Genomic DNA, 57,671 nt, shown 5'->3' on the forward strand with positions numbered 1-57,671 from the left:
ATGTTCAATCAAAAATTCACCATTCGAATACAACTTCCCAATATCACCTATTGAAGTCCATTCCTGTTTTGTATAAACCCCATTAATACGGTTAGCTGGATTATATTTAGTAATTCTCCAAGAATAATAATACATCTTATTCTCCAATCTTAGTTAAGAGTGCATCAAAAGTACCTGACTGAGTAATTTTACTGGTTAATTCATATATCTCCGTCTTCCCTGGCAATTGAAGCATTGTATCCACCTAGTTCTCAGTATAATACTCTGAGGGATCGACATGAGTTAATGGATTGTTCTCCACATACGTATACAAATTCTACAAATTCAAACTCAGCGGATTATCTATCTCCCCCTCAACCCAATCCTCACTTAAAAACCGACTGATACTCGGATCATAATACCGTGCCCGCAGATAGTAAAGACCTGATTCTTTATCATAAATCTCACCCGTGTATTTAAATGGCTTTTTTATACAATATTATTGTGGTTTAGCTTATCTTCGGTCCTCTTTTATCTACTCCCTAAAAAAGCCCCCTAGAAAAGCAAACTTCAGCTTTTCTACGGGACATAAATGCAACTATTTTGCCAGACTCCTGCTCAAAAAAACGTCTTCCAATTACCCTTTAACTGAACCCACTGTAAGTCCACCCACGAAATACTTCTGCAGGAAGGAGAAGGCAATCAGCAGCGGAAGCGCGCACAACATACAGGCAGCAAACAGCACGTTCCACTGGGTCGGATTCTGCTGGTCTCCCATGAATCCAAGCATAGCCAGGGGAAGGAGACTGCGAGGCTTCCGAGATAAAGGTCATATTGAAGAAATAGTCGTTCCAGATCCAGATGCCCTGCGTGATAATGACCGAGACCGTTACCGGAATCAGCAGCGGAAATACGACTGTCCAGAAGCGGCGCAAAAGTCCAGCCCCGTCAATATGTGCTGCCTCCTCCACCTCTTCCGGAACACCGCTGCGGATAAAGCCGGTATACAGGAACGTCGAGAACGGCAGACTGCAGGTTACGCCTGTTTGAATATGCAGTGAATACAGCACAGCGGCAGCCATGGACAAAAATATTGCCCAGGGCTGTCGCTGTCAAACTTCGCTATGCCTTCCGAATGATTTTTTTATCCTCAATTTGATACACTGTATCAGCCACGTTCTCCAACAAACGGACATCGTGCGATATAAAAATGATTGTACCCGTGTAGCTTTTCATCAAATTCTCCAGTGCTTCTAAGGCAGGAAGATCAAGAAAATTACTTGGTTCATCCATTAGCAAAATATTGTATCGGCCCAGTAGTATTTTAGCAAGTTGCAATTTAATGATTTCGCCACCACTTAAAACAGCTAGCTCCTTGCGTACATCATGCTGAGCAAATCCCATAGAGGCAAGTACAGCTCGAATTTCCGACACCTGGTAATCACAATTTTCCAGCATGAACTCCATAACTCCCTGATTACGCTGAAACTTGTAACCGTCTTGAGCAAAATAGCCGATTTCCGCTTTAGGCGATAAGGAAATGCCGTCTTCACGATCCAGGATCATTTTGAAAAGCGTTGTTTTACCTGTTCCATTTACACCAGTTACCGCAATCTTGGCATGGAGCGGAAATTGGAAAGACGCTTTCTCAAAAATGACCTTATCCCCGAACTTTTTGCAGATCTCTTTCCCCGTGATAGGAAAGGGATTGTGAAGCTCCAAGGCTTTGTTCTGGCGAAATTGGACGGAACGAATCACTTCGGGTGGTGTCACATTACCAAGCGCTTCGATTCTATGTTCCATGTTTTTAGCGGCATTATAGAGCTTCTTCTGTTTGCTGCCTATCGTTTTTTGATGACTGAGACGTCCGCCGCTGTCAGAGCTGTTTTTTCTTGAAGCTCCCTTCGCCTTTTGATCCATCTTCCGAGCCTGATTCTGTTTTTCATGGATTGATTTCTCGAGCCGGTCCCGTTCAGCAATAAACTGTTGATATTGTGCAGCCTGGCTTTGCCGTTCTTCTTCCTTCTGAGCCAAGTATTCGGAATATCCGCCCCAATACTCGGTAATCTTCCCCTCTTTCAACTCCCAAATCTTATCGACGGTTTGATCAAGGAAATAGCGGTCATGACTAATGATCAGCAAAGCGCCTGAATAATATTTAAGCTGGTTGATCAAAAAATCCAGGCCATCACGATCCAGGTGACTCGTAGGTTCATCCGCAAAGATACCATGTGCCGCTCCTGACAGAGCGTGTGCAATTTTCAGCCTTGTTTCCTCACCACCGCTCATAATCTTTTCATCAACTTTATCAATTTTCAACTTGCCCATTAAAGCGTGTGATTGTACCTCTTCTACGGCAACATCATCCAATTGCGGGATATAAGTAAAATGGCCCTCGCGGACAATTTTACCCTCCGTTAAAGGAGTGTCACCCAGCAACACTTTTAATAATGTGCTCTTTCCTGCACCGTTCGCACCAACCAGACCGATGCGATCATAATCATAGAGCTCCAAATCTTCAATATCTAAAACATCGCGCCCCGTATATTCCACATGAATACCTTTTGCTTTTATCAATAACATCATATAATCCTCCTTCAGAAATCGCAGTGTTCTGTTCGCAGGATAACCTGCGATTTAAGAAGTGAGGATTATATAAAGAAGTACCAATGCATATATCGCATAAATTCAGCTCCCTTTTGGGCTCAAGCTATAAAAACAGCGGATGGTTATGAGCAATAAAAAAATACAGATCCAAGTCCATAATGCGGGCTTAGATCTGCATTTATCACGAGAGAGAACACGGCGATACATGGCATAGCCAAAAAAGCTATCCAAAATCGCAGTCTATGTCTTCATACGCAAAATAAGCAGCTCAAAAAAAGCCCACAGATGTGGATAAAAATCCGCTTTTTTATTGCCAGCTTATCTTAAACGCATGGAGTGAAACATAGATAACGAGCCTCCTAATAAAGAATTGATTGAATAATAACATTCATTACTCCAACTGTCAATTTGGCCTGGATACTAGTACTAGCCCTACAACCACAAGGGTTACAGGGCTTAGTTATCCATTCTCCAGATGAAGGGTTGTTGAATTAGAAGGTCAGAATTCCCGAGGTATGGAGCAACACCAGGAACACCAGAACCGGTGCAACATAGCGGAGCATGAACAACCAGATGCGGAACCAGCGTGCCTGTAGCCCAGCCGCTTCCGCTGCCCCTTTCCAGAAGTATCCGGCGAAAATGGTGATCAGCAGACCGCCAAGCGGCAGCATAATGTTGGAGGTGATGAAATCCATCCAGTCGAACAGGGCTTTGCCGCCAAACTTCAGCTCAGGGAACATGCCCAGCGACATCGCTGAGGGAATACCGAGCAGGAAACAGACCAGTGACAAAATCCAGACCGAACGTTGACGGCTCCAGTTCCAGCGCTCCATCGCGAAGGATACAGGCACTTCAAGCAAGGAGACGGCCGAGGTCAAAGCGGCAATCGCCAGCAGGATGAAGAACAGACCGCCGAAGAATGCACCAAAAGGCATAGCCGAAAAAGCTGCCGGCAGAGCGATAAAGATCAGCGAAGGCCCTTGGTCAGGGGCAATGCCAAATGAGAACGTCGTCGGGAAAATAATCAGTCCGGCGATAAATGCATACAGCAAATCTCCGGCGCCAATCGCAATTGCAGCGGTACCCAGCGACTGTTTTTTATCCACATAAGAACCGTAAGTCAGCAGAATCCCCATCCCGAGCGACAACGAGAAAAAGGCATGTCCCAAGGCGACCAGCGCGGATTCTGCCGTCAGCACCGAGAAGTCCGGTTTGAGGAAAAAGGATACACCTTCGCCTGCGTCAGGCAAGGTTACCGCGCGGATCATGAGCACAATGAGGAGAACGACCAGCCCGGGAATCAACACTTTATTGAATTTCTCAATCCCGCCCGATACCCCCAGGATGACTACGCCCGCCGTAATCAGCATGGCTACTCCCTGCCAGACGATCGGCTTATACCCTGAGATAAAGGAGCCAAATTGGCCTGCGTAATCACTTGTGCTGAACAATTGCCCATTGAAGGCAATCATCGCGTAGTTCAGCGTCCAGCCTGCAACAATAATATAAAAGGAGAGGATTAGAAAAGGCGCCACCACTTGCAGAATTCCGGCTGCCTTCCAGCCTTTCCCCCCTCCGGCACGTATGAACGAAGTCGCCGCGCTTCCGCGTCCGCTACGTCCGATGGCCAGTTCAGCCAGCAGCACCGGCAAGCCGATCAGCACCAGACAGACGATGAAAAGAAGGAAGAAAGCTGCACCGCCATTTTCCCCTGTAATATAAGGGAACTTCCACATATTCCCCAGACCAACAGAACTGCCGATGGCAGCAAAAATAAAGCCGCTGGAGGAAAAACGCTCCTTCTTCTCCGAAAGCAGGCTTTTTTCACCTTTAAATTGATTCATTTACTCACGCCCCATTTTCTCTTTGTAAGAACTCATTATAGCTTAAGTAATGATGAGAGTCATATGAAAATTCTCCTAATTTTTAAGCTGATGAGCAGGAAGCGGGCCCATATTCTCGATCATTATATGTTGTCCAGCATTAATCGTCATTTACCTAACTGAGCGTAATCTTCCAGCACCTTGGTTTTGTCCCCGTATTTCTTATCCAGATGATCTTCACCCCATAAGCACAAGGCTTCGAGTACATCTTCAAGCTTCCAGGCGTATTCACTAAGCTCATATTCCACCATTGGCGGATTCTGAATGTGCAGGATCCGAATAATAATTCCGTCATCCTCAAGTTCACGCAGCTGCTGGGTCAGCACTTTTTGGGTGATATCGGGAATAAGCTTGCGCAGCTCAAAGGTGCGTTTTCTTCCGGTAGATAGATGATACAGAATACTTCCCTTCCATTTGCCGCGGATGACTTCCAAAGCCGCTTCCAGGCCTAACTTATATTTTTTGGGTGTTTCGTTCATATAAACTCCCCCTCGAATAGTTTATTTAAGGAACCACAGCACTTAAAAGTGCGTACTTCACACTCCAGCACCTATCCCATACAATAACACTTGTATCGCACCGAATACTATATCACACATCAGAAAGAAGGTTTATTGCATATGAAAGTTCTATTGGTGGTTGCGCATCCCAGACAAGAATCCCTTACCCATGCCGTTATGAAACGTTTTGTGGCAGGCTTACAGCAGAATCACCATGAGGTAGACATTCTCGATCTGCATAAAGACGGCTTTAATCCGGTATACAGTGTTGAAGATGAGCGGGACTGGAATAGCCCTAACAAACAATATGCTCCCGAAATACGGGCAGAAATGGACAGAGTTGCCGCTGCGGATGCCCTTGTTTTTGTCTTCCCCCTGTGGTGGTATAGCGTCCCCTCCATGTTAAAAGGTTATCTCGATAAAGTATGGAACATTGGCTTGCTTCAGGAATTCCCGTCCAAAACAGTTCAATGGCTTGTTCTGGCCGGCGGAGATCAGGAGCATCTGCTGAAATATGGATATGAACCTATGATTACTCATTATCTTAATGTAGCAATTGCCGGTTATGCCAGACTGCTGGAATCCAAGGTTGAATTCTTCTATGACACCCTTTCGAAATCGAACGAGTACATAACGGGTCTGCTGGATCATGCTTATGAACTGGGCCAGGCATACCGTTGAAAATATGCCCGCCAACAGAAAAAGGAGATTCCGGCTAAGAGCTGGAAATCTCCTTTTATCTTCATGATACTGCAACATTTAATATGTTACTTGTTCGCCGGCCGCTGCTCCCGTGCATACATGCTCAAATCCTGCAGCCGGATCAGTACTTTGCCGAAACGCCCCCCTTGCCGGACAGTCACTTTGCCATCAGGATAAGTACGGTGTACATATTCCGTTACCATCTGGCGGGAAGACGTATTGGCTTCCTGGCCATGAAGCATCAGCAAATGCATCAATTCCTCGATAGCCTCTTCCTGGGGCAGCTCCGTGGTTTTCATTTCTTTGGTTATCAGCGACTGGTACGAATAACCTTTCAGATAGAGCAGATGGGTTAAATAGGCCATATCCGAGCTTTCCGCAGGCAGCCCTTGTCCGGTCAGCAAAGGAAGAACCTCTTGAATCAGACTGTGTTCTCTTTTGCCGGCCAAAAGACTGATATAACAATACTGGCGCGCACTGCTGATTACCCTCTCCACACTGTCCCAATCCGTAACAACCGGGCACATAGACACAAATACGAGATCAAAAGCTTTGTTCCAGCCTCTTGCATCAAGATCTATGTGCTCAAACATATCCTGCACCAGTTCTACCTGCCCCGGAGCAAACCCCGCAGTATTCTCCAAGAACAAATCTCCCAGTGGAACGTTAGGCTCCACCGCCGTAACCCGTGCCCCACGCTCGGCAAAAGGAACGGTGAATCCGCCCGAGGCAGCCCCCACATCGAGTACGGACAGACCCTTGAAGTCTACCCCCTGCCCTTCAAGCCAGCCGATAATCCGCTCACTTCGGCGTCTTCCCTCTTCACTGAACACCTCTTCGTTAAAAGTTTTGGCCTTAAAGTCAAATAGCGTCGGCCCCATCTTGGCATGCTTCATTTTATTGCCCATCGCGGCAGGGTCCGCCTTCCAGGCCTTCTCCCACACATCTGCATTAAACAATTCGTTTGTCATTTCAACTCATCCCTTTCCTATATAAATTGAACTTATGTTTTTTTTAATTGGGATTGGATTGTGACTACGGTGAATGTTTGGACTTCCGGCCGCTGTTGTCTGCAGATTTCTTCATTTATACCATCCTTCACGGTTGAAATCTGCAGACAAAGGCGGTCGCTACCGCTCCTCCAGTTCCAAAATCCCCCTCCGTCATTGTCCCCATCTTCTAATATTTTCAGGTTCAATCTCTATAGACGTATGTCCAGTAATATCAGAGATTTAACAGACTAACTATATCTGCAATAACTGCAGACGCTATTCACGAACGGCGTACTTTTGCTGTCTTATTCGGAACAGGAACCACTATCCTCCTCAATTAAAGACTTTATTAATCCATAATAACTCTTATTCAAGCGAAAATCAAACAGCAAATACAATGACATTCGTCGCGAAATATACATAAAATTTGAATTAATGTTAATTAACTTGAAATTACTAACCGATAGAAAAGGAGAGTGAATTTACATAAGGAGAATTTCAATGGAATATGTCTTTATGCTTATCGGTCTTGGATTATATGCACTACGCATAGCTATTCCGATTTTTGTTGCCAGAACGATGTTGAAAAGGGATTATCGCAAATGGCAGATTGCTGTTGGTTGCCTATTGGCATTATTGATTCCGTGGCTCGGAATCATTTATCTTATCATCTCTCTTTTTACACCGCCAAGGATGACCCGTCTAAAATAATACCTGCTCACACACCAAAAGCCTTGATAGACCGATTGAATCGGCTGCCAAGGTTTTTTGTTGTTTCCAGCGTGGCTGCAGCGAATCTTAGTCCACCTTCGCACCATGGGAACGTAAAAAAAGAACCGCCTGCTCCATGTCCATCCGCACACCTTTGACATCCAGCGATTTCAAATCGATGCCGTCAAGCGTGGCCCCCCGCAGATCTGCCCCCTGTAATTTGGTTCTGCTGAATGTCACTCTCGTCAGGTCGCAGTCTCTCAGATCCGCCTTGGCCAGATCACTGTCAGAAAGATCCGCTTCAAAAAAACGAATCCTCCGCAAATCCTGCTTCCCCAGCTTGGTATGTCTCAGATTAGTATAAGACCAGTCTCCCTCACTCAGCGTAATCCCATCCATTTGAGCCCCTGAAAAGTCGGAGCCTGTCATTTTGCAGGAAATGAATTTGGCAACAAAGAGATTGGCTCCGTTGAATTTACAGTTTTCAAAAGCGGATTCCGTATGAATAGACGCATTTAGTGCCGCACCTTTAAAATCACATTCAATAAAACGGCAATAGCTTGTGTCGATCTCTTCCATTGAGGTGTTCATAAAGGTGCAATTCTTGAAAATACAGCTTAACAGTTCTCCATAACGTAAGTCGCGGCCGTCAAAATGGACGTCCACAAATTCCCGGTCCTTGTACTGATACATCATGTGCCTCCTAATAATGTCTATAAACTTGGCGGCCCCTTGCCTTTTAATTGTAACATATTGGTGTCAAGTGTTTTTACCATATAGTGTAATATAATTGAGAATTATTTTTGCTCTCTCTGGCCAAAGATCCCGTAAAAGAATAGATCCCCCAACTCTTTGCGCAAATCAACATCCAGTTTGTCTGCAAAGGAGGGATTACTCAACATCGCCATAATTCCATTCATAAAAATCATTATAGCTTCGGCAGATATGCCTCCTGCAATTTTACGCTCAGCTTTCCCTTGTTCTATCAGCTTCATGATTTCGGGAATAGCGACTATTCTGGCGTAATCCTCAATATGCTCTTTAAATACCGGGTCTTCGAACATAAAATTCTTCATGCCCTCGTTGTTTAATGTCTCTTGATTGTTTACAGAAACTTCGTACATTTTCTGCATCTTTTCTTCAAATGGACTATCGGAGTTCATCATTTCGCTGAATTCCTTCCCCGCTGTATCCATCTGATGATAAAAAATCTGCTTCGCCAATTCTTCTTTGCTCCCAAAAAAGTTATAGATAGAGGCGGGGGACACGCCTGCATGTTCTGCAATCTCCCGCACGCCGATCTCTTTAAAATTCCGTGTCATAATCATATGGGTCAACGACTGCAAAATTTGCTTTTTTTTCTGCTCTCTCCGCTTTTCAAACCCGTTCATACACAATCCCCGCCTGATTCCGTTGAATTTATGTAACAATATAATGATATGTTATATTTTTATTGACTTCAGATCAAGTTAGGAATATTATGTAACCAACAAGTCAATTGTTACATATTTATTCTTTGGAGGATGATGCATTTGATTAAAGTCCACTCCTTAACCAAAATATATTCCAATGGCAAAGGGATTCGGGAGGTCAATTTCAATGTTAAAGAAGGTGAAGTATTTGGCTTCCTTGGGCCTAATGGAGCAGGAAAAACCACAACACTCCGCCATCTGATGGGCTTTGTCAATCCCTCAAGCGGGAAGGCTACAATTAATGGTCTGGATTGCAGGCGCGACGCTGCGCAGATCCAACAGAAACTCGGCTATGTGCCTGGAGAGATTGCTTTTTACGATAATATGACCGGAAATCAGTTTCTCAAATTCATTGATGAGTTAAGAGGACGTCACGACAACGAGCGCCGTAATCAATTAATTACCAGATTTGAGCTGGAACCCGGCCGGATCATCCGCAAAATGTCCAAAGGCATGAAACAAAAGGTGGGGTTAATTGCCGCCTTCATGCACGATCCCGCTGTAATTCTTCTGGATGAACCTACAAGCGGATTAGATCCGCTCATGCAGAAGCGGTTTATTGAACTCATACTTGAAGAGCGGGACCGGGGAAAGACGATTCTGATGTCTTCCCATCTATTCGATGAAGTCGATCACACATGTGAACGGGTAGGCATCATCCGTGAGGGGGAGATCGTTGCCGTAGAGAATATTAACGCGCTAAAAGGCAAACTTCCCAAAAGCTTTATTGTTACCTTTGGACAGATAGGGGATATGAAGGTTATGCAGAACAGCGGGCTTGTCTATAAAGAAACCGGCCCTATGCGGGTGGAGATCAACATTAATGAGGATTACGACAACATGTTAAGAACACTGTCCCAATGCCATGTGATTCACATGGATTCCCCTCCCCAGACTCTTGAGCAAATCTTCATGGGCTTTTATGGAAAGGAGGGTAATAAATAATGTCATGGGCCTTATTTAAAGCAAATTTGCGGGTCAACCGGATGATTTGGCTTCTGATTATAGCCATTTATTCTTTTTATTCCATTACCCTGGTCAGTATGTTTGATCCTGAAAGTGTGGATGCGTTGAAAAAAATGATGGATATGCTTCCCCCTGAACTTGTAAATGCCATAGGAATGAACTTTGGATCAACGTTGCTCACCTTCATCTCAGGAACACTTTACAGTCTGCTTCTGTATCTGTTTCCCATGATTATTTCGATCATCATTAACCACAGGCTGATTGCGGTTCATGTAGATAAGGGAAGTATGTCTTATCTGCTGTCCACATCCAATTCCAGACTTCGTGTTGCCACTACTCAGGCTGTGTTCAGTTTGGTTTCGATTACGGCGATATTTTGCTGGATCACTGCGCTAACCCTTATCGCCTCGTCAGTCATGTTCCCCGGGCTGATGGACATCAAGCCTTTTATTCTGTTAAATGGATACGCACTTCTGATGTATTATACGATCAATGGCATCTGTTTCTTCGCTTCTTGCCTGGCTAACGAGAGTAAATACAGCCTTGGCCTGGGTGCTGGAATACCGCTGGCATTTGTGCTGCTGCAAATGCTTGGGGATTCGGGTGACAAGCTGAACTGGATTGGGAATTTTTCTTTATTCGCCTTGTTTGATCCCGCAAGATTGTTTGCCGGTGACAGCTTTGCTTATCTGGGGATGGCTGTGTTTGCCGGACTCGCAGCCGCGTTATATGCCGGGGGGATCTTTATTTTTAATAAAAAAGATTTGCCGATTTAAGTTATACACGGAAACAGTCCGGATGCTGAGAAGCTCATCGGACTGTTTTTTACGTTATAGGCATCCGGCCATTGCGTGACCGCCAGAGAGAATTATCCTTTGAGCGCCCCGACCATAACACCCTTCACAAAATACTTCTGCAAAAAAGGATACAAGCATAATATCGGCGCCGTTGTTACAATAATGGCCGCATATTTCAGGGTTTCGGCCACATCCCGGCTTTGCAGCAAGGTCGTGGTGCCGATCATATTCGCATTATCGTTTTCCAGGATAATGTTTCTGACGACCAATTGAATCGGGAACAGCTCCTGATCCCGCAGAAAGATCATCGCATTGAACCAGCTGTTCCAGTGCCCTACCCCATAATACAGAATCAGAACGGCTACCACCGGCATAGACAAGGGGATAAATATCCGGAACAGAATCGTAAAGTGGCCTGCACCATCCAGAAAAGCCGACTCCTCCAGCTCTTTCGGGATCGCGAGGAAATAGGTCCGCATGATGATCAGGTTGAACGTACTCACCGCTGTCGGCAAAATCAGAGACCAGAGCGAGTCCAGCAATCCGTAGGATTTGACGATCAGGAAGAAGGGAACCAGCCCTCCCTGAAAGAACATCGTAAATACGATAAAAAACATGATGGGCTTTTTCAGCAGTACATTGTCACGGGATAGAACATAGGCCCCAAGCGAAGTCAACGTCATATTGAGGGTTAAGCCGACGATCAGAATAAAGAATGTATTCTTGAACCCGTTTAAGATAATCGGATTATTCAGTACCGCTTTGTACCCTTCAAGGGAAAAACCTTGCGGCCATAAGAGAATTCCGTTATGTGCAATTAATTTGTTTCCTTCACTCAGGGAGGAGAACAGGATATAGAGCATCGGATAGAGCGTTAGAATAATCAGCATAACCATTATCAGATTGTTGAAGATGTCAAAGAACCGTTCGCCGATTGATGTTTTGATCATAAGTCCACCCCTTACCAAAGGCTGTTTTTGCTGGTCCGTTTACTGAAATAATTGGCCAGCAGCAAAATCCCGAAGTTAATGACTGAATTGAACAAACCGACTGCTGCGCTGTATCCGTAGTTGAACTCCAGAATCCCTTTACGGTATACAAAGGTTGAAATCACATCGGCCGTCTCATAAATACTGGCACTGTAGAGCAAGATGATCTTTTCAAAACCGACATTCATAATATTCCCAAGCGAAAGGATCAGCATGATCATCACCGTCGGCAAGATTCCCGGCAGTGTGATATGACGGATTTGTTGTAGTTTGTTCGCGCCGTCGATCTTGGCCGCTTCATACTGCTGTTGATCGATGCCCGAAATCGCAGCCAGATAAATAATCGTTCCCCAGCCAATCTGCTGCCAGATCTCACTGATAATATAGATAGGCCGGAAGGATTCGGGCTGCTGCAGAAATGAGGTGCGTGTGCCGCCAAACAAGGCAATTACATCATTGATCAAACCGTCTGACAGCGTAAAATAACGGATAATGCCGGCCACCACAACAAGGGTGATGAAATGGGGCATATAGGTAATCGTTTGTGTGATCCGCCGAAAAAGCGGACTTTTCAGTTCATTGAGCAAGAGAGCCAATAATATCGGAGCTGGGAAGCCGAACAACAGATTAAAAAAACTGAGTGAAATAGTGTTTTTAATCACCCGGAAGAAATAGATGCTGGAGAAAAAATCCTCAAAATGCTTAAAGCCGACCCAGTCACTTCCTAGAATGCCTTTGGCCGGAATGTACTGCTTAAAAGCAATGATTGCCCCGTACATCGGCACATAATGGAACATGATGTAGTAGATAATGACTGGAAGGATCATGATGTAAAGCCATTTGTTGCGGAGCAGATCATTCCCGAGTTTGGTTTTGAGCATGAGTGTCTCTCCTTTGCTGCATCATTTACCGCTTCAAGTAACGTTCATAAGCCGCTTGCTGAATCTCCAGCACTCTCTCAATGCCAAGATCTTTCATCTGCTGGATGAATGTATCGTAATTGTCTGCCGATTCGGTGCCCAGAATGATTTTCAGCTCCGCCTCTTTAACCAGCGCATTGATATCGTTCATAATACTGCTCATCTCGTCAGCCTCTTCGGCAGTTGGCGTGATTGGCGGAAGAAGATGCGCTTCATGATTGGTTTTTTTCCACACTCCCAGCGCTTCTGCAGTCTGCGGATATTTGGAAGGCAGATGGTTGTCCTGCTGAATCATGGGGAAGTTCGTGCCATGGGAATATTTCATCATGACCTGATCGCTGCCCAGCTTTTCCGGATTGTTGACAACCAGGTCGGTATAGACCGGTTTGCCATTCTCCAGTTTGTACGTGATCCCTTCCACCCCGAACGTATTCAGCATGCTTCCTTCTTCAGAGTAGCCATAATCCAGCCAGCGCATGGCAGCTTCGGGATTTTGGGTTGTGGCGGAGATCGCCGCAGAGCTTGTTCCGGCATAGGCGTTGTCCAACTGTCCGAACTCCGGCAGCGTTCCTTTAGCCGCAGATGGATACGGAGCTGCAACAAAACTGGCCTCCGGATCGCTTTCCTGGGCGGCGGCATTGTATTTTTCAATGTAGAACTGCCATCCGAGGGTGGCTCCACTGTCGCCGGAAGACATTTTTTTATCGACTGTAGCTGCATCAATGGAAGCAAAATCCTTGTCAATCAGACCTTCCTTGTACCACTGGCTCATCGTTTTCAGGTAGTTTTTGTACTCCGGCTCCAAATAGCCATAGACTACCTTGCCATCGTTGACATAGAAATTACCCATGACTCCAAAAGCTCCGGCAAAACCTCCGGTCCGTTCTCCCAGAAACATAGTCCGGAAGGTGACAGGTGCGCTGGCCTTTTTCTTTTCTTTAAAAGCCGTCAGGACAGTGTGCCATTCGTCAATGGTCTCGGGCATCTCCAGATTCAATTCATCGAGCCAATCCTGACGAATAATAGGTCCGCCATACACTCGGCCTGTCTCTGAGCGTATAAAGGGAAAGGCGTAATACGTGCCATCATCTGTTTTTATCATTTTGTCGATTTCCGGATGGTCTGCCAGTGTTTTCTTCAAGTTCGGCGCGTACTGATCAATCAAATCGTTGAGCTTCAGAATATAACCCTGTTCCACCGCTCTGTCAGGTCCTCCCGGATACTGGAGCCAGGTATTCAAAAAGATATCCGGCAGCTCGCCGGAAGCAAGCAGCAGACTGAACTTCTGATCCGTCATAGGCGTTCCGCCCAGGTGTTTGATCGAGATGCCTGTCCGCTTGGCATATTCTTCATCAATCGGCAAGGTTTCCGGAGTGCCGCCCAATTGCTCGTTCATAAGCGTGAGCTCCATACTTCCCGGCATTGGATAAGAAAATTCTGCCGCAGTTTGCGTATCTCGACTTGTACCAGAAGAAGCGCTTTCATTATTTCCGTTGCTTGAGTTGCTGCAGCCTGCTGCAAGCAGGGACAATCCTAATAGAAACATGACCGGCTTGTGGAGTTTTTTGCTCATGAACCCTCTTCTCACCATAACGACCTCCAATATGTTTTTTTGGATTCTTCGGTTGCCCCTACAATGTAATCCATCCCTGAGGGCTATAACAATAATCAATAAAGAGAAATGATCCTCAATAAAAGAAAAGAAGGCCGGTACAAGGCAGCCCCGGTCTTCTTTTTCCTATTTTGAAGATTCATTTCGGTTATTGTATATTCTTGTATTTGCCCGGGGTAAGACCTTCATACTTCTTGAATACCCTAATGAAGGCGTTACTGCTCGAGAAACCCGTCTGGACCGAAACTTCCTCGATACTGATCCCCTGCTGAAGAAACAGCTTGGCCTCAGAAATGCGGGTCTGGTTAATAAAATCGTATAATCCCTGGCCCATCTGTTCCTTGAACAACCGGGACACATATTGCGCATTAATACCAAATTCCGCTCCAATCATCGATACGCTAAGATTTACATCCATATAATTGCGCTTCACATAGACCGCGACCTGTTCACCAATTCCGGGGTTGCTCAGCAAGGACTTTCGCTCATTGATTCGGCCGCAGGTCATCTCCAGAATCAACAGCAGCTCCTTGCGGAAATCAGCGCGGGTTGTACAGGCAAGAAGATGCTTCAAGGGACGCCATTTATCCCCTTGCTGCTCCGGCCCGGTTCCTGCGGGAGCCGACTTCATAATGGAGCTTGCCAGATCAATCATTGTATATTTCAGCATTTCAATAGAAGACTGATTGTTAAACAGCGAGTGCAGGATTTCATCCATCAGCTCCGTAGCTTTATCCAGGTCTCCCGTCTTCACCACATTAATAAACGCCAGCTCATTATTAATGGAGAAATGATAGTCCACCCCAACCGGCTCGATGTCCTCATACCAGATCGATACATTCTCCTCCAGCAGCAGCCGGTATTCCTGGGCCCCCAGTGCTTGTAAATAAGCCTGGTGCATGCCGGCAAGTCCAAGCTGCCGCCCGCTTCCGGCCATGACGATTTGCAGCCGATACCTCCGCCCGATGAACTCCAGCGTTTTAGCCAGTGCTTGCTCCATGTCTTCCTTCCAGTATTCTAGCCGCTCCGGATGGATATTGATGATGGCCGTAAGCATGCCGTCCATTTCGGTGAAGCTTAGACTATGGAGTTCACCGACATTATCCATAATAATATTCGAGACGATGAAATTGGACAGTTCGGCGGAAGGGGCATCCTCCTCCAGCGGCTGGATAAAAAACAGCAGGACGGCAAAGTGGTCCGACCTCCAGTTCAGATGATAAAGTGCGGCCGCCTCCTGGACAGAACCGGCTTCCTCTACTTGTCCTTTTAGCATCCGCGCTAAGTAGTAGGCCTGAACCACGCGCAGCTGCTTGTGCTGCCTGCTGCTCATATCATCCCGTTCCTTCAGCGCAGCCAGTGCATGCTCCCGGATGAATGAGAATTCATCCAGCGCCGGCTTCGCTTCCTTTTTACCGGATAAAGAAAAGACATGAACCAGCTCACGGACCGGATTATAGTTCCTGCGTGCAAAAAAATAGATAACGGCTCCACCGATCAGGAAACAAGCCAGCAGGCCCAGCAGATTCATCGTGCGGATATCGCGTGCTTTTTCCCAGAACACTTTGGAAGGGAACACACTGATATACCTCCAATCCGTCGTATCTGAGGTGACGAAAGAAACCATATTCTCCGCTCCGTCAATCTCCAGAAAGGAAGTTCCCATCTTCCCGTCTTCACTGGCCGCATAAGTAAACACAGGAGCATTGCTACCTTTATTGTTACGGAACAAAATATGATTCTGTTGATCCAGGATATACACTTCTCCCTTATTCACCCAATCGACGTTCTCCAGCATGGTTTGCACCGTAGCACTGTTCAGCGGAAACAGCAGGGAGCTGCTTGCTGTATTGCTTTCGCTGATTGCCGTAAGGGACTTGAGCAGAAATACCGTATCGCCTGAACGTTCAAAGGTCATGGCTGACATCTGGCGGTTAGCATGAACTGAAGGATTCTTAATTGTCTCGAGCCACTCCGGGTAGCTGGCGGCAAAGAGCTGGTGATTGATATCATAGAAGGTCCGGGTATCCGTATAGGTTTCATCTGTAAGGATCTTGTCAAGCTTGCCGGAATATAAATAGATTCCCTTAATAAAATCATTGGTGGATTTATATTTGCCCAGCTCCTGGCGGATTTTATAAATTTGAAAAGATTCACTCCGCTCGCTAAGAGGCGACATCTTCAGAAACTTGTTGACATCGCTGTTAATCGACAGCTGCATAGCCAGCTTCTCCGCCTGGTTCACCTCACTGTCAACCATATATTTCACCTGTTTAAGCATCGCTTCGCTGGCCCGCCGGATCTCATACTCAACAATCTGCTTGGTCTGCATGTAGATGATAGCGCTAACAATTAAAGGGATAAGCATAATAACGGCGTAGGATACCATCCATTTAACCGCTATACTTTTGCTGAACGCAAACTTCTGCTGGTTCATGTTTGGCCTCCGCAGGATGACTTGGTCAGCTCACACAATTTGGAACACCGGATGATCCGCGATAAAATGTACCGGCAGATCCGGATATTGCCCGGCCAGCTCCTCTGCCAGAAGCTTCATGCCCGGAGCCTCGCTTTCGGCATGGCCCAGCATAATTAAGGCCTTATTCCGGCCCTGGTGTACAGCATCCTTTACATACTCGGGCGTCTCCCATTCCGGACCTTCGCCGGCAATCACAAGATCCAGCTGGGCCTTGCGGAACAAAGGGATCGCCAGACCTCCGCCTCCCCTGTAACCAACAAGGATTCCTACCCGCTGACAAGGCATCGAGAGTTTTCCGGCGACACGGACATACGGAATTTGCAGCTTTTGCTTCAAATACGCCGCAATTTCGCCGACCTCCATGGCCGGAAGGGTCAGAATGGAGGCAGCACTGTGATGCTCAGCTACATAACCCTCCCACTCCAGCTCCCGCAGCAGTCCTTTTATCACCCCGTCCGGCCTATGGCGGTGCAAGTAATCATGGAACCGATAAATCCCCACACCCGAAGAAGCGATAAGACTATTTTTTTGCTCAAATACCGGGTCATCTTCCAGCCAATCCCTATGGTCCTGGTGGCTGAAGTACACCCCTTCATGCGTAATAATCAGATTGGCTCCCTTGGCGAGGGCCTGTTCGATCACAGCCTGTGACGCGGAAAAGGCGGTCACAATCCCTCGGACCTCACAGTCCACATGGCCTGGTTCGAGCTGATCTACCGTGTGCTCCAGAGGTTCTAACCCCACTGTCAGCGATTCCATAATCTGTCCAAAAGATATACTCATCCTAACCTCTCCCCCGCTTGTGGCCGAAGTCTTACTCATTCGGATAGACGAGATCCGAGCCGTATACACCGACGGCCATCACCTTCACAAGCACTTGGATGTCCCCGGGTTTGCTCATTACGGCTGCCTTCATAGTCAGAGGAATGTTGTCTCGCTTGCCGTCACCTGCGGCTCTTCTCCCATGTTCAGTCCCCCTCCTAATAAATCGTCCGCTGTTGTTGATCCTCTATGCCGCTCTTGCGATAGAAATAGGTATTGATTTTGTCCCGCCACTCCTTGGCATGTTCGGCCTGCTCCAGCAAACGTTCCTCGACCTGAAGATAAAGCCCTTCCTCCATCCGTCCTTGGAGCGTCTGCCAGGAAGCCAGCAGTTCAGCTGCCCGCTCTGCACCCTCAAAATGAGTATCATAAATATGCTGAATGACCGTTTTGCCGGAATGAAGCACATGGGTATAAGGAACATGGTGAAAGAACAGCAGCAGCTCATCGGGACAATCTTCAAGTGATTCATATCGCTCAGCGTTCGGCCCCATATACTGGGCGCTGTAGCCTGTTCCTGACCGTACGGTCCGGTCTACACCCATGCCCCGGTTATCGGCAAAGTGATAAGTTCCCCAAGGCGAATATTCGTAGCCATCCACATTCGGTCCATAGTGATGGTCCGGATTAATCATCCAGCCTACGCCGAGCGGTGCTGTATAAGATTCATAAATGCTCCAGGAATCAAGCAGTATCCGGGTAACCGTGTCCAGCACCGCCGGATCAGAACCGAAGGTAAGGCGGGCCCATTCCTCTGCGATACACTCCGCAGACAGCTCCGGATTCCAGGCCAGTCTTCCGTAGCCGTACAGGTTGGCCTGTGCCAGCAAATGTCCGGTCCAATTCAGGTCATCCCCGACATTCGAGACTGCGGCCACTCCGCTGTATCGGTTGTTCCAGATTGAGCCGTCCACAACATGTTTGACAGGAGCATCTTCTTCTCCTTTGGCATACGTGTTGAATTCCAGGACCTCTTTCCACTGGGGGACCAGGTAGCAGACATGACGCTGCTGTCCGGTATATTCCTGGGCAATCTGAAATTCAATCACCTGATTCGTCTGCTGAAGGGCTCCGAACAGCGGAGATACCGGCTCCCTGACCTGAAAATCCATAGGTCCATTCTTGATCTGCAGAATCACATTGGTATGAAACCTGCCGTCCAGCGGCTTAAAATGATCGTAGGCCGCCCGGGCCCGGTCGGTCTTGCGGTCACGCCAATCCTGCTTGCAGTTATATACGAAGCAACGCCAGATCACCAGTCCGCCGAACGGCTCAAGCGCTTCAGCCAGCATGTTGGCGCCGTCCGCATGATCCCGGCCATACGTAAACGGCCCCGGCCGGTTCTCCGAGTCGGCCTTGACCACAAAGCCGCCGAAATCGGGAATCGCTGCATAGATCCCGGCAGCTTTGCCGCGCCACCATGATCGTACTTCCGGATCCAGCGGATCGGCTGTTCCCAGTTCCCCGCCCTGCAAAGGACTGGCAAAATTAACACTGAGATACAGACGGATGCCATACACTCTGAAAATGTCGGCAATGTTCGAAATATCGGGCAGATAAGCCGGTGAAATAAATAAGGTCTCCTGTTCATGCACATTCACATTATTAACAGCAATCGCGTTGATCCCGACAGAGGACATCATTCTGGCATAATCACGGAGCCGCTGCGGGTTGTCCAGAAAGCGGTTGTGCTTGTAAAAAAAAGAATGGCCCGCGTATCCCCGTTCAATACTCCCGTCAAAGTTATCCCAATGATTGATCATCCTGAGCTTGTTCGCCGGATTGACCACCTCATCAAAGGCCTCATTCCCGGTTGAGGTCTTGGCCAGCCGGAGCAGATGAAATACACCATACAGCACTCCGATGGGGGAAGAGGCTCCAACCGCAATGCAATGATTCTCGCGGCTCTTGCGGATGGCATATCCTTCCGGCCCTACAGCACGAATGGTCTGTTCATCAAACACGTTCTGAATCCGTTCATTTCCGCCCTGAAAGGTACCTATAGCAACACAGGCTCCGCCCGGCTCCGCTGCATTGGCCACTGCGATGCCCAGCATCGAAGCCATCCCGCGTCTGTATTCCTGGGCGGCAGCCTGAAGAGTCTCATTCTCTTCCACAATGTACAACGCTCCGTAATATTCCAAGTCCGAGGCAGTGCTGCCCCCAAACTGCTGCCGGGGATAGCCCAGCCAAGCCTCATAGCCGCTGCCTCGTATCTTCGTTTGTCCGCCTGCATCTCTCATGCTGAATTCTCCTCCATTATCCTCGTTAATTGATCTCGATCAAACGCTTACATAATCATCGGCCGGGACCACATTTCATCCCTGATTCTTCTCCATCCTAGCATGCACTGAACCATGAAGCCCATTTCCAAATCCAGCAGAAATTTACCCAAATCGGGCTGGAGGCTGATATACTGGATAAAAAGTAAGCCTTTACAATTTAGGGAGGACTGGTTATGGTTTCTGCTTTCATCACGCCTGCGCTGGGTCAAACCATCAGTGAAACAATCATTCCCGATGTAAAAACCACGCTTAATCTGTTCGGTATGCATATCCGGAAAGTGAGCGGAGAATGGGATTACCCCATTCATGCCCATCCGCAATACGAATTCAACTATCTGCTTGAAGGTGAACAACTGATTACGGTGAATAACCGCCGCTATCTGCAGAAAGCCGGAGATTTGGTGCTGCTGAGACCCGGTGAATTTCATTCCAGCCAAAGCGGCAATCAGCAGCCCTTTATTTATTTCTGCATTCATTTTGATATCGATGATCGAATATTGAATTCCTTATTAAGCCGTCTGGATCACGTGCTGTTTGAAGCCAGCAGCAGTATCACCAAGAGAATCGGGCCTGTTCTGGGCAAGCTGGTGGAGATCTCGAGCAAGGTGTCCGGAGATATGAGCATGCTCCAGCGCATGCGGCTGCAATCGGCCGTCTTTGAACTGCTTGGTCATCTATGGGAGGCTTTCTCCGTAGAGGGTAATTTATCGTCGACCACCTATGAGAAAGTAGAGCTGGCACATCAAATCCACAACCGGCTTCAGGGGCTGGTGTACCAGCACTTCAAAGCGGAAACGCCTGGCGAAAGACGTCATGGCATTGATGACATTGCTGCCGATTTGGGGATCAGCGTATCTCACTGCAACAGAGTGTTCCGGCAGGTGTATGGCATTTCCCCCCGGATCTTTCTGTCAGAGCAGATGCAACATGAAGCCAAAGTGCTGCTTGACGACCCGCGCCTGTCCATCAGCCAGATCTCCGCTATTCTAGGCTACCGCGATATTGCCCATTTCAGCCGTCAGTTCAAACGCTGGTGCGGACAATCTCCGCGTGAATACCGCAGCGCTACTGTTTGATGTACTGCGTGTAAGGTTCCTGAAAATCAATAAAACGGATATCTGAACGCAGGTGATGATGCAGAAGCTCGTCAATCCGCCCCTCTTCTCCCCCGACAATACAATCCAGTATGAATTGGTGCTCTTGCTGGATCTCCTTCAGTTTGTCTTTCTTCAGCATATGCAGCTTCCGGTAGCGGACATAATGCACATTGAACTGCTGGATCAGCTCCCAGAGAAACTCGCGGCCAGCCAGTATAAACATCGTTTTGTGGAATTCGTCGTCCAGCTCCAGGAAAGCATCCGTATTCTCCGGCTCATCAATGCATTGCAGCTGCCGCAGCAGATTATCTTTAAGCACATGGAGGTCCTTCAGCGGAATGCCGCGCATGAGTTCCTTCATGATTTCTTTTTCCAGCGCATAACGCAAATAGATGATTTGCTCGACCGACTCCAGGTCAATATAGGACACGATGTTCCCTTTTTTGGGATAGATATGAATATAATCCTCCAGGGACAGCTGCTTGAGAATATCCCGGATAGGCGTACGGGACAGCTGATAACGCTCTGAAAGCGCCGTTTCGCTGATGATTGTGCCCGGCGTAAGCCGCAGCGACAATATCTCTTCCTTCAGCTGATTCATGATTTCTTTTTTGAAAACCATTGACTCTTCCAACTTTCTGGGCATTTTTCCACGAGGCAGGAACCAGTGGTTCGTTTGTTTATTATAAAGAAATTTGGCCGGAAATGCATTGACAAAGCAAAACCTGTATTTTATGATCAAGCTGAAAGTAATCTTGTATACAAGATTTTAGTTTATTTATTCCTGCTTAGCTCAGTAAACCAGTTGTAAAGCTCTTATTGTATGATCAGACATGTATAGTTTGTATACATGATCCATTCGGAGGAGGAACAGACAATGAAGATGACTTGGAGATGGTATGGCGAGGGAAACGACAATATTACCCTTGACCATATCCGGCAAATTCCCGGTGTCATGGGGATTGTATGGTCGCTGCATCATAAAGTGGCCGGTGAAGTGTGGGAAATGGAAGAGATCCAAAAGGTAGCGGACCAAATTACGGCCAAGGGCTTCAGCACCGCCGTGGTGGAGAGCGTCAACGTTCACGATGATATCAAAATCGGGCTACCCACCCGGGACAAATACATTGATATTTACATTGATACGATCCGCAAGCTGGCAAGTGTAGGTGTTAAGGTTATCTGCTACAATTTCATGCCTGTCTTCGACTGGACACGCACCGAGCTGTACAAGGAGCTGCCGGACGGGTCCAATGCCCTATTTTATGAAAAGGCTGCCATTACCGACAACCCGCGTGAAATGGTGGACCGGATTCTCAAGGGAGCCGGTGAATTTACGATGCCGGGCTGGGAGCCGGAACGTCTGGCCAAGCTGGATGAGCTGTTCGCCTCTTACGCCGATGTTACGGAAGATAAACTGTTTGAGAACCTGAAATACTTCCTGGAGCGCATTATCCCCGTCTGTGAGGAAGTAGATATCAAAATGGCTATTCACCCTGACGATCCGGCCTGGCCGATCTTTGGTCTGCCGCGCATCATCCGCAGCCGGGATACCATCCGCCGTTTGCTGGACATGGTGGACAGTCCGTATAATGGCCTGACCTTCTGTACAGGTTCCCTCGGCACCAATCCCGGCAATGACCTGCCGGCGATGATCCGCGAGTTCCACGACCGCATTTATTTTGCTCATATCCGCAATGTAAAAGTGTTCGAGAACGGCGACTTTATCGAGGTGTCACACCGCGGCCGGGACGGAAGTGTAGATGTGCCTGAAGTAGTCAAGGCCTACCATGAGAGTGGATTCACCGGATATGTGCGTCCGGACCACGGAAGACATTTATGGGGAGAAGAGAAGAATTGCCGCCCTGGATACGGGTTGTATGACAGAGCCATGGGTATTATGTATCTTCTCGGGGTTTGGGACAGTCTGGATAACCTTGAAGGAGTGAAATAAATGTTGCGCCTGAACAGAGCCGGTCTTGCGGATACACAAGCCTGGGAAGCTGCCGGAATTCAGCTGCCGGGCTTCGATTATGATACCGTAGCCCAGAATACCTTGTCCGCCCCGGAATGGATTCATTTTGGCGCAGGCAATATCTTCAGAGGATTTGTTGCTAACGCCCATCAAAAGCTGCTGGACAGCGGCAAAGCAAACACCGGCATCATCGCGGCTGAAACCTTTGATTATGAGATGATCGACAAGGCTTACCGGCCTTATGATAATTTGACCTTGCTCGTACTGATGAATGCGCGCGGCGATTTGATCAAGAAAGTGATTGGCAGCATTACGGAAGCCATTACCGCAGACCCGAACCGCGAGGCGGATTACACCCGGCTGATCGAAGTGTTCGAGAATCCGAGTCTTCAGCTGGCCAGCTTCACGATCACCGAAAAAGGATATTCACTGTTTGGCCCCGGCGGCCAGTACCTCTCCGTCGTGGAACAGGATCTTGCGAACGGTCCGGAGCATCCGGTCCACGCCATGAGCATCGCCGCTTCGCTTGCCTACCGGCGGTATCTGAAAGGCGGTTACCCCATGACCTTTGTCAGCATGGATAACTGCTCCCACAATGGCGACAAGCTGAAGCACGGCATCCTTACCGTCGCCAAAGAATGGGCCAAAAAGGGGTTGGTCGAAGACGGATTTGTTGCCTATCTGGAAGATGAGCGCAAAATCACCTTCCCGCTTACCATGATCGACAAAATCACACCGCGCCCGTCCCAAAGCGTGCAGGCTGCACTGCTGGAACAAGGAATCGGCGGCATGGACGTCATTGTTACCTCCAAAAATACATATACGGCTCCTTTCGTAAATGCGGAGGTAAGTGAATATTTGGTCATTGAAGACAAGTTCACGAACGGCCGGCCGGCGCTGGAGCAAGCGGGCATTATCTTCACCGACCGTGACACGGTCAACCAAGTCGAGACGATGAAGGTCACCACCTGCCTTAATCCGCTGCATACTGCACTGGCCGTTTCAGGCTGCCTGCTCGGGTATACACTGATTGCGGACGAGATGAAGGATCCTGTACTGCGGAGGTTCGTGGAGATGATAGGATATACGGAAGGCCTGCCGGTTGTTGTAGACCCCGGCATCCTGAGTCCCAAGCAGTTCCTGGACGAGGTGCTGCAGGAAAGATTCGCCAATCCGTTCATCCCCGACACACCGCAGCGGATTGCTACAGACACCTCGCAAAAAGTAGGCATCCGTTTCGGCGAAACAATCAAAGCATATATCCGGCGGGATGATCTTGATCCGGTGCAGCTGAGCGCGATTCCGCTCGCGATCGCCGTCTGGTGCCGCTATCTGCTTGGTTTGGATGATGAAGGCCAGACATTCACCTTGAGTCCCGACCCTTTACTGGAATCACTGCAAGCCCGTCTGCAGGAGGTCACTCTCGGGGACAAGGGCCAGAAAGCGGCAGCGGCTGTACAGTCCATTTTGCATGATGAGGCTATTTTTGGCATGGATCTGTATGCAACGGGTCTGGGCGGCAAAATTGAGACGATGTTCACCGAAATGCTGGCCGGCCCCCATGCCGTTCGTGCCACCCTTGAGAAGTATGTCGTACAGGAGGCACCTACCACAATCAGCGGTTGACTTGGTCCCGGCAACAACTCGTCACCGGGACCGGCTGTGCAAGGAAGTGGACTCAGGGGATCTCGAGGGTCAATGGATCATTTAGCGGCTCCTGAGTCCGTCTGACCAGAAAAATGAGCTTTTTACGCCAAATAACGTTTCTACGGTCCGTTCATTCTGTCAACAGCTTATTTTTAGGTTGAGCCATAATAGAAAGGAAGCTTATCCTCCATGAAAAAAAGGAAGTATAACGGAGACTGGCAATTCAGCAAGCAGCCGCTTCATTCCCGGCTGGAGCTGGTGGCATCCAGTCCGGATTGGATACCGGTTACCCTGCCTCATGATTGGCTGATCTATGACACCCGCAATCTCTATGAAAACGGAGAAGGCTGGTACCGGCATACCCTCACCTTGGATGAAGTCCCGCCTCACAGCCGCCTCTCCCTCCGCTTTGAGGGCGTCTATATGAACTCTACGTTGTACGTGAATGGACAGATGGCCGGGGAGTGGAAATACGGTTACTCCACTTTTGAATTTGACATCACTCCTTATCTGAAGGTTGGCGAGAATGCGATATATATGCGCGTGATTCATGAGGCCCCCAATTCCCGCTGGTATTCAGGGGCCGGAATCTACCGCTCGGTGTGGCTGAACACCTACCCCGAGACTCACCTTGTTCCCGATGGGATTTACATTGTTGCCCGCAACACGGCAGATGACTTCTGGACGGTAAATGTGGAAACGGAGCTGCGGATCGGTCTCCTCTATCCGGCATCCGGACTCTCCCTCCGGCACAGTATTCTTGATGCCGAAGGTACAGTGATCGCACAAGAGAAGTGTAGTGTTTCCGCAGAGAACAACGGGCAGACCGCACAAGTCCATGCCAGCCTGCAGGCAGAACGGCCGCTGCTCTGGGATATCGGAAGCCCCCATCTCTACAAGCTGAGAACTGAACTGCTGTATGAAGATCAGGTCATCGATGAGGAATTGCAGGTCTTCGGGTTCCGTACCTTTGAGCTGGACAGTCAGACCGGATTCTCGCTGAACGGCCGCCATCTCAAAATTTACGGGGTCTGCCAGCATCATGATCTGGGCTGCCTGGGCGCTGCCGTCAACAAGGCTGCGCTGCGCAGGCAGTTCCTGCTGCTTCAGGAGATGGGAGTGAACGCCATACGGACAGCTCACAATATGCCCGCAGTGGAGCTCATGGAGCTGGCGGATGAGCTGGGCGTGCTGATCGTCTCGGAAGCTTTTGACATGTGGGAACGCAGCAAAACTACTTATGATTATGCCCGCTTTTTTCCGGAATGGTGGAAACGGGATATTGCCAGCTGGGTGCGGCGGGACCGCAACCACCCCAGTCTCCTGATGTGGAGCATCGGCAATGAAATTTACGATACGCACGCAGATGCCCGTGGCCAGGAGATCACCAGGGAGCTGCAGGAAGAAGTGCTGGCCCACGATCCCCGGGGCAATGCCTTCGTAACTATCGGCTCCAACTATATGCCTTGGGAGAATGCGCAGAAATGTGCGGATCTGGTCAAGGTTGCCGGCTACAACTATGCGGAGAAATACTATGATCTTCACCATCTGGAGCATCCCGACTGGATCATCTACGGCAGTGAAACCTGCTCCACTGTGCAGAGCAGAGGCATCTATCATTTCCCGCTGGCCCAATCGGTCCTGGCGGACGACGATGAGCAGTGCTCCTCTCTGGGCAACAGCTCCACCAGCTGGGGGGCCAAGAGTACGGAGCACTGCATTATCGCTGATCGGGACGCCGCTTATTCCCTGGGACAATTCCTCTGGACCGGCTTCGATTATATCGGAGAGCCTACGCCCTATTTCACCAAAAATTCCCACTTCGGACAATTGGATACGGCGGGGTTCCCCAAGGACTCTTATTACATTTATCAGTCGGCATGGACGGATTACAGAACACGTCCTATGGTTCATATCTTCCCCTACTGGGATTTCTCGGAGGGCCAGCTGATTGATGTGCGTGTCTGTTCCAATGCTCCGCGGATTGAGCTGTTCTGGAACGAAATCTCCCAAGGCAGCTTCGACATCGATCATCTGAATGGACAAAAGCTGCTTGGAGAATGGCAGCTGCCGTACGCTCCAGGCGTCCTGCATGCCGTCGCTTATGATGAAGAAGGCAACGTGATCGCGACAGACCGGATATCCTCTTTTGGAGATGCTGCTTCCTTGGTCCTCACTCCCGATAAACGGGAGCTTTCGGCTGACGGATCGGACCTGATTTTTGTTACCATCACTACTGTGGATGAGGAAGGACGGACGGTCGAAAATGCCAACAACCGGGTTCAGGTAACGGTGGAGGGGGCAGGCCGCCTCGTCGGATTGGATAATGGCGACAGTACCGATTATGAGGCCTACAAAGGGGTAAGCCGCCGGCTGTTCAGCGGCAAGCTGCTGGCGGTCATTGCCAGCACTCTTGAAGCCGGGCCTATCGTCCTGCGCTGCACTTCTCCAGGACTTGCTGCCGGAGAACTATCCCTGGAGGCCGTGGCCCTTCCATCTGAACGTTATACCGGAGATGAACTTGTCCTTTATGCCGATTGCCCATTGGAAGCAGGCGGAGCAGCGGAAGTTACGTCTTCCGCGCCGGATATGGAAATCCCGGTACGGAAACTGGAGATTATCTGCCCGCAAGGTAATACACTGACAGCGGACCAGCGTTCTTTGCCAGTGCGCGTCAAGCTCCACCCGAGCAATGCCACCTGTCAGGAGGTGCAGTGGCGGGTTACCAATGCCGCCGGGATTGATGCCAATGAAGCAACCCTTGTGGCCGGCGGCCATGAAGCCGTTATTACGGGTTTGGGCGATGGGGAGGTCTATGTCCGCTGCGGCACAAGGAGCGGAGCGGAAGGCATTCGTCTCTACTCCCAAATGGAATTCAAACTCTCCGGTCTCGGAAAGTCCGCTCTGAATCCTTATGAATTCATCTCCGCCGGCAATCACAGCCGTGCCAGCCGGAACCTGACCAACGGCAATGAGCGCGGAGTGGCTACGGAGCGGGAGGGGGAAAGCCTGATCGCTTTTGAGCGGATCGATTTCGGAGACTATGGAGCCGATGAGATTCTGCTCCCCATCTTCTCTCTGGACAGCGAATCATTCCCTATTGAAATTTGGGAGGGCATTCCGGGAGAAGCGGGCGCGTTGCTGCTGTCCACAGTAACATACCAAAAACCATCCAAATGGAATGTGTATCAGGAAGAAATCTACAAACTGCCCAAACGCTTGACGGGAATGACTTCCCTGTCCTTTGTCTTGCGGCGGAAGATCCACTTGAAAGGTTTTCAATTTCTGCAAAAGCACAAAGCTTACGAACGCCTCGGCGCCCTGGACAACAGCCGGATCTACGGGGATTCATTTTCTGTTGCAGAAAATGCGATTGAAGGCATCGGCAACAATGTCTCTCTCGTTTTTGCCGGAATGGACTTCGGGGATCAGGAATGCTCACGGCTTGTCATCAACGGACGCTCTCCACTGGAGAACAACACGCTTCATCTCCTGTTCAGCGGACCGCAAGGCGAGTCGAAGCAGCTTATTGAGTTTGCAGGTACAGGCAGCTACACAGCGCGCGAATTCACGCTAGAGCCTGTAAGCGGCAAACAGACGGTAACCTTCCTGTTCCTGCCCGGCAGCCAGTTTGACCTTCAGTGGTTCCAGTTCTACCCTTAATCCTATACAAAACATTAACGGCGGCTTGGTCCCGGCACCTGGATTTAGATTCCAGATACCGGATGACCAGCCGCCGTTTGTTATTTATGATCATGGTGGGATATGAACATAATTGACCTGCTTCATGAAACCGTTATTTAGGTTATACTTTCCAATCTTTACTGTTTATACAAGCGAATTGAGTTTGGTTTATTGGTTGTATTCTACGATCTTGTTGTTGTCCATCTTAAATTCTGTAAAAGTTTTCTGTCAATATAGGACTCTGTTATTACTGAAAAATCGTCTGAATTGTTGTGGAGACCATGAGACATTATGAATTTCTTTTCATTCTCCATAACCATCTCAATACCAACCTCATTTGGTAATTCAGCAAGCAAGGCATTATGCGGCTCACGCTTAATAATATTTACCATACTTATTCTCTGCCCTACTATTTGGTTCCAATCAGAATTGCTGTATTGTTTATCTAGGGCACTAATAGAATACAGCTCAGTATCATTTTCGATAGGCTCATCAGTTATATAGCCTGTATCATCTTTTTCAATCCATATAATAACCGAATTTTGTGCAGGATCACTAGCTGCTCCTATTACTAACCCTGATTGAAAGTACATTAACACTGGTCCCGCGGTTAATGAGAAAACGTCTTCCTCTGCAATCTCACACTGCTCCATAGCATCACTACTTTCCCACCAACTAAATCTTATCAGCTTGCAAAGCGTCTGATTTCGTATAATTTGAAACAATTTTAATTTATTTGACGGGATAGAACTTTTTCTAATGTCTTCATCCATAAAAAGAATCCTCATTTCAATCTAAATTCTTTCTGGCAGCTTCAATAAGTAAATCTATCATTCTTAAGTTATTGGCAGATGGCTTTTCACCAATCACTACGTCTAATGGATCTGCAACTACAACATTTCCATCTTTCCCTATTAAAAATTGAAGATCATTAATCTTAACTTTTTTCTCAACCATCATTTTTTTAATAGTATTTAGATCATTGATACTTTGTTGATTTAATAAATGTGACTCTCCTACTATTCTTATTTTACCATTTTGTAACTTTACTACATCCTTAGAACCTTGGGCAAATTTATCAAACATAAGAGCTGGGTTACCATCAACGTCTACCGAATGAGCATTTACCGTAGGAAGTCCCAGTTCGTTCAACTTGTCGAGCAATTTAACCTCATCATCCAGTAACACTTTTGGCTTGCCAGGTTTTAAAACACCTACAGCTTTATCATTCCCGTAAGCATAAACATCCTTGTTTCCACCACTCCCCAAATGTTCTCCCAAATCATTTTTAGAGATATTTATATTTTTCGGAGCTTTTACCTTCCCCTCAATCCCCTCACGACCCTCCCCATTCCTCTCCCCATTCCTCTCCACTTTCCACACCTGACTCCACGGTTTAAGCGGCCCGGTGAATCCTTGAGTTTCCGGGATCAGTTGATTCCCAAATGGATTCAGGTTCGGGAATTCGAAATTCTTTATCGCATCCGGGACCTTCTTCACTGCATCCGATATCGGGTCCAGCACTTTGTCCGCTACTTTGTCAGCGACTTTAACGATGCCGGTTGCTTTGGTGATTTGTAACCCGGGGACCAGAACGGAGGCTGCCTCACCCAGCATTTTGGCCTGTTTTTCGGGTGTGCCTTCGTCGAAGTTCTTATACATCGTCTTCGCAGCCTCGACGATCACTTCCGGGTTGTTAAAGATATAGGTAGCCTTGTCCACCATTTCCCGGGTCATTTTCTCCGGGTCGATGACATAATTGAAGCCGAACTGGACGGTGCCCACCACAGCCATCACCGTGGATTCAACAAACCCGCCTACAAAAGCGTTAATGACCTTATCCGTCTGGTCCATTGTTTTACGCCACTCGGTCATCCCATAGGTTTCTTCCAGCCAGTCGTTATATCCCAGCAGCTTTCTATACTCCCCGTCCATCACCTTTTCTTTATAATACGCCCGGGTCGTATCGTTCCTTTTGTTCTCTGCCGTAATCGGTGTGCCGTCCGGCAAGGTCGTGGGCGGGCTATTCAGCCGCTTATATTCCGCCAGCTGCCTTTCCAGTTCCCGCTGAAGCTCCGCCCGCTTTACCGCCTGCTCAATATCCTCGTAATGGGTTTTCGCCCATTCCCGGTATTTGTCACTCACCAGCCCCAGCGCGATGGCCAAACGCAGCTCCTCGTTTGTAGGCACCGCGGACCGGTCCTTTTGCAGCGGGTTGTACGTGCACGCAGAGAGCGGCGACCCTTTGTACTGGCTCCGAAGATCCACATTCAGATACAGCCCGGGGTCCACACCCAGCTCCTGAAGCAGTTGCCGCTGCTCCTCGGCATGCAAGCTTGCCGACTCCATATATTCCACATTACCATATTTCTCATAGATCCGATAAGCCACCTGGCTCCGCCCGATCTCGTTCAAAGCCTCGGCGATTCTCGCCAGTTGCTCCCGCGCCTGCTGCTGCTCTTCGGGGCTGCCGTGATCCCTCTGCTCCAGAAGAGAAGCGATCTTCGCCTCGTCTACAAACGGCTGCAGCCGTTTGTCCACCGAAGCATCCCTGACGTTCTGCAGCAGATCCTTGATCATCTCGAAGAGCGTAGGCGTGCTGCGCAAAAGATCCTGTAGCCCGCCCGCTGCCCGGTCCCTTGCTGTCTGCAGCCACCTGCTGAACAGCGTACTCGTTTGCTTCCAGGTAAAACTTGGCGGCGCCTTCATCAGGTTTCGGGCCTGCTTCTCTGTAGTTTGGTACTGACCCACAGCCCAGCGGAGTGTCGATTCTTTCTGGTACAGCCGGCTGCTGATCGAAGCTGCCAGATCCCTTGTCTCCCGCAGCAATCGCTCCAGGTCCTGAGCCGGAGAGCGGACATCGGAGGATTCGGGATAGGCCGATTGGGCAGAACGCACTTGTTCCGATACGGCATTGTACATCCCGGTGACCTGCTCCTCCAGCGTGCGGTTCAGGCGTTTCATCCCCTGCTCCAGCTCCAGCAAGCGGTTTAGCTCCACTTTTTGCTGCATGATTAACCTCCGGGTACATCCTCACTAGATTCAAGAGAATATTATGTATTTAAATTCTATATTTCTATTATACCCATATTTTCTCATCCATTAAATGAAAGATTGTGTTCCATATGAAACAACTAACAAACAAAAGATGCCCCAACAACATGATTGTTGGGACACTCCTACTGTAAACCTTAATACTCTTGTACCTTAACGCGTTTTGGTAATAAGGAATGGAATGACCGTCCGGGCAACCCCCGTTGGGTTCTCGATAATCAAGATCCACTGCGTATCGCTGGACGGGAAGCTGTCCGTCGGCCAGGCGGAGTTGAAGCCGCTGATAGTCCAGCCTGCGTTAATCACCGCTCTGCCGGATCCCGCGTTAAAAGTAAGAGTGAGGAAGCTGTTTGCGCCGATAGTTACAGGTGCAAACTGGGTACGGCGGAAGCCACCTCCGAGGTTTTGTGTCACACGTACCTGTTTGGAGCGAAGCAGAACTTTTTTACCTTTTAATACAGCCGCTTTCTTTCTGAGCAATGTTTTTTTTGCTACCATATAATCTCCTCCTTTTTCCAGTGATAGTTCATCATATGAAAGTGGTAGGATGTAAGCTTGGATGAATGAACCTCGCGATTAATCCAGATTTCACGAGAGTGCTATAAGGGATGATCAGAAATTTAAGCTTACCTATGTGTCTCTCTTACCAAAAGATAGGATTTGCTCCAACATTCAACCATATCCTTCCGGGATATGGTTTTTAGTTTACATAAGTAATTCTTTCATTTAACAGGGCAGGTACAGAACCCCGATATAATAAATCTCATGTAAGGACAAACCTGCATATATTGTGTCTCCATTAGATTCGTTAAGAATCCATTAGAGACAGAGGAGAGAAAAAATATGTTAAACCGGAAGCTTCCCCACAGGTTTAAGGCTTTATTGAACAGAGCAACACTGTTCCTTCTATTCATTAGCATTCTCGCAAGCACCCTTCAACCGGCAGGGCTTATTTTAGCTGACACTCCCCATCCGGACACTTTGGTCATCGAAGATTTCGAGCATAACCTAAGTGATAATGTGCTGGTGCAAAAAAGGAACTTTTCCGGCGCGATGAGCCTGGAGTCGGACCCACGGCATGTCCGTTCCGGCCTGAATTCCGTCCGGATGGATTATGATTACATTGGAATTAAAGAGAACCCTTCCTATATCTATGTAGGTCCGGCAGCTCCGCTTACGCTCACCGGTATCCCTCAAAAGATCGGAATGTGGGTCTATGGAAACAACGACGGGCATCTCATTTTCAGCAAATTCAGAGACGGCAACGGAAAATCCTTTGAAGTGGAATATCTGGACCCTGACGTGGGTGTGAACTGGACAGGCTGGAAATACATCGAGGGTGAAATCCCTCAGGATAAAGTTGGTCCTATCAAGCTGGAAATCTATATGCGGATTGAACAATCCGTGATGGACAAAAAAAATAAAGGCACCGTCTGGGTGGATGACATCCGCCTGGTCTATGAACAGGACCCTAGTGAGGATATGGGCGTCCCTTCACTGGAAATGATGTCTCCGGGCAATGAAGCCCAGATTGATACCCAATCGCCACATATTCAGCTGCTCGCTGCAGATACGCAATCAGGTATTGATCCCGGTTCCGTACAATTAAGTCTGAATGGCCACCCTGTAGAACCTAAGTATGAAGCAGCGACCGGCCTCATTTCCTATCAACCCTCTGCTGCCCTGGCAGGAGGATATCACACCGTTCAGGCCGCTGTGTATGACATGTCCGGGAATCCTGCCGGAAGAAGCAGCACCTTTTTCATCCGTGAAGGCATCCGGTATCAGCTGGAAGGCCCTTCGGAGGTCATCAGTAATACAACTTTCCAATTAAAGCTTCAGGTTAAAGCTGCTGCTGACTTAAAAGATGCCTACGCCCAGCTTAACTATGATCCGCAAACCCTGGAAATAACCTCGGCAGACCCTGCCGTCGATCCATCTCTGGTTGCCCAAAATGAAATTGACCCTGTACAAGGGCAATATCAAATCAAGCTTGCCGGATTGGGCAATGATTCATTGCCGGACGATGGCACCCTTGTACAGCTGAATATGACGGTAAAACCCAGCGCCAAGATGGAACGCGGCGAGCTGTTCAAATCCATTACCATGAGCGACGGCAGCTTCCGGATGTCGGCAGGAGAAGCAGTGTATGCGCTGGCGCCTCCACATCCATACAAGATTGGTTTTCCTTACGTTCTTTCTATAAAAGGAAGCTCTCTTCATACACCAAGCACCTTGCGGGTTACGGATGCTGCCGGAACACCAGTGGAGGGCGTTTCCGTTACTCTCCCTAATCCGCTTCAACCACAGTATTATGCCAAGGTAAAAACCGCTCAGACTCCGGTATACACCAATGCCGACTCGTCTTCGGTATTGCTCTCTTCCGCTGTACAAGGCGAGCAGTTTTTATCTAACGGAGTCATCAGCGGCGAATATACAGCAGTCTATTTACCCGACGGCAAAACCGTGGGCTGGATCGCTAGCGCTGAGCTTGAGACCGGACTTTTGACCGAAGGCTGGGGACTAACCGATGCCAACGGTGAGATCCGAACACCTTTGACGACGCTGGCCTTAACAAGTCTGGATCTTCAGGCAGTGAACGGGGATAAGGTCAGCAAAGTGTTCACACTTAATGTAGTACCACAGCTTGGCGCCGATAAGCCGGAGTATGTGCGAACTTTTGTAACCGAAGATATGAAAAGCACCCTAAGCATCGTTTGGAGAACCGCTCCCCGTGTGGAGCAAGGGGTTATACAATATGTACAAGCCAGTGATTTCGCCGGTTTCGATCAGCCTAATATTCAGGAGCAGGCTGCTGAACCGGAGCTTCTAATGGCTCCTGACCGTGTGGGGGAAACGTTGTTCCACAAAGGCAAATTGTTGAACTTATTGCCGGGAACGGAATACCGTTACCGTGTCGGCAGCCCGGACCATTGGAGCGAAACGTTTACCTTCCGGACAGAAGCAACAGCTCCGGATGCCTTCTCCTTTTTGTTCGTGACCGATTCCCACACCAATAATGAAGAAGCGTTCCATATTCATCAGAATTTGATGAGCAATGCTTTTGCCAAGTATCCGGACGCCCGTTTTGTTATGCACGGTGGCGACATCGTCGATGACGGCGGCAAAATGATGGAATGGGAACAGGATATGAAGGCTGCACAGTTATACAGCGGCAACGTACCATCCGCCTACACTATAGGCAATCATGATGTTAAGAATGGCGGGAAGCAAGTATTTACAACAGCCCTGGGCCTGCCGGGCAATGGAATGAAAGATCAGGAGTACTTAACTTATTCCTACGATTATGAAGATACTCATTTTGTTGTCTTGAACTCTGAAGCAGATGAAGTGGATATGCAAAAACAAGCGGTGTGGCTGCGGGACAACTTAGAAGCCAGCACCAAAAAATGGAAAGTAGCCATGTTCCACCGGCCTGCTTATCATACCGAAGATGGGCGTGGCCCCGAGCTGGTTAGCCATTACTTGGCCCCTGTTCTGGAAGAGCTTGGCGTAGATCTGGTACTGGTTGGACATGATCATGCACTCGCATGGACGTATCCTATGAAGAAGGGTCAGCCGCTGAAGGATGGCAGTCCAGGAACGGTCTATCTGGCAGGGGGATCTTCCGGCTGGAAGTTCTATGATGCGGTCAAACACGATTACTTGAACTATCTGTACGATGACAATTTCCCGGTGTATTCCGCTATAAACATCAACAAGGACCGGATTCTGATTGAAGCCATTAAATCGGATGGCCAAATGCTGCAAGCCTTAACCATTACCAAACCTAAAGCTTTGGAACCGGATCCTGAACCGACTCCCGGGACAAGTCCTAGCCCAACTCCTGGCACAAGTCCAAGTCCGGCTCCTAGCGTAAGTCCAAGTCCGGTAGCCAGTCCATCGCCTAGCCCAATGCCTAGCTCGAATCCCGGCGTTGGAACAGGCTATAATCCAAGCCCTTCAGCAAGCTCAGGGCCAACGGCAACACCTTCAGCAGCTCCAACCAATCCTCCTGCGCCTGTGGACAAGCCACAACCTGCCCTATTTATTGGCGGAGTGAAGACGGAAGCCTTGAAGGATGCATTTAAGATTAGGCTTGCGGAGGATAATCAACCCCCGGCTTCAGCAGCTTTTACTGACATTGCTGATCTGTGGAGCAGCCGGACGATATCGATCTTCCTTCAACTACAAGTCATCAACGGTTACGGGGACGGTACATTTAGACCGAACCACAAGATCACCCGTGGTGAATTTGCCCAGGTCGTTACTAAGGTATTTGGCCTGACGGCAACAGATTCCCCGGTTGATCTCTTAAAAGATACCGAAGCCCATTGGGCTAAAGAGGCCATTGCTATACTGTCTTCTAACGGGATCATCTCCGGATATCCGGATGGAACCTTTAAGCCTGACCGGGAAATCAGCCGCGCCGAAATCGTTCTGATTCTTTCCAGAATCGTCAATTTCGATAACGCCCCTGCTCTGGAAAGTAAGGTTGTCTTCAGTGATACCGTAAACTCCCGGAACAAGGAGCTGATTGCCAAGGCCGCCCAAATGGGCCTGATACAAGGTCAGGGCAATGGCAAATTTGCTCCCGAACAGGCAGCGACCCGGGCCGAAGCCTTAACGATCCTGATGAACGCCCTTTGTTTGGACCCGGAATTAAAGACTTTATTGAGTCAATTCCCAAATCAACAATAAATGAAAACAGCTATATAGATTGAACTTTTAATTTTTAAATTTAGGATTGGATTGTGACTACGGCGAATGTTTGGACTTCCGGCCGCTGTTGTCTACAGATTTCTTTATTTATACCGCTCTACACGGTTGAAATCTGCAGACAAAGGCGGTCGCTTCCGCTCCTTCAGTTCCAAAATCCCCCTCCGTCACTGTTCCTATATTCTTATATTTTCAGGTTCAATCTATATAGTCTCAAACCGTAAACAAGCAGCGAGTCCCCGGTTATAGGAGACTTGCTGCTTGTTGTTTTGGTTCAATCAGCTTGCTTAAGTAACTAAGGGCAAGCAAAAGCGATCTGACTTCTGACAGCGCAAATAGTGCGTGTACATTCTCTTGTAAGAATTGCTTCTGCTCGAATAATGGAGAGGACGGACTGACCCGCGGAAAAGCGGCAGCGGTCGCCTTTGTGTCCGGATTTTCACCGCTAAGGAGGATAAAAAAATCTGAATACAAGAGCGATTGGAACAACGATCCGTTCGCGGAGCGTGCATATTTTGGAGGCGTATTGACCGGGGGGGCTGATGACTAGCATCATTGTGCTGCTTAGCGTGCTTGTCCTAGGAATAGAGCAAACCGAAAACAGCACCTTTCCTGCCTTCGCATTGGCCAAATCCATTAATGTCGGCAATTTTCTGCAACGCGTGGAAGGCATATTGATCACTATTTGGATACTCACATTTTTCATCAAGATCTCACTGCTGTTTCTTTCTATTCTAAAAGGGACACAAACTGTAGCATCGGCTGGTTCAGAACCAGGTTCAAGCAGGCAAGCTAAAGCGCCAACGCTTCTTCTGTAATCCGTTTGATATCCACGGAAGAAATCGTCTCTTCATTCACCATATCGGGCAAAATCTGTTCCAAAAAGTACTCTACGCATTTTAAATTAATGTTTTTGATTTTTACCAGGGCATTGCGGTACATCACCACAAACTCCCTTTCGGAGTTTCCTTTTTGCAGCTCGGAGAATGCTTCATAGACCTGGTCCATTTTATCGGCAACCTCCAGAATCAGGCCTTCGATAGAATCATCCTTGCCTTCGCGCAGCTGGTTGTGGAAGATCCCCTTGAACTCCTCGGGAATATGCTCTTCTATGAAGTGATTTACCATGCCTTCCTCGACCTGTTGGATTAATACCCGCAGCTCCGGCGAGGAGTGTTTGACCGGTGTCTTGATGTCTCCAATAAAAATTTCGCCGTAATCATGACTGCTCGTGATCTCGTAAAGCTTTTTCCAATCGATGACCACGCCCCCATGCTTCTCTTCAATATCGGCCAGGGTCTTGGCGTATTGCACTACTTTCCAGGAGTGGGCTGCTACCGTGTGCACTTCGAATTTGAACTTTCCCGGGCAACGAAAAATTCTTTCAAGCTCATTCAGAGACCGAAAATACGTGTGGATTCCCATCAATCAGCCATCCTTTGTTATATATTTAGAGGTTGCCCAGGTCAAAATGGACTTCCTCACAGTATAGGCGGTCAGTGTTAAGCGAGGATTAACGCGCTGTCATCCCCTTAAGAAGTTTGATAGAATATGATCTAAGCCGGCAGCAAGCCGAACATTCATGTGAAGGGGGACAAAAGGAATGAATAAACGATTACAAAACGGAGAGGCCGAAGCCGTGATCAGTACGCTTGGAGCGGAGCTCGTCAGTTTCCGAAGAAAGGATACCGGTGCCGAATACATATGGAGCGGGGATGCCGCTTATTGGACAGGCCGTTCTCCGGTGCTGTTCCCCATCATTGGCGCAGCGAAGAACGGGGAGATCAAGGTGGACGGCCAAGCCTATACGATCGGCAATCACGGTTTCGCCAGACGTTGCGAATTTACACTGGTCGAAGAAAGCGACACCACCGCAGTCTTCCTGCTGTCCCATAGTGAGAGCACCTTGGACAGTTATCCCTTTAAGTTCAACCTCTATATTACTTATACCTTAAACGGCAATCAGTTGGAGCTCGGATATCGGGTGGACAATATCGATGAGCAGGACATCTTCTTCCAGCTAGGCACTCACCCGGCTTTTAACTGCCCGTTTGCCGGAGAAGGGAGCCTGGCTGATTATTTCCTGGAGTTTGACGAGCCGGAGCATTTGGAACGGCTGTTTCTGAATGCCTCAGGTCTGCTGATCAGCGGCAAATCAGAGTCTGTTCTCCATGAGGAGCAGCAAGCTATCCTGCCGCTGAACCATGAAATGTTCTATGATGGCGCATTAATCTTCAGAGAGGTAAATTCCCGGCAGATCACACTGAAGAGCAAACTTTCCGCCACAAGTGTAGTGGTGTCCTATCAGGGATTCCCTGATCTTGGCATCTGGCAGCCCAAGGATGCTCCGTTTGTATGTATTGAACCTTGGCATGGAGTAGCGGATAGCGAACACTTTGAAGGTGAACTTCAGGATAAAGAAGGGATTATCCGTCTTACGCAAGGTGCCGATTTCACCAGCTCCCTGACGATTGAAATCCGCTGAGTGGTACAACAAAAAAGGCCGCAGTTTCACCTGTCCGGTGCTGCGGCCCTCCTTCCAAAAACAACGGGAAACCGCTGCTTCAGTCCTGATCCTTCTTGATCACAATCTCCGATCTGGGCGCTTCGGCTAAAGCTTCAGCGGATGGAGTAATATCTTTGGCGGATTCAGGAGCTGCCTCATTCGCATCGCCAAGCTCCGATATTTTCCACTGGTTCGCATGGATCTCCGCCTTTAGCCCGAGAATGTGGTTTACATGGTTCTCGAACTGGGCCGGAGGCAGCGGCTCTGCTCCCGAGACAGCAGCTTCGAACAACAGCTTGCCCATCGTCTGATATTCCTGGTCGATTTCTTGTTGCTTGTTGTGATTCTGCAATTTCAGCCGGTTAATCTCGACCATGGTCTTGGCTTTGTTCCCCGCCTCCGCCACGCCGGCTTTAAACTTGTCCAGAAAGCTCATGTGTGGGCTCCTCCATTCTTGTGACAGCATGCCTTCTCCTTATCTTCGCCAACCCCTGAGAAATCCCTTCAAATTCAAGCCGATTTCATAGAGTACCTGCAGAATCAGCGGAACCATAGAGCCGGAACCGGCAGCAGCACCGTTAAACCATAAAACAGGACGTTATTCCGGTGTCTGACCGAACCAACGTCCCGCTTCATTATATGTCCGTCCCCCGCAGATCTGCTGCGGCCATCTACTTCTGTAGTTCTTCCTCCGTCCAGTGCAGCTGAACTCCCCGATCCAACAGCTGCTGCTGATAAGCTTTGCGATGAGCTGCCGATTCCTGAACCTCACGGGGGCTAAGCGCATGTTTCACTGCATAGGAAGCCAAAACCCCGGCGGCTTCTCCAATATTCCATTCGGTCGGATGCAGACGGTAGCATCCGTTCGCAATCTGGGTCATGGATATGTTTTTACAGGCCGGGAGCAGGTTCCGGATTCGTACAGGAATCAGAGCTCCCAGCGGAATTTCATAAGGATGATTAGGGATGTAGAAGGTCCGCTGGGTTACGGTTGTCGGATGAAGATCCAGATGATAACTTCCCACGCCTACGCTGTCTTCATAACGCTTTAATCCCTTGCCGCCACGCAGTTCCTGGCTCACATCAAATTCGGTGATTGTATACAGTCCGCAGATGCGCCGCGATTCCCGGATATAGGGAGCTTTTGCCAGTCCATCTGCGGTACCGAGCACATCCCCGCGTAGTCTCACGCCCGGATAACCCTGCCCGCCCTCCAGGCGCGGGGCCTCGGTCTGCAGCCAATACACCAGCGACAAAGTCAGCTGTCTGGCCCCTTCCAGATGCATTTTCCGCTCTTCCGGCGAGACACCGATCAATGGACCTGCATAATAATCGTTCAGAGCCCAATTCAGCAAGGTCACTTCCCCTTCGTTAAGCGGCTCTGACCATATCGAGGGATCAACGATCCGGCGGTAATCCCACAGCGACACAATCCCCTGGTCATTTTGAAACATGGTGAACTGCTTCAGCTTGGTCGTATCTGCGGCGTCAGAAGCATACCAGCTGAGAATGGGATATGTCGAGAACGACGGAACATAGCGGAGCCAATGCTCATAATCCCGGGGACGCTCAATGGTAAAATCCCCGCCCGGCACATAATCCACGGCCGCCACATGTGTGATGGACTGCATATCGAGCGGGTCCGCTTCCTCCAGGGCATGCGGCTCGCCAGTCTCCCGCCGGGATTCGGCGCCGCTGACATGCTCTGCCCCGGCAAGCGGCAGCAAATCGCCACATTCGGTCGCATCCAGATAATAAGCACCCCGCAGCCGGATTTCCGCTCCGCTTTCTTGCTGCAGTACGGTTACAGAGACGATCACATCGCCGTCTGTTTCCGCACGGACCGGCACTGTATGATAGAGCACCTCGATGCGTCCCGTGTTTATATACGGTGCCAGCATTTCATGAAGAACAGCAAGCGCCACCTTCGGTTCATGGGCCAGCCTGCTGACCCAGCCATTCCCCGGGTTCAGCAGGGGATCCTGGGCTGCAGCCTCCGTAAGCGGATAATTCCGTTTATAATAGTCCCTCACTCTGCTGCGAAATTCACGGTAGGAGGCCGTACTGCCGGACTCCTCAATCCAGCGGTGCTCATCGGGGGGAACCGCCTGCGAAGTAAGCTGCCCCCCAAGCCAGTCCGTCTCCTCCGTGAGTATTACGCGTTGCCCCGATTTGGCTGCTGCCAGCGCTGCCGCTGTCCCGCCGAGTCCGCCGCCGATGATAATAACATCACTCTCTTTGTCCTGTACCCACACCATACTGCAAATCCTCCTTGTGACTGCCAGAATGATTAACGTATCCGGTTCTCCGAAAGACGATCCAGCACAAGCTTGGCAACCCCAAAGCAGCCGGCCCGGTTCCCAAGCTCCGCCGCCACCACCGCTGCTGCGCCCAGTTTGTTTAACAAAAGCGGCCACCAGGTGGCCTGATCGTGGATGACTCCCCCGCCGATAATGATCAACTCCGGATCGACTGCCACGGCGATATTGTCTGCCACAAGCGCCACAGCCGAAGTGTACCGCTCCAGCACCTCTACAGCTGCCGCCTCTCCCTTGTCTGCTTCAGCCATAAGTTCTCTGCCATGCCCATAAGCTCTGCCCGTCAGCTCGTGACCCAGTCGCACCAGCGCGGTGCCTGAAATATATTGCTCCACACAACCCCGTTTGCCGCAATTGCATAGCCGTCCTCCCGGAACCAGCACGCTGTGTCCCCACTCGCCGCCGCTCCAGCGGGCTCCGCGTACCAGTCTGCCCGCAGTCATATAGGCACCGCCAACCCCGGTGCCCAGCGTCAGCATGACCAGATCGTCTTTACCGCGCCCTGCTCCAAGCCAAACCTCGCCCAACAGCGCCGCATTGGCATCATTCTCGGCAGCAGCGGGCAGCCCGAACTCGCTGGCTGCCCACGCCGTGAGCGGCATCCCCTGCCAGCCGGGCAGGTTGCCGGTGGCGTATACCACTTCCCCCGTCTCCGCATTCACCCTGCCTGCAGAAGCGATGCCGATCGCTTGGGCTTCCGGGACCTGAACCATCAGTTCATCAATAAGCTCCCGCAGTTTGGCAAGGATTGCCTCCCGGCCCAGCCTGGCATCTGTAGCACGTGCCGCCTCCGCCAGAACCCTTCCATCTTCCCGGACGCCCAGCCCCTTGATCCCCGTGCCTCCGATATCCACACCGATGACTTGCCGCACCGCATCCGCACCCCCGCTTCCCCTTTATTCGTCCGGACTGCTCCGATACAGCTGATCAGTCACACTTCTCAATAAATACGGTCAATGACGGCCCGCGCCGTCAACTCCTTCATCTTTTTCGTCTCTTCGGCATGCCTGCGCGCCAGCCCTTCACACAGCAGATCGATAATGAACAGCTGAGAGATCTTGGCGCCCAGAGAACCGCCTTCCAGCGGCGATTCCTTCCCCGCAGTCAGCAGCACAATATCCGCGAGGGAGGCAATCGGAGATTTGGCGTAGTTCGTCATGGCAATGACCTTCGCGCCGTTCTGCTTCGCTTTCATCAGCATATCGTTTGTGTCCAGCGTACTGCCGGATACACTGATGCCAAAAGCGACATCGCCTTCGCCCATGGTTACCGCCAGCATCGACTGGATATGGCTGTCGGCAATCGCCTCCACACGCCGGCCAATCCGCAGGAAACGGTTCTTCGCATCCAGGGCGGTGATGCCCGAGGATCCCACACCAAAGAATTGCACATGCCTGGCCCCGTCGATGCAGTCCACTGCCTGCTCCAGCTGTTCGCGGTCCAGCATCCCCAGGCTGGACTGGAGCACACCTGTCATGGAAGCGTACAAGTGGGTGGCATAGTCGCCTTCCCCCTCACCGCCTTCTTGCTGGGCCTGCTGCCGTTTCGGCAGCCCCTGGGCCAGCATCAGCTTGAAATCCTGGTATCCTTTGAAGCCGATTTTGCGGCAGAAGCGCATCACCGTCGTCTCCCCGGTACCGGCAAAGTCAGCCAGTTCAGTTACCGACAAATAGATCAGATTATCAGGGTGGGCAAGCACACACTTGGCCACCTTCTGCTCCGATTTGGTCATGGAAGGATAGTAGGTATTAATTCGGTCGTTCATTTCCATTGTTTCTCATCCTCACTTTTCTCGTCACTGCCGCGAACCGTTCCGTAATGAGCTGCGGCCTTGTTATAGCGGAGCCCACTACAACCGCATAAGCTCCCAAATCCAGCGCGGCTTCAACCTCCGCAGGCTGACTGATTCTGCCTTCGGCGATCACCGGAATGGATAAACGCTCCGCTGCGGCTTGCAGCAGTTCCAAATCCGGTCCTTCCTGCTTAACAGAATACGCCGTATAACCCGACAGGGTAGTTGAGACACAGCTGACACCGAGTGACTCCGCATATACAGCTTCCTCCAGAATCGAGATGTCTGCCATCGAGCTGACACCTGCCTGCTTCAGATAGGCGGTGATTTGCTCCAGCGTGCAATGCTCCGGCCGGATCTGCCGGGTAGCATCAAAAGCAATCATATCCGCCCCGGCCTCCAGCAGCTCATCAATTTCCCGGAGCGTCGGTGTAATATAGACCTCCGATCCCGGATAATCTCGTTTCACAATCCCGATGACCGGCAGCGCAACCGCTTGTTTGATCGCCCGGGCATCAGCCGCTCCGTTCGCGCGGATGCCAACAGCCCCGCCTTCCTCCGCAGCCGCCGCCATCCGCGCCATGATGTCGGCCCCGTGCAGCGGCTCACCCGGAAGCGCCTGGCAGGAGACAATCAGTCCCCCATGGATTCTCTCCAAAATAGTTGCAGTCAGGGTCCCCACCCTCTCTCTCCTATATTCTACTCTACTCTTCCACTGCCGGAGGCCTCAAACCGTACCGACAGTCCCACCTCAAACATCCGGTTCCACGGCATATAACAATCGGTGATGATGACTGCTCCAGCCGCTGTATCAATCCGCTGGGCCAGTTCCTCGCGCAGCCGTTCCTCCACGCGGGCTGCAACCGTACCGCGAGGCCCATCCAGCAGGTATTTGCCGTAGCCCATCTCCTGCACAGGCCCCTCGCTGAGTTCCCCCCGCACCACCGAGCAATAGCAGACATCCTCGGCATAACGCAAAGCGAGGAAATCCAGATGCTCCTGCGAACGGCCGTAATGGAGGTAGATCATCGCCTGCGCAATTACAGTTCCCAGCGAATTGGAGCTGGTATTCCAGCCCGCATATCCGGCAAGTTCGAACAACAGGCCTTTGCGGCGCAGCATTTTGACCAGCTTCCGGTCGCCTCCATTGGCGTATCCGACATCCGCGACAGCGACCGGCTTCCCCTTACTCCGCAAGAGGTAGTCTCCGTATTCTACCAGCTCCATCACATTGCGGTACACATCATAGCTATGACAGGAATGTTGCTGCGACACCGCCTCCATCATCGTCTCTCCCGGCGTGTTGACCAGCAGCACGAGATCCGCTTCCTCCGTACTTGAAGCAAGCAGTCCGCCTGCGGCCATAATCTGATATTTCAGTGTCTCATAGAAGAAGCGGTCTTCGAACAGCGGTATAACGAAAGCGCCTTGCACCGAAGACAGACGCGGATAGATAAGCGGCACCCGGCCTGCGGCCTTGTTCATCATCCGTGTGAGCAGCACGCAGCCCACCTCATCCGCTCCGGGATACATATAGACGTTAAGCTCCAGGTCAAGCTCTGAAATCCTTGAACGGATCTTCTCCTGGTCTTTGGCGGTATGCCCGTATGGGGCCGAGTCATCCTGCGGAACAATCATGAACTCGATGATCCCTTCCTCCACCAGCGCCAGCACCTGCCTGCTCGCTTCAATATTTACCGCCCGCCGGCCCAGATAATCCTCCAGCACATTCCCGGGGAGCCGGATATCAATCTCGGCCAACTCGCGGATTTCTTCTTCTGTTGCTATGCCCAGCTCCAGACGGTGACCGATGAAGCCTGTGCGGAAGATCTCCCGCCCCCAGTCGGCATAATAATCCGGCTCTTCATCCGACAGGGAGTACTGCGGGCAGCGCATGATCAACTGAAATGCATAAAGGGTAAGCGCCGGATACCGCTGTTTGATTCCGCGCAGCCGGTTCAGCCTTGCCGTCAGTTCCTCCGGCTGCAGTTCATGCAGCCGCGAGGGGATAATCCCGCCATACAGCAAGGTATCCAGCGCAACTACCGCCCCATCCGCCTCCGCACAGCTTTCTTCGAACCAGGCCCATAACTTCTCCACATCGGCTGGACGTTTCTTGAGCCCCATAATCTCCATCGGGGGACGATTGACTTCGAACTCTGTTCCACGCGCCAGCAAATACGGGAACTCGTAATTGCAGGGCCGTTCATCCAGCGGAACAAATGCAATGCTGTGGTGCTTTGACATAGGGACATCATCCTTTCTCCTCTATAATCAATGCCGAGTATAATCAATGCCGAGGCTCTCCTAACCTTTGATGGCTCCAGCAATCCCTTCCATATAATATTTCTGCGTGAACAGGAACACGATGATAATCGGCAGCACCGAGATCATCGTCCCGGCGGCAATCCAGCCGAAGTTATACGAGAACTGGCCGTTCAGATAGGTCAGGGCTGCTGCAAGCGGATATTTCTGCGGATCTTCCAGCACCACAATCGGCCACAGGAAGTTATTCCAGAACGCCATCACTTCAAGAAGCCCAATGACTGCGATCCCCGGTTTGACCAGGGGCATGACGAGCTGCAGAAAAATCCGGAGTTCAGAGGCCCCGTCCATTTTGCCCGAATCCCGGATATCTGCCGGAACCCCCAGAAAAGTCTGCCGCATCAGAAAAATATTGAATACCGATACCGCAGCCGGCAGCACAACCCCGAGAAATGTATTGCCCAGATGCAGCGATTGTATCGTCAGATAATGGACAATCATAGCCGTAGCCGACGGGATAATCATCGTGGAAATCAACAGGGTGAAGACCAGATTACGGCCTTTGAACCGGAAGGTCGCCAGCGGATAGGCGGTCAGCGAAGACAACAAAATGTTGAATACAACCCCCAGCAGCGTAATCACTACGGTGTTCCAAATATAACGCGGGAACTCCATGAACTCCCACACCTGCACATAGTTGTCGAAGCCGATGAAGGTCGGCAGAATGGCCGGCGGGCTCGCGAACACATTCCTACCGGGCATCAGTGATACGCTGAGTAGCCAGAGGAACGGCCCCATCATGAACAGGGCGAGTAGGATCAGCAGCAGGTAGATGATGAAATAACGTTGTCCTTTTGCCATCAATACGAATTCACCCCGCCTTTCCTGTTGAGCCGGAACACCAGCACGCTGAGAGCCCCCACCAGCACACTTACGATCAGTCCCAGCGCGGAGGCATACCCGAAGTTGAACTGCTCCAGGCCTTTTTGAAAAATATAGACGCTGGACGTCAGGGTGGACGTTCCCGGTCCGCCTTTGGTCAGAATGTAGACTTCGTCGAACACCCGGATGGCCCCCATGACCGAGATCAGCGTACAAAAAAGAATATGCGGCCGCAGCAGCGGTATCGTCACATTGACAATCAGCCTCAGCGGCCCCGCCCCGTCAACCCGGGCTGCTTCATACAGATCCGCAGGAATGCCCTGCAGTCCTGCAAGATAAAGCATCATGTAGTAGCCGAGGCCCTTCCACATGGTAATAAACATCAGAACATACAGCGCGGTGCTGCTCGTTGACAGCCAGGATACCTGTTCACTGAGAATTCCCGCCTGCATCAGAAGATAATTCACCACCCCGTTATTCCCGAGGAGCCAGCTCCAGATGAGCGCAACAGCAACCATCGAGGTCACAACCGGAATATAGTAAGCGGCCCGGAACATTTTGACACCCGGAATCCGGCTGTTGACCAGAATCGCCATTAATATCGAGAGGATTTGAATCACCGGCACGATAAGCACATACACCAGCGAGTTCCACAGTGAAATGAGGAAATTATGATCCTGAAAGGCCCGGGTGAAGTTGTCGAGACCCACGTATTTCGTTTCCGCAATTACAGAATAATCGGTTAAGGAAAGCGGTATTCCGTAAATCATCGGCCAAAAGGTAAAAAGAGCAAGAAACAGCAAGCCCGGCGCCATAAACGCCCAAGCGGTAAAAGACTCCGAACGCATCGCCTTGTTCACTCTCTCACGCCTCCCTTTCATCCAAGATCGAGGGGGAAGCTCCCCCTCCTCAAGCTGCCCTTCGCTATTAAGAACCTTGGCTCAGAATGTTGTTCACTTCCTTCTCCACAGCGTTCAGCGTCTCCTTAATATCTGCTCCGTTCATCAAAATTTCCTGCAGGCCCCGCGCCAGCGCAGAGTTGATGTCTGCTGCACTCGGCACCCCGACCATATAGTCCGTTGCTTTGTCGAGACTTTGGGAAGAAGCTACCTTGGCTTCGGCTTCCAGCGAGCCGTCAGATTCCGTGAAGAACGGATCAGCAATGGACGCTTTGCTGGAAGGAAGCGTGTTCGCTACCTTGGAGAAGGCAGTCTGATTCTCCGCATTGGTGATAAAGGCGGCGAATTCCACAGCCTGTTCAGGGTTCTTGGACTTTTCCGGCACGACCAGGTTCATCGAGTTGGACAAACGCAGATTCGCTTTGCCTGTCGGCAGCGGCACGGCAATTGTATTTGCATAGACATCGGGCGCGGAGGTTTTGATGAAATTGATAAAGGTTGGACCGGACAGCTGGAACGCGACCTGCTCCCCGGAGAAATACTGAATCTGCTTGCTGAAATCCGCATCCTCCTTGAGCACCACGCCCTCTTTCATCAAATCGCGCATTTGGGAGATCATGGCTTCGGCTTCAGGCGTATTGAAGGCCGCTGCTGTTTTGTCCCCGTTCAGGATTGGGATGCCGTCGATAGGAAACAGCTTGGAGACGAGCTGCTGCGCATATCCGGCAACTCCGGCCTTGTCATGTACCTGGCGGGCCCATTCGACCAGCTCCTCACGGGTTTGCGGGGGATTCGCCGGGTCCAGTCCTGCCTTTTCTACCAGCTTTTTATTCATGAACAGGACTTCTGTTCCTGTATACCAGGGGAGGGCGTATGCTTTATCTTCAAATACCGTGGAATTATAGATACCGTCAAAATAGCTTTTGGCCTGTTCATCTGTCAGATAATCTGCCAGATTAAGCAAAGCGCCTTTGCTGCCGAGCTGACTGGCGAATTCGGTGTTGAGATTGACCACATCGGGGCTTTTGCCGCTGGCTGTACTCGTCAGCAGCCGCTGAGAGATGGCATCGTAGGGATAATCCTTCCATTCAACCGTTACACCCGGATGGCTGCTCTCATACTTCGCGATTAAATCATTGAAATAATCATTAAAGGTAGGCTGAAGAGCAATCGTCCAAAATTCCAGAGTGACCGGCTCGGCTTGGGCTGCAGCTGTCGCTTCCGTCCCCGCTGCCCCGGCGCCTTCCGTAACGGCAGGTTCAACCGTGTTCCCGTTTCCTCCGCAGGCGGCAAGCAGAATCGACATCATCAGCGTGAACAGCAATGACAGCATGAATCCCTTTCTGTTGGTTCTCACACATAATTCCCCCTCAGTAGTAGAGTAAGATAGGAGCTTGCCTGATGTTATATTTGCTACCCCAGGCTCCCTCTTTCAAGAGGAGTATAGCAGATTATGGAATAGTAATGAAGTATTTTTCCTAAAATAAAATAAAAAAAGAAATAATTTTTCTTTTTAAGTCTAACACGATTCTAGTAAAAAAAGGCTCCCCGCCTCAACAGCCGGGAAACCTCCATTTATATTGCTTCTATTGTTCGGCCAACAGGCCAATCTCCTCTGCGCTTAATGTTTTGTTATGGATCCATAGCTCATCTATCATTCCTTTATAGGGAGTATCCCAGTAATTCACCCCCAGTCCGAAAACGCTATGCTTATCTTTAAAAATATCCGGAAATCCGCTGCCGGAGTATTCCAGCTTCCCGTTCACATACACTTTTGCCGTACCATGATCGACTGTAAAAGCAATATGCGACCACTTCCCCGCTTCCAGCGTTAATTCTGTCGAAGCATCGAACCAGTTCGTGCCGGACCAGAGCATCGTATGCTCCGTGCCGCCCAGCGGCAGGAAGCTGATCCAGCGGTCCGTGGCCGCCGCTCCAAAAAAGGCCGGCGTATATTGGGTCAGCGCCTCCGGATTCAGCCACATCGAGACTGAATAGACCCCGCTGTCCAGCAAACCGTCCGGCAGACGGATACCGGTTGCTCCATCCAAAACCGCCGCCTGTCCGGCAATGCCTTCGCTATAGGTGACCCTTCCCACGGTAGCGCTATCCAGTCTGCTGCCGGTGACCGTTCCTTCGGGTTGTCTGCCGAGCTGATCTGCCAGACTTCCGTCAAAAGCATAATGCGCCACGAGTCCATCGCTCACCCGAACCGTGTAGCTTGCCGTCGCCCCGCCGCCATCCGCCGCGGTTGCTGTAATCACTGCGGTGCCCGGAGCTGCACCGGTCACTTCCCCGGTGGCCGCGTCCACAGCCGCAATCGACGGATCACTGGAATGCCAGACCAGAGCCTTGTTGCCTGCATTGCGGGGCAGGATATCAAGTACCGGGGTATACATTGTTCCGGCTGCTATCTGTTGTACTGCCCTCTCGACCGCAATGCTGCTGACAGGGACATCCGGGTCCGGCTCTCCATTCACCAGCCAGCCGATCCGCTCAGGCGAAAGCGCCCGCTCATAAATGCGCAATCCGTCCAGCTTGCCTGCATACGGCGTATCCCAATAATTAACACCCAGACTAAAGACACTTTCCGGCCCCTGAAAGACATCGGTAAAGCCGGAGCCCTCGTATTTCTGTATGCCATTCACATAGACCTTCACCGTGCCCTGATCATAGGTGAATGCAACATGGCTCCACTTGCCTGGCTGGATCTGCTGGCCTGTATTTGCGCTATACCAGGCATTGCTGCCGAACCACAGCATTGATTCCGCCAGTGATGAGGTTCCGGCAGGCAGGAGGCTGATCCAGTTGTTCTGGGATTGTGCCCCGAAGAAAGCACTTGTATGGGCCGATAATTGCTCCGGATTCAGCCACATCGACACCGTATACGTATTTCCCGTAATAAGTCTGTCCGGCAGGCGCACGCCCGTCTCTCCATTGAAGCTGGCGGCTTGCCCCTCCGTTCCTTCGCCGTAAGTCATCGTGCCGCCGGGAGTGCCGAGCAGCTTCCCGGTCAGAGTGCCGGGGGCTGTACGGCCTGCTGATTCCTGCAAATCCCCTTCAAAATCATAAGCGGCCACAAGCCCATCCTCCAGCACATTGGCAGCTTGCTCGATTACAGTAACCCCGAAGACTTTGGATGCGGACGCGCCTGCAAGCGTAACCGTTGCCGTCAGTTCGGCTGTGCCGTCCCCGCTGCCCGCTTCAGGGCGGTTCACCTTCCCGGCGGAAGTAACTACCGCCTCGTTGGATGAGGCCCAGGAGATGACAGCTCCCTGTGCGGCGGTTCCCGGCAGGACCAGATTATCATATACCCGGCTGGTATCGCCCAGACTCAGCAGTTCGGCAGCATTCGTCACCAGCTGCTGGTCGCTGAGTGACTCGATTCGGCTGCCCCAGATGGCCGTACCCCCTTCAGACAATGCACTGAAGGTCATTACCCGGGCTTGTGCCGTGGCATCCCACTGGCGGAGGAATACGCCTTTATACGTATTTTGCACGCTTAAGCCATCTACGATCTCCTGGATATGCAGCTCCGCATTATAATCACCCTTCAGCTCCCAGGTGCCGCTTGCCCCACCGGTAAGTGTACCATCCTCCAGCAGCGTAACCTCTACCGTAGGTTTGATCTCGGAAGTGATGTCCTTCCCATGATTAATGAATTGGTAAGAACCTGCGATGTCGCCCGCTGTTACCGCGGCAATCGTCTCTCCCGCATAACGGTGCGGAGCCACTACCGGCCAGCCGTCCTCGTTCATGAACATTTGGTGGACTCTGACTTCATGCGCTTCGCCGCGAAGCGGGAACCGGCTGTGGAAGATATTGAACAGCTTGCCGTTCTCCGGCTCATAATACACGGAATTATGGCCTGCCGATACATATCCATAGACCGGAAAGTTTTTCTCGGCATTCAGATTGCTGAACCGGAAGTTTCCGAACAGCTTCACCCCGTAAGGCTCAATCGCAGCATCATCGAAAAAGGATCCGGCCGGGCCATGGGCGTTAATCATATCCTGTCCCTGCGCATCCACATATGGACCATCCGGGTTCAATGAGCGGGCTACCCGCATATTGTAGCCGCCCACGGCATCCAGACCACCGAAGGTCACATACAGATAATAGTAGCCAGTGACCGGATTATAGTTCACCGCCGGTGCTTCAATCCGGCTGTGATTCTGGCCCAGCAAATGTTTGCCGTTGCCTTGACCCTCAAGCGGGAAGCCGGTTACCGGGTCCATTTCCAGAATAAAGATCCCCCCGGAGTACGAACCGTACACCATCCACAGCTTGCCGTCTTTATCAAAAAAAGCATCCGGGTCCACCACATTCGGCTTCACCGTCGCATCGTAACCCGCATCCCCCGACTTCAGAAAAATCCCTAAGTCTTTATAGGAGCCTTCCACGTTATCCGCAACAGCGAGCCCCATCGCCGACAAAGGCTGGCTGCCTTCGCAGGCGTTGTAGTACATGTAGAATTTCCCGTCCGCCAACTGAATGACATCCGCAGCCCACAGCGTATCGGTCTTCGCCCAGGCCAAGGCCTCGGACAATTCGAGGGTCACATCGCTGTTCCCGCTTTTGAACAGCTTGTTATTAGGCGTCACCCCGGAGTCGATCAGTGTCCAGTTCATGAGATCCCGGGTTTTGGCCGCCCCCAGATGAGAGCCGAATACATAATAGGTGTCCTCGTCTTTGAGGATGGAGGGGTCATGAACCGACACATTCGTGAATACCGGTGTTGTTTCTGCCGGAACAGCAGTCGGCACTGTTGTCGGTACTGCTGTTGGTGATGGTGTAGGCGCTGCTGTCGGCATTGGCGTTGGCGCCGGAGTTGCCGTTGCCCCGCCGGCGGGCGGTGCCGTAGCCGATTCGCCACCTCCCCCGGGTGCTGTAAAGGAGGCCGCAGTTGCGGTTGCCGTGGCCGTTGGCGCTGCTGTTTCCCGGTCAATCCGCGAAGCATACTTCGGATCGTAAGACACCTGGCCCGCACCGGTAATCAATATCCGCCCGTTGCCCTGCACAATCAGCGCCTGGATCACGGCCTGTTGATCCACATGAAGGGCAGCCTTGTGGTGCAGCGTCATACGGGCAACGCTGCCTGCTACCAGATGGATGCCGGGTTCATTTGCCGCCCGGACCTCGACATCATCAAAAGTCCCGCTCAGCGTAACCTTTGCACCTGCGGGTATCGACTCTTCCAGAACAACCTGGCCAAAGCCGCCTCCGGTGAGCGCAGCATCTTCCGCAAGCTCAGCGCCGGAGTACAATTCCGTCCGTGGAATTCGGCTGCTTCCGGTTGCCAGCACACGCACCTTGCCGTTTTTTTTATTCACAACAAGACTGGCGGCTTCCGAATCATCCAGTACAATACTATTCTCGCCCCCACCCCAAGTTATGATCTTCCCTTGCACAATGACATTGCTCAGCCAATCCCTTCCGTCAAATACAGATTGCCTGCAATCCGTGTATTCTCAAGCACCACATTCTCCCGGTTAATAATGACATTTCCGGTTGCAGCCTTCGAATAGGTTCCCGCCTGCTGCAGAATCTCCCCGGATAGACGGCTCAGCAGCCGCAGCGCCTCTGCTCTTGTAATTTGCTTGGCGGGTTTAAAGGTGCCGTCATCGTAACCGCTTACAAAATTGTTGGTTGTTAATGCACTCACTGCCTCCCGGCTCCAGTCCGGCAATCCCGCCACATCCTTCAGCTTGTTGCTGCTCTCCGCAGAAGGGTCCAGCTGAAACAACCGGTTCACCATTACCGCCGCTTCCTGACGGGTAATCGGCTGTTCCGGACGGAGGGTTCCGTCGCTATAGCCTTGGATGTAACCTGCCGCCACCGCTTTTTGCACATCTGGATAATACTTGCCGTTCGCCGGAACATCCGTAAATTGCGTTCCGCTTAAGGTTTCAAAGTTGAAGACACGGTTGATCAAAGCCATCCATTCCCCGCGGCTGATGGATTGATCCGGTCTATAGATTCCTCCGCCATAGCCCTGAATCAATCCCTTGTCTGCCCAGGCCTGAAAATCCTGCTCCGCCCAGTGGCCCCTGTAATCAGCCGGCCCGGAACTGCCCGCTCCCGCTGCAGCTGATACCATCTGCGCCGGTACCAACAGCCCCACACTTAGCACAGCAGCCAGATACTTGTTCCATTTCTTCATTTGTTATCTTTGCCTCCCATTCCTCCAATGAAATAACAGCGCTTACACAAGGAAATTAAAAAATAGTAGACCGCAAACTTTATTTCATAAAAACATAAAACAATTAAGTGAAGTTCGGATCTAATTATCGTCTATATTGTAACGAGCTCCTCTGGAAACGTCAATATTAAATTTGAATTAATATGTATTGTTTTATATTTATATAAAATTAAATATCCTGACATCACAGCCTGCTGTGAAGGCATCGGATCAGTCCATCAGCCCAGCCGGCCTGCAGCTTATCCCAAGGCGTCCCCGCCTTATTGCCGACCCTCTCCCCGCCTAAGGTCTGGTTTATAAAACCGTCCCCAGCCCGTTTTGGCGGCCGTGAAAAGAACGTAGAATGAATTCATAACCAAACGGACATTACCAGAGAGGAAGAGATCAACTTATGAAAAAATTATTTCGTTCACGCAGTGACAAAAGAATCAGCGGATTATGCGGAGGTTTGGCCCAGTACCTGGGTATTGACGCTACGATCTTGCGTCTGGCTGCCCTGATTGCGACATTGTTCAGCTTCGGTACCATCATTCTTATTTATGTCATCGGAAGCATTATTGTCCCACTGGATAACTACAGCAGTTTTTCCGAGGACCCTCATTTTTACTAAGTCATAAATACCAACCCAAAACCAAACCCATAAAGAGGAGAGAATATCATGAGTATACTGCAAAGAATTGCTACGCTGACCAAAGCGGCCCTAAACGAAGGCTTAAACAAACTGGAGAACCCGGTGCTGCTCACCGGACAATATCTGCGCGACCTGGAGGATGAGATTGCTACAGCCGAACGCAACGAACATGATTTAAAGGTGGCCGGCAAAGTGCTGGAGCGCCGCAAGCAAGAGTACACCCTGCTGGCCGCACGCAGCGAAGAGGAAGCCGTAACAGCCATAGCACAAGGAAATGAGGAAGCTGCCCGCCTGGCCGTTTTGGCCAAGCTGCGGTATACCGAAAGTGCCCAGGAATGTGTAACCGGCCTGGAAGAGACCCGAATTTCCCTCGCGGCACTGGAAGCGAACATCCTCGCTGCCAAGGAAGAACGCACACGGCTCAAAGCCAAAAGAGCGGAGCTGGCTGCCCGTGCCCGCCAAGCTACGGAAGCCATCCATTCCGCTCCGCGCAGCTGCCACCGGGACTCCGGCCTGAATACCGGCAGCGCTTCGCGCGGTTTTGAGCGGATGGAGGACAAGATTACCGAGTGGGAAGTGCTGGCGGAACAATCGGGCCGCACAGCCGGGCCGGGAAGTTATTCCTCCATCGACCCTACTTTAAGCAAAGCGGTAGATTCCGAGCTGGAACGCCTGCGGACCCGCAAGGTTGACGGGAACAAATAAGCAAAGTAGCAAAGAAGCCAAAAAACCACGAAGCTCAACTTGAGCCTCGTGGTTTTTTGGTCCTTGCTGCCTAATGTCCGGCCTTACGCGCTGCCTGCGGTTTCGGACGTTCTGGTATACCGGTTCTCCGGGATAGGCAGCCCCAAGTTGCCCCGCAGCGTCTCACTTTCATATTCGGTACGGAAAAGTCCGCGCTCCTGGAGAATCGGCACAACACGGTCCACGAAATCTTCCAGACCGTTCGGCACAGCTGCCGAAATCATGAATCCGTCGGCTGCTTCAGCTTCGAACCATGCCTGGATCTGATCTGCCACCTGTGCCGCTGTGCCAATGAAGCCGCTGCGCGGTGTGGCCGACTGCAGCGCGACTTCCCTGAGGGTTAAGCCTTTTTCCTTGGCATTTTTCTTGATTTTGTCTGTCCCGCTCTGAAAGCTGTTTCTGCCGAGATCACCGAGTTCCGGGAACGGCTCATCCAGCGGATATTGCGAGAAGTCATGATGCTCAAAGAATCGGCCAAGATAATTCAGCGCATTCTCTATGGTGACCAGAGCCGCCACCTCCTGATATTTGCGCTCCGCTTCCTCTTCCGTATCTCCGATAATCGGCCCGATACCCGGGAAGATCAGCACCTCATCCGGATTGCGTCCGAACGAGGAGATGCGGCTCTTCACATCCCGGTAGAACGCCTGCGCCTCTTCCAGCGTGTCATGTCCGGTGAAAATAGCATCCGCTTCCTTAGAAGCGTAATTCTTGCCCACCTCCGAGGACCCCGCCTGGAACACCACCGGCTGCCCCTGCCTGGAACGGGCGATATTAAGCGGCCCTTTGACCGAGAAAAATTCGCCCTCATGATTCAAGGCATGCACTTTGTCCGGGTCAAAAAAGACGCCTGTCTCTTTATCGCGGACAAATGCATCATCCTCCCAGGAATCCCATAACCCCCGCGCTACCTCCAGATACTCCGTGGCGATGCGATACCGCTTGCCATGATCGGGATGTTCTTTTTTGCCATAGTTGAGGGCCGAGCCTTCCAGCGGAGAAGTAACGACATTCCAGCCCGCCCGTCCGCCGCTGATCACATCAAGCGATCCGAACTGGCGTGCCACGGTAAAAGGTTCACTATAGGAGGTGGACAAGGTGCCTACAAGGCCGATATTACGGCTCACCCCAGCCAGCGCACTAAGAATGGTCAGTGGTTCAAAGCGGTTCAGGAAATGGGGGATCGACTTCTCATTAATGTAGAGTCCATCGGCAATAAAGATCAGATCCAGCTTGCCCTCTTCCGCTTTGCGGATCCACTGCTTGTAGAGCTCAAAATTTACGCTGGCATCCGGCTGGGCATCCGGGTGGCGCCACATGGACGTACTGCCCCCTACCCCGTGCAGCAAGGCTCCCAGCTTCAATTGTCTTGGCTTTGCCATGTTCATACCTCCTGGATTATCGTGGATTTGACTTGCTCCCTCTCGGTTCACTATACCGCCGTCTATGCCGGCAGCACTGCTTTTGCTCCCGTCTGAATCCGTTCAATCTGAGCCAGATGGGTCTGCACATGGGCGGCGAAGCTGCGGATGATGTCCGTAATATGGATGGTCTCACCTTTGGCATTCACACCGCTTTTTGCCCACTCTTCTTCACCCAGCCTCTCGAACAGCCGTGCGTTATATTGCAGCAAGCTGTAAAAAAGCGCCAGGCTTTCGGCCACCTCCCCTTCGTTCGCATGTTGTCCGCTAACCCAGGCATCCTGATTAAAAGCCGGGAGCTGCACCGTGGTACCCGCAAGAATATCGCGGATACGGAACGAGACAACGATACTGTGATCGGCCAGATGTGCTACCACCTCTGTAATACTCCAGCTGCCCGGCTTGGCTTTCCATTTCAATGCTTCGGCAGACAATCCATCCAGTGCCTCAACCAGCTGCCGGTGTGTGTTCAAATAATCCTCAATCAGGTGAAGTTTGCTCATTCGATCCCCTCCAAAGTTAAACCGGCATCCGGCTGGGCCGGCCGGTCAAAGCGAGACAGAGAAAACGGCTTGATATTCAGGCCGGATCTCCCGTCTGTAACCAGATCGGCCAGAATCTCACCCACCACGCTGGAAAATTTAAAGCCATGGCCCGAGAATCCCCCGGCCACCAGCACATGGTCATGTTGCGGATGCCGGTCGATAATAAAATCTTCGTCCGGCGAGTGCTCGTACTTGCAGACGGCTCCCCTCAGAAGCTTCCCGGCAGCGCCGGGCATATATCTCTCCAGCACACGGCGCAGGTCGCCTTCGTCACTGGCTTCACTGCCGAAGGGCTCCAGCTTGTCGCCCGGTTTCCACGGCTGGCCGGTGTCATGCCGTCCGATCTTGAGTCCGGCGCCGCCGATACTCGGGAAGCCGTAATAGCCGCCTTCCTCCGTACCTAGCGTGAAGCCGGGGAAACTTCCCGCATCAAAGGCCCGGGAATCGCTCTCGAACCAGCCCACCACCTTGCGGACCGCCCGGACCGGCAGGTGGATATAAGGCTCGAGCGTCTCAAACCAGGCCCCGGCGCTAAGAATCGCCATAGCGCCATGAACCTCCCCGTGTTTGGTATGAACGGTCACCCCGCCCGGGCGGGCCGTCACTTTCCGCACGGGGGTATGAACCCGCAGCTCCGCGCCGTGAGCCAGCGCAAGCTGGCGGTACGCCGCTACACAGCGCTCGCTGAACAGATAACCCGCATCCGGCTCAAACATCGCCTCGAAGCGGTCCGTCAGGTTCAGCGCAGGCCAGCGTCTGCGGATTTCCGCGGCATCCAGCCGCTCCACCCGCACGCCCCGCCGCTCGGCTTCGGCCAGCCGGCCGGCGAAGGAGTACACGGCGCTGTCCGCAGCGTTCAGCACGCCGGAACGCACGAGCAGCTTCGTTCCGGTCTCCTGCTCCGCTTCCTGCCACAGCACATCGGCACGCTTCGCCATATCGATGTAGGCGGGACCGCCGCTGTAAGCATGGCGGATCAAGCGGGTGTCTCCATGGTGGCTCCCTTCTGTGTGAGGAGGATCAAAAGCATCGATCAGCAGCGTCTTCACCCCGCGCCGGGCCAGATGATACCCCGCGCTCATGCCCATCGATCCGGCTCCGACGATGATAACATCATATCCTGGCCGGATCGTCATTCGCCCGGCTCCTCCCCGGCAGACCAGCGTTCCAGATAACGGATCACCAGATCCGTGAAGAAATCCGCACTCACCGGCAGTGCCCGTTCATCCAGATCGAAGGCCGGATGATGCCACTCCCGGCTGCCGTCCACGCCCATGAAGACAAACAAGCCGGGGACCACCCGTTGATAGGCGGCGAAATCCTCGCCGGCCGGTGAAGGTACCGGCTTCACCGCAATGAATCCCAGCGCGGCGGCCGTCTCTTCCGCAAGCCCGGCCAACGCAGCATCGTTGATGACCGGCGGCGGGCCTTCGATCCAGCGGACTGACGCCTTGGCCCCCAGTGCGGCGGCTACTCCCGAGGCTACCTGCTCGAACCGCTTCAGCACCTCCGCACGGACCGCTTCATCAAAGGTGCGGACCGTACCGTCCAGCACGGCCGTCTCCGGGATGATG

At 50.9% G+C, this 57,671-nt stretch carries 46 protein-coding genes and 1 pseudogene (1 of these 47 running past the window's edge); 13 read left to right on the top strand and 34 right to left on the bottom strand.

What is annotated here, in order from left to right:
* Positions 1-325: 325 nt before the first annotated feature.
* The 5 genes and pseudogenes from IEY53_RS36070 to IEY53_RS13510 all read right to left on the bottom strand — a co-directional run.
* Positions 326-472 (bottom strand): annotated as a pseudogene (locus tag IEY53_RS36070) (RHS repeat-associated core domain-containing protein); the annotation flags it as partial.
* A 151-nt stretch (positions 473-623) separates the two neighbouring features.
* Positions 624-1,061, bottom strand: a complete 438-nt coding sequence (locus IEY53_RS13495) for an ABC transporter permease subunit (protein ID WP_229696137.1) — start codon at positions 1,059-1,061, stop codon at positions 624-626.
* A gap of 40 nt (positions 1,062-1,101) precedes the next feature.
* Positions 1,102-2,565, bottom strand: coding sequence for an Msr family ABC-F type ribosomal protection protein (locus tag IEY53_RS13500; RefSeq protein WP_189025684.1), 1,464 nt, complete (start codon positions 2,563-2,565; stop codon positions 1,102-1,104).
* Between the two features lie 512 nt (positions 2,566-3,077).
* Positions 3,078-4,430, bottom strand: a complete 1,353-nt coding sequence (locus IEY53_RS13505) for a sodium-dependent transporter (RefSeq protein WP_189025685.1) — start codon at positions 4,428-4,430, stop codon at positions 3,078-3,080.
* Between the two features lie 146 nt (positions 4,431-4,576).
* On the bottom strand, positions 4,577-4,948 hold the full coding sequence (locus tag IEY53_RS13510; protein ID WP_189025686.1) for a winged helix-turn-helix transcriptional regulator: 372 nt from the start codon (positions 4,946-4,948) through the stop codon (positions 4,577-4,579).
* A 141-nt stretch (positions 4,949-5,089) separates the two neighbouring features.
* Between IEY53_RS13510 and IEY53_RS13515 the strand changes: the two genes are divergently transcribed.
* A complete protein-coding gene (locus IEY53_RS13515) occupies positions 5,090-5,650 on the top strand; it encodes an NAD(P)H oxidoreductase (protein ID WP_189025687.1) in 561 nt (186 codons plus the stop codon).
* An 86-nt stretch (positions 5,651-5,736) separates the two neighbouring features.
* On the opposite strand, the gene IEY53_RS13520 is transcribed toward IEY53_RS13515, so the two are convergent.
* Positions 5,737-6,642, bottom strand: coding sequence for a methyltransferase domain-containing protein (locus tag IEY53_RS13520; protein ID WP_189025688.1), 906 nt, complete (start codon positions 6,640-6,642; stop codon positions 5,737-5,739).
* 522 nt (positions 6,643-7,164) lie between these two features.
* On the opposite strand from IEY53_RS13520, the gene IEY53_RS13525 reads away from it, so the two are divergent.
* Positions 7,165-7,374 carry a hypothetical protein gene (locus IEY53_RS13525; RefSeq protein WP_189025689.1) on the top strand — a complete coding sequence of 70 codons (210 nt, stop codon included), beginning with the start codon at positions 7,165-7,167 and terminating at the stop codon, positions 7,372-7,374.
* Between the two features lie 87 nt (positions 7,375-7,461).
* Here the strand turns inward: IEY53_RS13525 and IEY53_RS13530 are convergent, their stop codons facing one another.
* Positions 7,462-8,067 carry a pentapeptide repeat-containing protein gene (locus IEY53_RS13530; RefSeq protein ID WP_189025690.1) on the bottom strand — a complete coding sequence of 202 codons (606 nt, stop codon included), beginning with the start codon at positions 8,065-8,067 and terminating at the stop codon, positions 7,462-7,464.
* Between the two features lie 104 nt (positions 8,068-8,171).
* Positions 8,172-8,702 (bottom strand): TetR/AcrR family transcriptional regulator, encoded by a 531-nt coding sequence (locus IEY53_RS13535; RefSeq protein ID WP_229696154.1) that lies wholly within the window; start codon positions 8,700-8,702, stop codon positions 8,172-8,174.
* A gap of 204 nt (positions 8,703-8,906) precedes the next feature.
* Between IEY53_RS13535 and IEY53_RS13540 the strand changes: the two genes are divergently transcribed.
* Positions 8,907-9,791, top strand: coding sequence for an ABC transporter ATP-binding protein (locus IEY53_RS13540; RefSeq protein ID WP_189025692.1), 885 nt, complete (start codon positions 8,907-8,909; stop codon positions 9,789-9,791).
* Complete coding sequence (locus IEY53_RS13545; RefSeq protein WP_189025693.1) at positions 9,791-10,588, top strand: hypothetical protein; 798 nt, start codon at positions 9,791-9,793, stop codon at positions 10,586-10,588. Before IEY53_RS13540 ends, IEY53_RS13545 begins: the two co-directional genes overlap by 1 nt.
* 92 nt (positions 10,589-10,680) lie before the next feature.
* Here the strand turns inward: IEY53_RS13545 and IEY53_RS13550 are convergent, their stop codons facing one another.
* The 6 genes from IEY53_RS13550 to IEY53_RS13575 all read right to left on the bottom strand — a co-directional run bounded on the left by IEY53_RS13550 (position 10,681) and on the right by IEY53_RS13575 (position 19,674).
* Positions 10,681-11,559, bottom strand: coding sequence for a carbohydrate ABC transporter permease (locus IEY53_RS13550; protein ID WP_189025694.1), 879 nt, complete (start codon positions 11,557-11,559; stop codon positions 10,681-10,683).
* Between the two features lie 11 nt (positions 11,560-11,570).
* Positions 11,571-12,479 (bottom strand): ABC transporter permease, encoded by a 909-nt coding sequence (locus IEY53_RS13555; RefSeq protein WP_189025695.1) that lies wholly within the window; start codon positions 12,477-12,479, stop codon positions 11,571-11,573.
* A gap of 25 nt (positions 12,480-12,504) precedes the next feature.
* Positions 12,505-14,091 (bottom strand): extracellular solute-binding protein, encoded by a 1,587-nt coding sequence (locus IEY53_RS13560; protein WP_189025696.1) that lies wholly within the window; start codon positions 14,089-14,091, stop codon positions 12,505-12,507.
* Positions 14,092-14,278: 187 nt separating this feature from the next.
* Entirely contained in the window at positions 14,279-16,567 is a 2,289-nt protein-coding gene (locus tag IEY53_RS13565) for an AraC family transcriptional regulator (RefSeq protein WP_189025697.1), read from the bottom strand.
* 30 nt (positions 16,568-16,597) lie between these two features.
* Positions 16,598-17,392 carry a Nif3-like dinuclear metal center hexameric protein gene (locus IEY53_RS13570; protein ID WP_189025699.1) on the bottom strand — a complete coding sequence of 265 codons (795 nt, stop codon included), beginning with the start codon at positions 17,390-17,392 and terminating at the stop codon, positions 16,598-16,600.
* Between the two features lie 197 nt (positions 17,393-17,589).
* Entirely contained in the window at positions 17,590-19,674 is a 2,085-nt protein-coding gene (locus IEY53_RS13575; RefSeq protein WP_189025701.1) for an alpha-glucuronidase family glycosyl hydrolase, read from the bottom strand.
* Between the two features lie 215 nt (positions 19,675-19,889).
* Between IEY53_RS13575 and IEY53_RS13580 the strand changes: the two genes are divergently transcribed.
* On the top strand, positions 19,890-20,792 hold the full coding sequence (locus IEY53_RS13580; protein ID WP_189025703.1) for an AraC family transcriptional regulator: 903 nt from the start codon (positions 19,890-19,892) through the stop codon (positions 20,790-20,792).
* Here the strand turns inward: IEY53_RS13580 and IEY53_RS13585 are convergent.
* A complete protein-coding gene (locus tag IEY53_RS13585) occupies positions 20,782-21,414 on the bottom strand; it encodes a GntR family transcriptional regulator (protein ID WP_229696138.1) in 633 nt (210 codons plus the stop codon). The genes IEY53_RS13580 and IEY53_RS13585 overlap by 11 nt on opposite strands.
* A 276-nt stretch (positions 21,415-21,690) precedes the next feature.
* Between IEY53_RS13585 and uxuA the strand changes: the two genes are divergently transcribed.
* From uxuA to IEY53_RS13600, 3 genes are all read left to right on the top strand, one after another.
* Positions 21,691-22,767, top strand: coding sequence for a mannonate dehydratase (gene uxuA, locus IEY53_RS13590; RefSeq protein WP_189025707.1), 1,077 nt, complete (start codon positions 21,691-21,693; stop codon positions 22,765-22,767).
* Complete coding sequence (locus tag IEY53_RS13595) at positions 22,768-24,414, top strand: mannitol dehydrogenase family protein (RefSeq protein WP_189025709.1); 1,647 nt, start codon at positions 22,768-22,770, stop codon at positions 24,412-24,414.
* A gap of 210 nt (positions 24,415-24,624) precedes the next feature.
* Positions 24,625-28,098: a glycoside hydrolase family 2 TIM barrel-domain containing protein gene (locus IEY53_RS13600; RefSeq protein ID WP_189025711.1), complete on the top strand. Its 3,474-nt coding sequence runs from the start codon at positions 24,625-24,627 to the stop codon at positions 28,096-28,098.
* Between the two features lie 203 nt (positions 28,099-28,301).
* Here the strand turns inward: IEY53_RS13600 and IEY53_RS13605 are convergent, their stop codons facing one another.
* The 3 genes from IEY53_RS13605 to IEY53_RS13615 all read right to left on the bottom strand — a co-directional run bounded on the left by IEY53_RS13605 (position 28,302) and on the right by IEY53_RS13615 (position 31,671).
* On the bottom strand, positions 28,302-28,892 hold the full coding sequence (locus tag IEY53_RS13605; RefSeq protein WP_229696139.1) for a hypothetical protein: 591 nt from the start codon (positions 28,890-28,892) through the stop codon (positions 28,302-28,304).
* A gap of 16 nt (positions 28,893-28,908) precedes the next feature.
* Positions 28,909-31,131, bottom strand: a complete 2,223-nt coding sequence (locus IEY53_RS13610; RefSeq protein WP_189025713.1) for a hypothetical protein — start codon at positions 31,129-31,131, stop codon at positions 28,909-28,911.
* Between the two features lie 195 nt (positions 31,132-31,326).
* The gene (locus tag IEY53_RS13615; protein WP_189025715.1) at positions 31,327-31,671 is read right to left on the bottom strand and encodes a hypothetical protein; all 345 of its coding nucleotides are present in this window, start codon (positions 31,669-31,671) and stop codon (positions 31,327-31,329) included.
* 384 nt (positions 31,672-32,055) lie between these two features.
* Here IEY53_RS13615 and IEY53_RS13620 point away from each other — a divergent pair, with 384 nt between their 5' ends.
* Together IEY53_RS13620 and IEY53_RS13625 are read left to right on the top strand one after the other, a co-directional pair.
* Complete coding sequence (locus IEY53_RS13620; protein WP_189025717.1) at positions 32,056-35,874, top strand: S-layer homology domain-containing protein; 3,819 nt, start codon at positions 32,056-32,058, stop codon at positions 35,872-35,874.
* 560 nt (positions 35,875-36,434) lie between these two features.
* On the top strand, positions 36,435-36,710 hold the full coding sequence (locus tag IEY53_RS13625; RefSeq protein WP_229696140.1) for a GerAB/ArcD/ProY family transporter: 276 nt from the start codon (positions 36,435-36,437) through the stop codon (positions 36,708-36,710).
* Here the strand turns inward: IEY53_RS13625 and IEY53_RS13630 are convergent.
* Positions 36,685-37,317, bottom strand: a complete 633-nt coding sequence (locus IEY53_RS13630; protein WP_189025719.1) for a YfbR-like 5'-deoxynucleotidase — start codon at positions 37,315-37,317, stop codon at positions 36,685-36,687. The genes IEY53_RS13625 and IEY53_RS13630 overlap by 26 nt on opposite strands.
* A 178-nt stretch (positions 37,318-37,495) precedes the next feature.
* Between IEY53_RS13630 and IEY53_RS13635 the strand changes: the two genes are divergently transcribed.
* On the top strand, positions 37,496-38,377 hold the full coding sequence (locus IEY53_RS13635; protein ID WP_189025721.1) for an aldose 1-epimerase family protein: 882 nt from the start codon (positions 37,496-37,498) through the stop codon (positions 38,375-38,377).
* Between the two features lie 79 nt (positions 38,378-38,456).
* On the opposite strand, the gene IEY53_RS13640 is transcribed toward IEY53_RS13635, so the two are convergent.
* The 11 genes from IEY53_RS13640 to IEY53_RS13690 all read right to left on the bottom strand — a co-directional run bounded on the left by IEY53_RS13640 (position 38,457) and on the right by IEY53_RS13690 (position 52,717).
* The gene (locus IEY53_RS13640) at positions 38,457-38,834 is read right to left on the bottom strand and encodes a hypothetical protein (protein ID WP_189025722.1); all 378 of its coding nucleotides are present in this window, start codon (positions 38,832-38,834) and stop codon (positions 38,457-38,459) included.
* A 235-nt stretch (positions 38,835-39,069) separates the two neighbouring features.
* Positions 39,070-40,656, bottom strand: a complete 1,587-nt coding sequence (locus tag IEY53_RS13645; RefSeq protein WP_189025724.1) for an FAD-dependent oxidoreductase — start codon at positions 40,654-40,656, stop codon at positions 39,070-39,072.
* 32 nt (positions 40,657-40,688) lie between these two features.
* Entirely contained in the window at positions 40,689-41,588 is a 900-nt protein-coding gene (locus tag IEY53_RS13650) for an ROK family protein (protein WP_189025726.1), read from the bottom strand.
* A gap of 68 nt (positions 41,589-41,656) precedes the next feature.
* Positions 41,657-42,487 carry a MurR/RpiR family transcriptional regulator gene (locus IEY53_RS13655; RefSeq protein WP_189025728.1) on the bottom strand — a complete coding sequence of 277 codons (831 nt, stop codon included), beginning with the start codon at positions 42,485-42,487 and terminating at the stop codon, positions 41,657-41,659.
* Complete coding sequence (locus IEY53_RS13660; protein ID WP_229696155.1) at positions 42,465-43,181, bottom strand: N-acetylmannosamine-6-phosphate 2-epimerase; 717 nt, start codon at positions 43,179-43,181, stop codon at positions 42,465-42,467. The genes IEY53_RS13655 and IEY53_RS13660 overlap by 23 nt, the downstream gene beginning before the upstream one ends.
* A gap of 26 nt (positions 43,182-43,207) precedes the next feature.
* Complete coding sequence (locus IEY53_RS13665; protein WP_189025730.1) at positions 43,208-44,755, bottom strand: DUF4127 family protein; 1,548 nt, start codon at positions 44,753-44,755, stop codon at positions 43,208-43,210.
* A gap of 60 nt (positions 44,756-44,815) precedes the next feature.
* Positions 44,816-45,634, bottom strand: coding sequence for a carbohydrate ABC transporter permease (locus tag IEY53_RS13670; protein WP_189025732.1), 819 nt, complete (start codon positions 45,632-45,634; stop codon positions 44,816-44,818).
* Positions 45,634-46,515: a carbohydrate ABC transporter permease gene (locus IEY53_RS13675; RefSeq protein ID WP_189025734.1), complete on the bottom strand. Its 882-nt coding sequence runs from the start codon at positions 46,513-46,515 to the stop codon at positions 45,634-45,636. The genes IEY53_RS13670 and IEY53_RS13675 overlap by 1 nt, the downstream gene beginning before the upstream one ends.
* Before the next feature lie 67 nt (positions 46,516-46,582).
* Positions 46,583-47,911, bottom strand: coding sequence for an ABC transporter substrate-binding protein (locus IEY53_RS13680; protein WP_229696141.1), 1,329 nt, complete (start codon positions 47,909-47,911; stop codon positions 46,583-46,585).
* A gap of 229 nt (positions 47,912-48,140) precedes the next feature.
* A complete protein-coding gene (locus IEY53_RS35890; RefSeq protein ID WP_189025736.1) occupies positions 48,141-51,965 on the bottom strand; it encodes a LamG-like jellyroll fold domain-containing protein in 3,825 nt (1,274 codons plus the stop codon).
* Positions 51,966-51,976: 11 nt separating this feature from the next.
* On the bottom strand, positions 51,977-52,717 hold the full coding sequence (locus IEY53_RS13690) for an S-layer homology domain-containing protein (protein ID WP_189025737.1): 741 nt from the start codon (positions 52,715-52,717) through the stop codon (positions 51,977-51,979).
* A gap of 430 nt (positions 52,718-53,147) precedes the next feature.
* On the opposite strand from IEY53_RS13690, the gene IEY53_RS13695 reads away from it, so the two are divergent.
* Positions 53,148-53,366, top strand: a complete 219-nt coding sequence (locus IEY53_RS13695) for a PspC domain-containing protein (protein ID WP_189025739.1) — start codon at positions 53,148-53,150, stop codon at positions 53,364-53,366.
* A 48-nt stretch (positions 53,367-53,414) separates the two neighbouring features.
* Positions 53,415-54,092 (top strand): PspA/IM30 family protein, encoded by a 678-nt coding sequence (locus IEY53_RS13700; RefSeq protein ID WP_189025741.1) that lies wholly within the window; start codon positions 53,415-53,417, stop codon positions 54,090-54,092.
* A gap of 83 nt (positions 54,093-54,175) precedes the next feature.
* Here IEY53_RS13700 and IEY53_RS13705 read toward each other — a convergent pair whose 3' ends face one another.
* The 4 genes from IEY53_RS13705 to IEY53_RS13720 all read right to left on the bottom strand — a co-directional run.
* A complete protein-coding gene (locus IEY53_RS13705; RefSeq protein ID WP_189025743.1) occupies positions 54,176-55,513 on the bottom strand; it encodes an LLM class flavin-dependent oxidoreductase in 1,338 nt (445 codons plus the stop codon).
* Between the two features lie 62 nt (positions 55,514-55,575).
* Positions 55,576-56,055 (bottom strand): DinB family protein, encoded by a 480-nt coding sequence (locus IEY53_RS13710; RefSeq protein WP_189025744.1) that lies wholly within the window; start codon positions 56,053-56,055, stop codon positions 55,576-55,578.
* Complete coding sequence (gene solA, locus IEY53_RS13715) at positions 56,052-57,233, bottom strand: N-methyl-L-tryptophan oxidase (protein WP_189025746.1); 1,182 nt, start codon at positions 57,231-57,233, stop codon at positions 56,052-56,054. The genes IEY53_RS13710 and solA overlap by 4 nt, the downstream gene beginning before the upstream one ends.
* A protein-coding gene (locus IEY53_RS13720; protein WP_189025748.1) for an amidohydrolase crosses the window boundary here: on the bottom strand, positions 57,230-57,671 show its end. Its footprint extends 740 nt past the window's final position; the window shows 442 of its 1,182 coding nt (coding positions 741-1,182); its start codon lies off the right edge, out of view — the gene reads right to left on this strand; the stop codon is at positions 57,230-57,232. Before IEY53_RS13720 ends, solA begins: the two co-directional genes overlap by 4 nt.

The sequence above is a fragment of the Paenibacillus albidus genome (genome assembly GCF_014644435.1).
Taxonomy (GTDB): domain Bacteria; phylum Bacillota; class Bacilli; order Paenibacillales; family Paenibacillaceae; genus Paenibacillus_AQ; species Paenibacillus_AQ albidus.

Excerpts from the sequence above, each read along its gene's own strand:
- IEY53_RS13495 (WP_229696137.1), bottom strand. The coding sequence starts at position 1,061 with ATGGCTGCCGCTGTGCTGTATTCACTGCATATTCAAACAGGCGTAACC.
- IEY53_RS13500 (WP_189025684.1), bottom strand. The coding sequence starts at position 2,565 with ATGATGTTATTGATAAAAGCAAAAGGTATTCATGTGGAATATACGGGG.
- IEY53_RS13505 (WP_189025685.1), bottom strand. The coding sequence starts at position 4,430 with ATGAATCAATTTAAAGGTGAAAAAAGCCTGCTTTCGGAGAAGAAGGAG.
- IEY53_RS13510 (WP_189025686.1), bottom strand. The coding sequence starts at position 4,948 with ATGAACGAAACACCCAAAAAATATAAGTTAGGCCTGGAAGCGGCTTTG.
- IEY53_RS13515 (WP_189025687.1), top strand. The coding sequence starts at position 5,090 with ATGAAAGTTCTATTGGTGGTTGCGCATCCCAGACAAGAATCCCTTACC.
- IEY53_RS13520 (WP_189025688.1), bottom strand. The coding sequence starts at position 6,642 with ATGACAAACGAATTGTTTAATGCAGATGTGTGGGAGAAGGCCTGGAAG.
- IEY53_RS13525 (WP_189025689.1), top strand. The coding sequence starts at position 7,165 with ATGGAATATGTCTTTATGCTTATCGGTCTTGGATTATATGCACTACGC.
- IEY53_RS13530 (WP_189025690.1), bottom strand. The coding sequence starts at position 8,067 with ATGTATCAGTACAAGGACCGGGAATTTGTGGACGTCCATTTTGACGGC.
- IEY53_RS13535 (WP_229696154.1), bottom strand. The coding sequence starts at position 8,702 with ATGATTATGACACGGAATTTTAAAGAGATCGGCGTGCGGGAGATTGCA.
- IEY53_RS13545 (WP_189025693.1), top strand. The coding sequence starts at position 9,791 with ATGTCATGGGCCTTATTTAAAGCAAATTTGCGGGTCAACCGGATGATT.
- IEY53_RS13550 (WP_189025694.1), bottom strand. The coding sequence starts at position 11,559 with ATGATCAAAACATCAATCGGCGAACGGTTCTTTGACATCTTCAACAAT.
- IEY53_RS13555 (WP_189025695.1), bottom strand. The coding sequence starts at position 12,479 with ATGCTCAAAACCAAACTCGGGAATGATCTGCTCCGCAACAAATGGCTT.
- IEY53_RS13560 (WP_189025696.1), bottom strand. The coding sequence starts at position 14,091 with ATGAGCAAAAAACTCCACAAGCCGGTCATGTTTCTATTAGGATTGTCC.
- IEY53_RS13565 (WP_189025697.1), bottom strand. The coding sequence starts at position 16,567 with ATGAACCAGCAGAAGTTTGCGTTCAGCAAAAGTATAGCGGTTAAATGG.
- IEY53_RS13570 (WP_189025699.1), bottom strand. The coding sequence starts at position 17,392 with ATGAGTATATCTTTTGGACAGATTATGGAATCGCTGACAGTGGGGTTA.
- IEY53_RS13575 (WP_189025701.1), bottom strand. The coding sequence starts at position 19,674 with ATGAGAGATGCAGGCGGACAAACGAAGATACGAGGCAGCGGCTATGAG.
- IEY53_RS13580 (WP_189025703.1), top strand. The coding sequence starts at position 19,890 with ATGGTTTCTGCTTTCATCACGCCTGCGCTGGGTCAAACCATCAGTGAA.
- IEY53_RS13585 (WP_229696138.1), bottom strand. The coding sequence starts at position 21,414 with ATGAATCAGCTGAAGGAAGAGATATTGTCGCTGCGGCTTACGCCGGGC.
- uxuA (WP_189025707.1), top strand. The coding sequence starts at position 21,691 with ATGAAGATGACTTGGAGATGGTATGGCGAGGGAAACGACAATATTACC.
- IEY53_RS13595 (WP_189025709.1), top strand. The coding sequence starts at position 22,768 with ATGTTGCGCCTGAACAGAGCCGGTCTTGCGGATACACAAGCCTGGGAA.
- IEY53_RS13600 (WP_189025711.1), top strand. The coding sequence starts at position 24,625 with ATGAAAAAAAGGAAGTATAACGGAGACTGGCAATTCAGCAAGCAGCCG.
- IEY53_RS13605 (WP_229696139.1), bottom strand. The coding sequence starts at position 28,892 with ATGGATGAAGACATTAGAAAAAGTTCTATCCCGTCAAATAAATTAAAA.
- IEY53_RS13610 (WP_189025713.1), bottom strand. The coding sequence starts at position 31,131 with ATGCAGCAAAAAGTGGAGCTAAACCGCTTGCTGGAGCTGGAGCAGGGG.
- IEY53_RS13615 (WP_189025715.1), bottom strand. The coding sequence starts at position 31,671 with ATGGTAGCAAAAAAAACATTGCTCAGAAAGAAAGCGGCTGTATTAAAA.
- IEY53_RS13625 (WP_229696140.1), top strand. The coding sequence starts at position 36,435 with ATGACTAGCATCATTGTGCTGCTTAGCGTGCTTGTCCTAGGAATAGAG.
- IEY53_RS13630 (WP_189025719.1), bottom strand. The coding sequence starts at position 37,317 with ATGGGAATCCACACGTATTTTCGGTCTCTGAATGAGCTTGAAAGAATT.
- IEY53_RS13635 (WP_189025721.1), top strand. The coding sequence starts at position 37,496 with ATGAATAAACGATTACAAAACGGAGAGGCCGAAGCCGTGATCAGTACG.
- IEY53_RS13640 (WP_189025722.1), bottom strand. The coding sequence starts at position 38,834 with ATGAGCTTTCTGGACAAGTTTAAAGCCGGCGTGGCGGAGGCGGGGAAC.
- IEY53_RS13645 (WP_189025724.1), bottom strand. The coding sequence starts at position 40,656 with ATGGTGTGGGTACAGGACAAAGAGAGTGATGTTATTATCATCGGCGGC.
- IEY53_RS13655 (WP_189025728.1), bottom strand. The coding sequence starts at position 42,487 with ATGGAAATGAACGACCGAATTAATACCTACTATCCTTCCATGACCAAA.
- IEY53_RS13665 (WP_189025730.1), bottom strand. The coding sequence starts at position 44,755 with ATGTCAAAGCACCACAGCATTGCATTTGTTCCGCTGGATGAACGGCCC.
- IEY53_RS13670 (WP_189025732.1), bottom strand. The coding sequence starts at position 45,634 with ATGGCAAAAGGACAACGTTATTTCATCATCTACCTGCTGCTGATCCTA.
- IEY53_RS13690 (WP_189025737.1), bottom strand. The coding sequence starts at position 52,717 with ATGAAGAAATGGAACAAGTATCTGGCTGCTGTGCTAAGTGTGGGGCTG.
- IEY53_RS13695 (WP_189025739.1), top strand. The coding sequence starts at position 53,148 with ATGAAAAAATTATTTCGTTCACGCAGTGACAAAAGAATCAGCGGATTA.
- IEY53_RS13700 (WP_189025741.1), top strand. The coding sequence starts at position 53,415 with ATGAGTATACTGCAAAGAATTGCTACGCTGACCAAAGCGGCCCTAAAC.
- IEY53_RS13705 (WP_189025743.1), bottom strand. The coding sequence starts at position 55,513 with ATGGCAAAGCCAAGACAATTGAAGCTGGGAGCCTTGCTGCACGGGGTA.
- IEY53_RS13710 (WP_189025744.1), bottom strand. The coding sequence starts at position 56,055 with ATGAGCAAACTTCACCTGATTGAGGATTATTTGAACACACACCGGCAG.
- solA (WP_189025746.1), bottom strand. The coding sequence starts at position 57,233 with ATGACGATCCGGCCAGGATATGATGTTATCATCGTCGGAGCCGGATCG.